Source organism: Streptomyces sp. NPDC059534, from assembly GCF_042743475.1.
In the GTDB taxonomy this organism is placed as follows: Bacteria; Actinomycetota; Actinomycetes; order Streptomycetales; family Streptomycetaceae; genus Streptomyces.
Map to the genome: position 1 here is coordinate 1 of NZ_JBHWAQ010000007.1, position 56,831 is coordinate 56,831.

Annotated in this window: 48 protein-coding genes; 16 read left to right on the top strand and 32 right to left on the bottom strand. The window is 72.7% G+C overall.

The features are described 5' to 3' along the window. Nucleotides 1-120: 120 nt before the first annotated feature. Together pcrA and ACFVZH_RS10695 are read right to left on the bottom strand one after the other, a co-directional pair. On the bottom strand, nt 121-2,580 hold the full coding sequence (gene pcrA / locus ACFVZH_RS10690; protein WP_384895447.1) for a DNA helicase PcrA: 2,460 nt from the start codon (nt 2,578-2,580) through the stop codon (nt 121-123). A 114-nt stretch (nt 2,581-2,694) separates the two neighbouring features. After that, nucleotides 2,695-3,048 carry a hypothetical protein gene (locus ACFVZH_RS10695; protein ID WP_384895449.1) on the bottom strand — a complete coding sequence of 118 codons (354 nt, stop codon included), beginning with the start codon at nt 3,046-3,048 and terminating at the stop codon, nt 2,695-2,697. A 344-nt stretch (nt 3,049-3,392) separates the two neighbouring features. On the opposite strand from ACFVZH_RS10695, the gene ACFVZH_RS10700 reads away from it, so the two are divergent. Beyond that, nucleotides 3,393-4,505, top strand: a complete 1,113-nt coding sequence (locus ACFVZH_RS10700) for an NlpC/P60 family protein (protein ID WP_384895451.1) — start codon at nt 3,393-3,395, stop codon at nt 4,503-4,505. An 11-nt stretch (nt 4,506-4,516) separates the two neighbouring features. On the opposite strand, the gene ACFVZH_RS10705 is transcribed toward ACFVZH_RS10700, so the two are convergent. Further along, nucleotides 4,517-5,233: a LuxR C-terminal-related transcriptional regulator gene (locus ACFVZH_RS10705; RefSeq protein ID WP_384895453.1), complete on the bottom strand. Its 717-nt coding sequence runs from the start codon at nt 5,231-5,233 to the stop codon at nt 4,517-4,519. After that, nucleotides 5,230-6,489, bottom strand: a complete 1,260-nt coding sequence (locus ACFVZH_RS10710; protein ID WP_384895455.1) for a PspC domain-containing protein — start codon at nt 6,487-6,489, stop codon at nt 5,230-5,232. The genes ACFVZH_RS10705 and ACFVZH_RS10710 overlap by 4 nt, the downstream gene beginning before the upstream one ends. A gap of 156 nt (nt 6,490-6,645) precedes the next feature. Between ACFVZH_RS10710 and ACFVZH_RS10715 the strand changes: the two genes are divergently transcribed. Beyond that, on the top strand, nt 6,646-7,992 hold the full coding sequence (locus ACFVZH_RS10715; RefSeq protein ID WP_384895457.1) for a PspC domain-containing protein: 1,347 nt from the start codon (nt 6,646-6,648) through the stop codon (nt 7,990-7,992). A 156-nt stretch (nt 7,993-8,148) separates the two neighbouring features. Here ACFVZH_RS10715 and ACFVZH_RS10720 read toward each other — a convergent pair whose 3' ends face one another. The 4 genes from ACFVZH_RS10720 to guaA form a co-directional block, all read right to left on the bottom strand. Beyond that, complete coding sequence (locus ACFVZH_RS10720; RefSeq protein ID WP_384895459.1) at nt 8,149-8,706, bottom strand: DoxX family protein; 558 nt, start codon at nt 8,704-8,706, stop codon at nt 8,149-8,151. A 90-nt stretch (nt 8,707-8,796) separates the two neighbouring features. Further along, entirely contained in the window at nt 8,797-10,029 is a 1,233-nt protein-coding gene (locus tag ACFVZH_RS10725; RefSeq protein ID WP_384895461.1) for a hypothetical protein, read from the bottom strand. Between the two features lie 190 nt (nt 10,030-10,219). Then, nucleotides 10,220-11,008: a class II aldolase/adducin family protein gene (locus tag ACFVZH_RS10730; RefSeq protein ID WP_384895463.1), complete on the bottom strand. Its 789-nt coding sequence runs from the start codon at nt 11,006-11,008 to the stop codon at nt 10,220-10,222. Between the two features lie 117 nt (nt 11,009-11,125). Continuing rightward, on the bottom strand, nt 11,126-12,727 hold the full coding sequence (gene guaA / locus ACFVZH_RS10735; protein WP_384895465.1) for a glutamine-hydrolyzing GMP synthase: 1,602 nt from the start codon (nt 12,725-12,727) through the stop codon (nt 11,126-11,128). Between the two features lie 323 nt (nt 12,728-13,050). Between guaA and ACFVZH_RS10740 the strand changes: the two genes are divergently transcribed. Further along, the gene (locus ACFVZH_RS10740; RefSeq protein WP_384895467.1) at nt 13,051-13,341 is read left to right on the top strand and encodes a chorismate mutase; all 291 of its coding nucleotides are present in this window, start codon (nt 13,051-13,053) and stop codon (nt 13,339-13,341) included. Between the two features lie 749 nt (nt 13,342-14,090). On the opposite strand, the gene ACFVZH_RS10745 is transcribed toward ACFVZH_RS10740, so the two are convergent. From ACFVZH_RS10745 to ACFVZH_RS10770, 6 genes are all read right to left on the bottom strand, one after another. Continuing rightward, complete coding sequence (locus tag ACFVZH_RS10745; protein WP_384895469.1) at nt 14,091-15,902, bottom strand: GMC family oxidoreductase N-terminal domain-containing protein; 1,812 nt, start codon at nt 15,900-15,902, stop codon at nt 14,091-14,093. A 71-nt stretch (nt 15,903-15,973) separates the two neighbouring features. After that, nucleotides 15,974-17,638: a succinic semialdehyde dehydrogenase gene (locus tag ACFVZH_RS10750; protein ID WP_384895471.1), complete on the bottom strand. Its 1,665-nt coding sequence runs from the start codon at nt 17,636-17,638 to the stop codon at nt 15,974-15,976. Between the two features lie 207 nt (nt 17,639-17,845). After that, nucleotides 17,846-19,567 (bottom strand): protein kinase, encoded by a 1,722-nt coding sequence (locus ACFVZH_RS10755; protein WP_384895473.1) that lies wholly within the window; start codon nt 19,565-19,567, stop codon nt 17,846-17,848. A 116-nt stretch (nt 19,568-19,683) separates the two neighbouring features. Then, nucleotides 19,684-22,764 carry a protein kinase gene (locus ACFVZH_RS10760; RefSeq protein ID WP_384895475.1) on the bottom strand — a complete coding sequence of 1,027 codons (3,081 nt, stop codon included), beginning with the start codon at nt 22,762-22,764 and terminating at the stop codon, nt 19,684-19,686. A gap of 159 nt (nt 22,765-22,923) precedes the next feature. Further along, nucleotides 22,924-25,326 (bottom strand): protein kinase, encoded by a 2,403-nt coding sequence (locus ACFVZH_RS10765; RefSeq protein WP_384895477.1) that lies wholly within the window; start codon nt 25,324-25,326, stop codon nt 22,924-22,926. A 246-nt stretch (nt 25,327-25,572) separates the two neighbouring features. After that, nucleotides 25,573-27,279, bottom strand: coding sequence for a glycerol-3-phosphate dehydrogenase/oxidase (locus tag ACFVZH_RS10770; RefSeq protein WP_384895479.1), 1,707 nt, complete (start codon nt 27,277-27,279; stop codon nt 25,573-25,575). Between the two features lie 298 nt (nt 27,280-27,577). Between ACFVZH_RS10770 and ACFVZH_RS10775 the strand changes: the two genes are divergently transcribed. Next, complete coding sequence (locus tag ACFVZH_RS10775; protein ID WP_384895481.1) at nt 27,578-28,819, top strand: nucleotide sugar dehydrogenase; 1,242 nt, start codon at nt 27,578-27,580, stop codon at nt 28,817-28,819. 90 nt (nt 28,820-28,909) lie between these two features. Then, complete coding sequence (locus tag ACFVZH_RS10780) at nt 28,910-29,404, top strand: hypothetical protein (RefSeq protein WP_384895483.1); 495 nt, start codon at nt 28,910-28,912, stop codon at nt 29,402-29,404. Nucleotides 29,405-29,472: 68 nt separating this feature from the next. On the opposite strand, the gene ACFVZH_RS10785 is transcribed toward ACFVZH_RS10780, so the two are convergent. The 4 genes from ACFVZH_RS10785 to ACFVZH_RS10800 form a co-directional block, all read right to left on the bottom strand. Beyond that, complete coding sequence (locus tag ACFVZH_RS10785; protein ID WP_017239635.1) at nt 29,473-30,597, bottom strand: GuaB3 family IMP dehydrogenase-related protein; 1,125 nt, start codon at nt 30,595-30,597, stop codon at nt 29,473-29,475. Between the two features lie 106 nt (nt 30,598-30,703). Beyond that, nucleotides 30,704-32,206, bottom strand: a complete 1,503-nt coding sequence (gene guaB, locus ACFVZH_RS10790) for an IMP dehydrogenase (RefSeq protein ID WP_384895485.1) — start codon at nt 32,204-32,206, stop codon at nt 30,704-30,706. Between the two features lie 159 nt (nt 32,207-32,365). After that, nucleotides 32,366-32,968: a sigma-70 family RNA polymerase sigma factor gene (locus ACFVZH_RS10795; protein ID WP_384895487.1), complete on the bottom strand. Its 603-nt coding sequence runs from the start codon at nt 32,966-32,968 to the stop codon at nt 32,366-32,368. Between the two features lie 243 nt (nt 32,969-33,211). Beyond that, nucleotides 33,212-33,823, bottom strand: coding sequence for a response regulator transcription factor (locus tag ACFVZH_RS10800; RefSeq protein WP_003948568.1), 612 nt, complete (start codon nt 33,821-33,823; stop codon nt 33,212-33,214). A gap of 435 nt (nt 33,824-34,258) precedes the next feature. Between ACFVZH_RS10800 and ACFVZH_RS10805 the strand changes: the two genes are divergently transcribed. Then, a complete protein-coding gene (locus ACFVZH_RS10805; protein ID WP_384895489.1) occupies nt 34,259-34,657 on the top strand; it encodes a WhiB family transcriptional regulator in 399 nt (132 codons plus the stop codon). Between the two features lie 125 nt (nt 34,658-34,782). On the opposite strand, the gene ACFVZH_RS10810 is transcribed toward ACFVZH_RS10805, so the two are convergent. Next, entirely contained in the window at nt 34,783-35,676 is an 894-nt protein-coding gene (locus ACFVZH_RS10810) for a LysR family transcriptional regulator (protein ID WP_367827746.1), read from the bottom strand. 80 nt (nt 35,677-35,756) lie between these two features. On the opposite strand from ACFVZH_RS10810, the gene ACFVZH_RS10815 reads away from it, so the two are divergent. Both ACFVZH_RS10815 and ACFVZH_RS10820 read left to right on the top strand, forming a co-directional pair. Then, nucleotides 35,757-36,431: an MOSC domain-containing protein gene (locus tag ACFVZH_RS10815; protein ID WP_384895492.1), complete on the top strand. Its 675-nt coding sequence runs from the start codon at nt 35,757-35,759 to the stop codon at nt 36,429-36,431. A gap of 28 nt (nt 36,432-36,459) precedes the next feature. Beyond that, complete coding sequence (locus ACFVZH_RS10820; protein WP_384895493.1) at nt 36,460-37,233, top strand: SDR family NAD(P)-dependent oxidoreductase; 774 nt, start codon at nt 36,460-36,462, stop codon at nt 37,231-37,233. A 25-nt stretch (nt 37,234-37,258) separates the two neighbouring features. Here ACFVZH_RS10820 and ACFVZH_RS10825 read toward each other — a convergent pair whose 3' ends face one another. Continuing rightward, nucleotides 37,259-39,082 carry a DUF2264 domain-containing protein gene (locus ACFVZH_RS10825; protein ID WP_384895495.1) on the bottom strand — a complete coding sequence of 608 codons (1,824 nt, stop codon included), beginning with the start codon at nt 39,080-39,082 and terminating at the stop codon, nt 37,259-37,261. Nucleotides 39,083-39,251: 169 nt separating this feature from the next. On the opposite strand from ACFVZH_RS10825, the gene ACFVZH_RS10830 reads away from it, so the two are divergent. The 6 genes from ACFVZH_RS10830 to ACFVZH_RS10855 all read left to right on the top strand — a co-directional run bounded on the left by ACFVZH_RS10830 (nt 39,252) and on the right by ACFVZH_RS10855 (nt 45,445). Then, complete coding sequence (locus ACFVZH_RS10830) at nt 39,252-40,340, top strand: substrate-binding domain-containing protein (RefSeq protein WP_384895497.1); 1,089 nt, start codon at nt 39,252-39,254, stop codon at nt 40,338-40,340. 145 nt (nt 40,341-40,485) lie between these two features. Beyond that, a complete protein-coding gene (locus ACFVZH_RS10835) occupies nt 40,486-41,802 on the top strand; it encodes an ABC transporter substrate-binding protein (protein WP_384895499.1) in 1,317 nt (438 codons plus the stop codon). Nucleotides 41,803-41,806: 4 nt separating this feature from the next. Then, nucleotides 41,807-42,760: a carbohydrate ABC transporter permease gene (locus ACFVZH_RS10840; protein ID WP_384895501.1), complete on the top strand. Its 954-nt coding sequence runs from the start codon at nt 41,807-41,809 to the stop codon at nt 42,758-42,760. Further along, the gene (locus ACFVZH_RS10845; RefSeq protein ID WP_384895503.1) at nt 42,757-43,608 is read left to right on the top strand and encodes a carbohydrate ABC transporter permease; all 852 of its coding nucleotides are present in this window, start codon (nt 42,757-42,759) and stop codon (nt 43,606-43,608) included. The genes ACFVZH_RS10840 and ACFVZH_RS10845 overlap by 4 nt, the downstream gene beginning before the upstream one ends. Before the next feature lie 18 nt (nt 43,609-43,626). After that, nucleotides 43,627-44,646, top strand: coding sequence for a hydroxyacid dehydrogenase (locus ACFVZH_RS10850; protein ID WP_384895505.1), 1,020 nt, complete (start codon nt 43,627-43,629; stop codon nt 44,644-44,646). A 100-nt stretch (nt 44,647-44,746) separates the two neighbouring features. Further along, on the top strand, nt 44,747-45,445 hold the full coding sequence (locus ACFVZH_RS10855; RefSeq protein WP_384895507.1) for an ester cyclase: 699 nt from the start codon (nt 44,747-44,749) through the stop codon (nt 45,443-45,445). Nucleotides 45,446-45,523: 78 nt separating this feature from the next. Here ACFVZH_RS10855 and groL read toward each other — a convergent pair whose 3' ends face one another. The 4 genes from groL to ACFVZH_RS10875 all read right to left on the bottom strand — a co-directional run bounded on the left by groL (nt 45,524) and on the right by ACFVZH_RS10875 (nt 48,936). Continuing rightward, nucleotides 45,524-47,146, bottom strand: a complete 1,623-nt coding sequence (gene groL, locus ACFVZH_RS10860; protein WP_384895509.1) for a chaperonin GroEL — start codon at nt 47,144-47,146, stop codon at nt 45,524-45,526. A 119-nt stretch (nt 47,147-47,265) separates the two neighbouring features. Further along, nucleotides 47,266-47,574 (bottom strand): co-chaperone GroES, encoded by a 309-nt coding sequence (gene groES, locus ACFVZH_RS10865; RefSeq protein WP_003998759.1) that lies wholly within the window; start codon nt 47,572-47,574, stop codon nt 47,266-47,268. A 145-nt stretch (nt 47,575-47,719) separates the two neighbouring features. Continuing rightward, on the bottom strand, nt 47,720-47,983 hold the full coding sequence (locus ACFVZH_RS10870; protein ID WP_384895511.1) for a hypothetical protein: 264 nt from the start codon (nt 47,981-47,983) through the stop codon (nt 47,720-47,722). Nucleotides 47,984-48,018: 35 nt separating this feature from the next. Further along, nucleotides 48,019-48,936 carry a polysaccharide deacetylase family protein gene (locus ACFVZH_RS10875; protein WP_384895936.1) on the bottom strand — a complete coding sequence of 306 codons (918 nt, stop codon included), beginning with the start codon at nt 48,934-48,936 and terminating at the stop codon, nt 48,019-48,021. A gap of 130 nt (nt 48,937-49,066) precedes the next feature. Between ACFVZH_RS10875 and ACFVZH_RS10880 the strand changes: the two genes are divergently transcribed. Continuing rightward, nucleotides 49,067-50,257 carry a methyltransferase domain-containing protein gene (locus tag ACFVZH_RS10880; protein ID WP_384895513.1) on the top strand — a complete coding sequence of 397 codons (1,191 nt, stop codon included), beginning with the start codon at nt 49,067-49,069 and terminating at the stop codon, nt 50,255-50,257. Here ACFVZH_RS10880 and ACFVZH_RS10885 read toward each other — a convergent pair. From ACFVZH_RS10885 to tsaB, 8 genes are all read right to left on the bottom strand, one after another. Beyond that, the gene (locus ACFVZH_RS10885) at nt 50,196-50,864 is read right to left on the bottom strand and encodes a hypothetical protein (protein WP_384895514.1); all 669 of its coding nucleotides are present in this window, start codon (nt 50,862-50,864) and stop codon (nt 50,196-50,198) included. The genes ACFVZH_RS10880 and ACFVZH_RS10885 overlap by 62 nt on opposite strands. A gap of 10 nt (nt 50,865-50,874) precedes the next feature. Continuing rightward, nucleotides 50,875-52,119, bottom strand: coding sequence for an RNA polymerase sigma factor (locus ACFVZH_RS10890; RefSeq protein WP_384895938.1), 1,245 nt, complete (start codon nt 52,117-52,119; stop codon nt 50,875-50,877). 61 nt (nt 52,120-52,180) lie between these two features. Then, entirely contained in the window at nt 52,181-52,546 is a 366-nt protein-coding gene (locus ACFVZH_RS10895) for a YciI family protein (protein ID WP_384895516.1), read from the bottom strand. Nucleotides 52,547-52,645: 99 nt separating this feature from the next. Further along, a complete protein-coding gene (locus tag ACFVZH_RS10900; protein ID WP_384895518.1) occupies nt 52,646-53,536 on the bottom strand; it encodes a polysaccharide deacetylase family protein in 891 nt (296 codons plus the stop codon). A gap of 46 nt (nt 53,537-53,582) precedes the next feature. Then, nucleotides 53,583-53,837 (bottom strand): hypothetical protein, encoded by a 255-nt coding sequence (locus ACFVZH_RS10905; RefSeq protein WP_017239612.1) that lies wholly within the window; start codon nt 53,835-53,837, stop codon nt 53,583-53,585. Next, entirely contained in the window at nt 53,834-54,940 is a 1,107-nt protein-coding gene (tsaD, locus tag ACFVZH_RS10910) for a tRNA (adenosine(37)-N6)-threonylcarbamoyltransferase complex transferase subunit TsaD (protein WP_384895521.1), read from the bottom strand. Before tsaD ends, ACFVZH_RS10905 begins: the two co-directional genes overlap by 4 nt. A gap of 31 nt (nt 54,941-54,971) precedes the next feature. Beyond that, the gene (gene rimI / locus ACFVZH_RS10915) at nt 54,972-55,445 is read right to left on the bottom strand and encodes a ribosomal protein S18-alanine N-acetyltransferase (protein WP_384895940.1); all 474 of its coding nucleotides are present in this window, start codon (nt 55,443-55,445) and stop codon (nt 54,972-54,974) included. A gap of 17 nt (nt 55,446-55,462) precedes the next feature. Beyond that, on the bottom strand, nt 55,463-56,119 hold the full coding sequence (tsaB, locus tag ACFVZH_RS10920; protein ID WP_384895523.1) for a tRNA (adenosine(37)-N6)-threonylcarbamoyltransferase complex dimerization subunit type 1 TsaB: 657 nt from the start codon (nt 56,117-56,119) through the stop codon (nt 55,463-55,465). A 120-nt stretch (nt 56,120-56,239) separates the two neighbouring features. On the opposite strand from tsaB, the gene ACFVZH_RS10925 reads away from it, so the two are divergent. Further along, complete coding sequence (locus ACFVZH_RS10925; protein WP_384895942.1) at nt 56,240-56,782, top strand: hypothetical protein; 543 nt, start codon at nt 56,240-56,242, stop codon at nt 56,780-56,782. Nucleotides 56,783-56,831: the final 49 nt, after the last annotated feature.

A 56,831-nucleotide genomic window follows, 5' to 3' on the forward strand; every position in this document is an offset into this window, starting at 1 on the left:
CCCCCCCCCCCCCCCCCGCCCCCCCACCCCCCCCCACCCCCCCCCCCCCCCCCCCGGCCGCCCCGGGGGCCCCCCCGGGGGCCCCGGCCGCCGGCGGGGGCCCTTTCGCGCGGGCGAGGACTACAGCTTCTCGACCGGCGCGTACCGCAGCAGCAGCCGCTTCGGCTTCTCGTCCCCGAAGTCGATCGTCGCCTGCGCGTCCGCACCCGCACCGGTCACCGTCATGACCGTGCCGAGCCCGAACTGGTCGTGCGTGACCCGGTCGCCGACGTGGAGCGAGATCACCGGCTTCTCCCCGGCTCGCCGGGTGGCGAACCCGGAGGGGCCGGAGCGGGACCGGGAGGAGGAGAGCGAGGAGGAGAGCGAGGAGGTGATCCCCGAGGTGGGCCCGGCGGGCTTCACCATCGGCCCGGTCCGCTTCCACTCCAGGTACGCGGCCGGAATCTCCTCCAGGAACCGCGAGGCCGGGTTGTACGAGGGCTGGCCCCAGGCGCTGCGCATCGACGAGCGCGTGAGGTAGAGCCGCTCACGGGCGCGCGTGATGCCGACGTACGCGAGGCGGCGCTCCTCCTCCAGCTCCTTCGCCTGGCCCAGGGCGCGCATGTGCGGGAAGACGCCGTCCTCCATGCCGGTGAGGAACACCACCGGGAATTCGAGGCCCTTGGCGGTGTGCAGCGTCATCAGGGTGATGACGCCCCGGCCCTCCTCGTCCTCGTCCGGGATCTGGTCGGAGTCGGCGACCAGCGCGACCTTCTCCAGGAACTCGGCGAGGGTCGCCGGCTCCTCGCCACGCTCCTGCTCGAACTCAAGGGCGACGGCGGCGAGTTCCTGGAGGTTCTCGATCCGGGTCTCGTCCTGCGGGTCGGTCGACGCCTGGAGTTCGGCCAGGTAGCCGGTCCGCTCCAGGACGGCCTCCAGGACGACGGCGGGGCCGGCGCCGGACTCGACGACGGTGCGCAGTTCGTCCATCAGCGCGTTGAAGCGCTTGACGGCGTTCGCCGAGCGCGCGGCCATGCCGTACGCCTCGTCGACCCGCTTGAGCGCCTGCGGGAAGGTGATCTTCTCGCGCAGCGAGAGGGCGTCGATCATCGCCTCGGCGCGCTCGCCGATGCCGCGCTTGGGCACGTTGAGGATGCGGCGCAGCGGGACGTTGTCCTCGGGGTTGGCGAGGACGCGGAGGTACGCGAGGACGTCCCGGACCTCCTTGCGCTCGTAGAAGCGCACGCCGCCGACGACCTTGTAGGGCAGTCCGACGCGGATGAAGATCTCTTCGAAGACGCGGGACTGGGCGTTCGTCCGGTAGAAGACGGCGACGTCCCCGGCCTTGGCCTCGCCCGCGTCCGTGAGCCGGTCGATCTCGTCGGCGACGAACTGGGCCTCGTCGTGCTCGGTGTCCGCGACGTAGCCCGTGATCTGCGCGCCCGCGCCCGCGTTCGTCCACAGGTTCTTCGGACGGCGGGACTCGTTGCGCTCGATGACCGCGTTGGCGGCGGAGAGGATCGTCTGCGTGGAGCGGTAGTTCTGCTCCAGGAGGATCGTGGTCGCGTCCGGGTAGTCCTCCTCGAACTGGAGGATGTTGCGGATGGTCGCGCCGCGGAAGGCGTAGATCGACTGGTCGGCGTCGCCGACGACGCACAGCTCGGCCGGGCCGAGGTCCTCGTAGCCCGTGCCGACGAGCTCCCGCACGAGGGTGTACTGGGCGTGGTTGGTGTCCTGGTACTCGTCGACCAGGACGTGCCGGAAGCGGCGGCGGTAGTGCTCGGCGACGTCGGGGAACGCCTGGAGCAGGTGGACCGTCGTCATGATGATGTCGTCGAAGTCCAGGGCGTTGGCCTCGCGCAGCCGCGCCTGGTACATCCGGTACGCCTCGGCGAGCGTCTTCTCGAAGCCGTCGACGGCCTGGTCGGCGAAGGACTCCTCGTCGATCAGCTCGTTCTTGAGGTTCGAGATCTTGGCGCTGAACGACTTCGGCGGGAACTTCTTCGGATCGAGGTCCAGGTCACGGCAGACCAGGGACATCAGCCGCTTCGAGTCGGCGGCGTCGTAGATCGAGAAGGAGGACGTGAAGCCGAGCCGCTTCGACTCGCGGCGCAGGATGCGGACGCACGCGCTGTGGAAGGTCATGACCCACATGGCGTTGGCGCGCGGGCCGACGAGCTGCTCGACGCGCTCCTTCATCTCGCCGGCGGCCTTGTTCGTGAAGGTGATCGCCAGTATCTGGCCGGGGTGCACGTGCCGCGTGCCCAGGAGGTGGGCGATGCGGTGGGTGAGCACCCGGGTCTTGCCGGAACCGGCGCCGGCCACGATGAGCAGCGGGGTGTCGGTGTGGACGACGGCGGCGCGCTGCTGCTCGTTCAGCCCGTCCAGGAGCGCGGCGGGGTCCACGACGGGGCGCGGGGCGCCGTCGCGGTAGTGCGCGTCCCGGGGCGGGGGTGCGTCGAAGTGCTCCCCGAAGAGGTCGTGCGGGACTTCCTCCCCGGCCGGGGAGCCGTGCTCGTCGTCCTCGGAATGGGGCGGGGGCTCCTCCGAGGAGTGGTTCTGGAGACCGGCCAGGAAGCTGTCGTCAAAGAGGCTGCTCATCGCCTCACGAGTCTAGGACGCCCCACCGACATCCGGGCACGCCTTCGGAACGGTCTCTGTGGAAGGGCTCACACCGGGCGGCCGGCGCGGGGCGCGCCCGGCCGCCGGCGCGGGTCACACCCAGAGCGTCGCGATGAAGATGTTCGCCATGGTCAGGCCGCCGACCGCGGCGAAGAGGCCCTTGTCGACCTTCTCCTCGTCCCGCTTGACGTAGACGATGCCGAGGATGACGACGAGGATCGCCAGCTTGATGCCGATCTTGAGGTTGTTCACGGTCTGGTCGTCGGCCTGGTTGAGGCCGACGAGCGCGACGCCGGTGACCAGCATGGTCAGCGCGCCGTGCAGCATCGCGGGGCTGAAGCGGGCCGTACCGGTGCCCATCGCCTTCATCTGGGTGAGGAACCCGCCGAGGAGGGAGGCGATACCGATGATGTGCAGGGCGACGAAGACATTGATGAGTACGTCCATGGGGCGGAGCCTAACCGGGGCCTTAGCACCGCTCTCCGGCCGGGTCCACTCCTTCCGCCGCATCGGTCGGCCGACCGCACGAATGTCCCCCGGCCCGGTATCCGGAGCGGACGAGACCGGTCCCCGACCGCCAACTGACGTCAATAGCGGTCAACTCCCCGCCGGGGCGTGACCCCAGGTTTAGCGTCCTCCACCAGGTGGCCGGCTCCCCACCACCGTCGGCGATCCGGCGGTTGTCGGCCATCCCCGCCGAGAAAACCCGGCGGCGGTCCGTCTCCCCTGTGGCGGCCGCCGTCGGCCCGGCGGGCACCGTCCCCCTCAGGAAGAGGATGTGACCCGCCCTCGTGGCAGCGCACCGAAAGTCCAAACCGTCCCCCCTCGGTGGTCAGGCGGTCCGCACCGCCGCCACGCTCGCCCTCGCCTCCGCGGCGACCGCGACGCTCTTCGAGGGGTCCGGGCACGCGGACCCCCGGCCCACCACCGCGCAGGTCAAGGCGAAGGTCGACCGGCTGTACGAAGAGGCCGAGGTCGCGACCGAGCGGTACAACGGGGCGAAGGAGAAGGCCGACGAAGCCCGCGCCGCCTTCGACAGGCTGCGCGACGAGGCGGCCCGCAGGACCGACCGCCTGAACAGCGCGCGGGACACGCTCGGCGCCATGGCGGCCGCCCAGTACCGCTCGGGGGGCCTCGACCCGGCGGTGCAGCTCGCCCTCACCTCCGACCCCGACCAGTACCTGGAGCGGGCCGCGCTCGCCGAGAAGGCCGGGGACCGGCAGGCGGTCGCCGTCGGTGCCGTACGACGGGAGCTCGCCGCGCTCCGTCAGCTGCGCGGCGAGTCGGCGGGGCGCCTCACCGCGCTGCGCGTGCACGAGGAGGAGCTGCGGCGGCAGAAGACCGCCGTGGTCGGCAAGCTCGCCGAGGCACGGACCCTGCTCGCCCGGCTCACCGCGGAGGAACGGGCCCGGTACGAGGCCGCCGCCGCGGGCCGTGACGACTCCGGGCCCGCGGTGGGCACCGGCGGCTCCGGCGCGACGGGCCCGGCCGGTTCCACCACGGTGCGGGCCGACCGCTCCTCGGGCGGCGAGCGCGGCCCGGTGACCGCCCCGAACACCCGGGCCGCCGAGGCCGTCTCCTTCGCCCGCGCCCAGCTCGGCAAGCCGTACGTGTGGGGGGCGACGGGTCCCTCCGCCTACGACTGCTCGGGCCTCACCCAGGCTGCCTGGCGCGCGGCCGGCGTCTCCCTGCCCCGCACCACGTACACCCAGATCAACGCCGGGCAGCGCGTCTCCCGCTCCCAGCTCGCCCCCGGTGACCTGATCTTCTTCTACTCCGGCATCAGCCACGTCGGGCTCTACATCGGCGGCGGCCGGATGATCCACGCCCCCCGGCCCGGCGCCCCGGTGCGGATCGCCCCGATCGACGAGATGCCCTTCGCCGGAGCGACCCGCGTGGGATGACCGCGCCGGGCTCAGACCAGGCGGCGGGCGGTGGCCCAGCGGGTCAGCTCGTGGCGGTTGGAGAGCTGGAGCTTGCGCAGCACCGCAGAGACGTGCGACTCGACCGTCTTCACCGAGATGTAGAGCTGCTTGGCGATCTCCTTGTACGCGTAACCGCGGGCGATCAGCCGCAGCACCTCCCGCTCCCGCTGGGTGAGCCGGTCCATGTCCTCGTCCACCGGCGGCGCGTCCGTCGAGGCGAAGGCGTCCAGGACGAACCCGGCGAGGCGGGGGGAGAAGACGGCGTCGCCCTCCTGGACGCGGAAGACCGAGTCCACCAGGTCCGTGCCGGTGATCGTCTTGGTCACGTAGCCGCGCGCACCGCCCCGGATCACCCCGATCACGTCCTCGGCCGCGTCCGAGACGGACAGGGCCAGGAAGCGGACCGGGTTCTCCGGCGCTCCCATCAGGTTCGCGCAGCGGCGCAGCACCTCGACCCCGCCGCCACCGGGCAGGTGCACGTCGAGGAGGACGACCTCGGGGCGGGTCGCCGTGATGACGGTGACCGCCTGGTCGACGTCGGCGGCCTCGCCGACCACCTCGACGCCCGTCACCTCGGTCCGGCCGATCTCGGCCTGCACCCCGGTACGGAACATCCGGTGGTCGTCGACGAGCACCACCCGCACTCGGCGCTCCGTGCCCGCCGCCCCCGCCTCGGTTCCGGTCGCTGCACCGGTCTCGTCGCTCATCCGTCCGCCCTCTCCATCTCAAGCTCCACTTCGGTGCCCCCGCCCGGCACGGACCGCAGCCGGGCCGAGCCGCCGTTGCGCTGCATCCGGCCGATGATCGATTCTCGTACGCCCATCCGGTCCTCGGGCACCGCATCCAGATCGAAGCCCGGTCCCCGGTCCCGGACGGAGACGAAGACCGTGCGGCCCTCGACCTCCGCGTACACCTGAACGGCCCCACCCTCGCCACCGTACTTCGCGGCGTTGACCATCGCCTCGCGTGCGGCCTGCATCTGCGCGGCCAGTCCCTCGTCGAGCGGGCAGTCGCCGACGACGACGACCTCCAGCGGGACCCCGTGCTTGTCCTCGACCTCGGCCGCGGCTCTCTTCACCGCCTCCGCGACCGTCTCCGGCTCCTCGTCCTTGCCGGTGCCCTCGGGCTTGTACAGCCAGTTCCGCAGCTCCCGCTCCTGGGCGCGGGCAAGGCGGCGGACCTCGCCGGCGTCCTCGGCGTTCCGCTGGATCAGGGTGAGGGTGTGCAGCACGGAGTCGTGGACGTGGGCCGCGACCTCGGCGCGCTCCTGTGCGCGGATGCGCATGGTGCGCTCGTCGCTGAGGTCCTGCGTCATCCGGACCAGCCAGGGGCCGGCCAGCAGGGCTATGCCGGTGAGGACCGCGACGGCGGCGGTGAGGGCCGTCCCCAGCTGGGCGACGGAGCCGCGGACCACCACGAAGACCGCGAGGCCCGTGCCGACCAGGGCGACGCCGACGAGACCGCGGGCGATCTGGAAGCGGCGGCGGCGCCCGGCGTCGGTCCAGCTGGCCCGGCGGGCGTTGTCCGCCTGCCGCCAGACGAGGGCGACGCCGACGCAGATGAGGATCCCGGGCCAGATGTACCGCCCGGACTCCTTGTCGAGGCTGATGTTCCCGATGAGGACCGCGCCGCCGACCGCGAGCGCGAGGAGCGCGAGGACCTGGCCCCGGTCGGGCTTGCGCAGTCTGCGGCGCCCGTCCGGGGTGGTCTCGAAGACGGGGCGCGGGACCGTTCGGCCGCCGACGCCGAGCGGGACGACGATCCAGAAGGCCGCGTAGGTCACGAGACCGAGTCCGTCCATGAAGAAGAGGACGACGAAGACCGTCCGCACCCAGACGACCGGCAGGCCGAGGTGCCCGGCGAGGCCGCGCGCGACACCGCCGAGCCACCGCCCGTCGGCGCTCCGGTAGAGCTTGCGCACGGGCGGTTCGTCGGTGTCGGTGACACGAGCGGCTGCGGACATGCACTGATCGTCACACGTTCGGCCCGCACGGGACATCAGGGTCGGCCCTGAGATCGCCCCTGGTAACGCCTCGGGGACGGTGGGGCGCCGAATATCAGGGTCGGGCCAGGGTCGGCCCCGGTGCCGCTGGGCGTCACGGGCCGTCACCATGGACGCATGACGAGTTCGATGCCTTCGCAGCACGAGGCCCCGCCGTCGGCGGAGGCCGATCCCGCCCCGCCCCTGCTGCGCTCACGCGGCAGCAAGGTCGTGGGCGGAGTCTGCGGCGGTCTCGGCCGGTACTTCGACCTCGACCCGGTGTTCTTCCGGGTCGCGGTCGGTGTGCTGGCGGTGCCGGGCGGCATCGGGCTGATCTTCTACGGCTTCGCCTGGCTGCTGGTCCCGCTCGCGGGCGAGGAGGAGAACGAGGGCCGGAAGTTGCTGACCGGCCGGGTCTCCGGCGCCTCGCTGGCCGCCCTGCTGATGGCCCTGGTGGGCTGCGGGATCTTCCTGTCGATGCTGCACAGCGGGACGATGCTGGGCTCCGGCCTGCTGATGGCGTTCGTGGTGTCCGCGGCGGCGGTCTGGTCGCGGCGGCGCCAGAGCGGTGTCGTGGAGCCCGAGGGGCGGGTGGAGTCGGCCGCCGCCGCCCTGACGGTGGCCGAGGCGCCGCCCGAGACCAAGGCGCCGCCCCTGGTCGAGTTCCCCTCCTGGTGGAAGGACCCGATAGTCAAGGACGGCTCGACGGGCAAGGTCGCCGTGGGCTACCTGTGGGGGCCGCACGGCATCCTGGACGAGGACGGCCGGGTGGGCGGCGAGGTGCCGAAGCCGGGCAGCCAGTGGGGGCCGGCCCCCTCGGCCCCCGGGCGCCCCGAGCCCTCGGTCCGGCGGAGTCCGCGCTCCATCGCCGGTCCGATCCATCTGCTCGCCGTGCTCGCGGCCGTGCTCGGCACGGCTCTGACCTGGGAGACCCAGCCGCTGGGCACGAGTCTGCAGACCGGTCTGGTCGCCGCCCTCGCGGTGTTCGGCGCCGGCCTGGTCGTCAGCAGCTTCCTCGGCCGGACCGGGTTCGGCACGATCTTCCGCACGGTGATCACGGCCGCGCTGCTCGCCGGGGCGGTGGCGCTGCCCCACCGGATCACCACGGACTGGATCCGCGAGACGTGGAAGCCGACGTCCGTCGCCGCCGTGCAGCCGCGCTACGAGGTGGGCACGGGCGTCGGCATGCTGGACCTGTCGGGGCTCCCGGTCCCGGCGGGCACGAGCGTCTCGACGTCGGTCGAGGTGGGCGCCGGACAGCTCAAGGTGATCGTCCCCAAGGACGCCGTCGTGAAGCTGCGCGCCCAGGTCGGCCTGGGCGATCTGCAGCTGCCCGGCGAGCCGCCGAACGACATCGACATCGCGCCGGACCGCGACGTGAGCCGGACGATCCAACCGCCGGCCGGGACCGCCCCGGCGGGCACCCTGAACCTCTCACTCGAGGTCGGCATCGGACAGGTGGAGGTCACCCGTGCTGCTTCATGAGTTCCGCCCGGGCCGGCTGCTCGCCGGACTCACCGCTCTCGCCCTGGCCGCGCTCTACGCGGGCGACGCCGCCGGCGCCTGGACCACACCGTGGTACGTGGTGATCCCCGTGCTCTGCGGCGGCCTGGGCGCGGCTGGCCTCGCGACCTGGGTCGCCTATCGAATACGGCGCCGTCGTTCGGCGAGGAACGCGTCCACCGACAGCACCGAGGCCCCGGCGAGCAGCATCGGGAGCCAGGACATCAGATAGGCGAGGTCGTTGCCGAGGTAGTACGGGCTCACCTGCCAGCTCACGGTCAGCCAGAGACTCAGGGAGATCAGCGCGCCGCCGAGCGCCGCCACGCGGGCGAAGAGACCCAGCAGGGTCCCGATCCCGACGGCGAGCTCCCCGAAGGCGATGGCGTAGCCGAAGCCGGCGGGGCTCTTGAGGGCGAGGTCGACGAGGGCGGGGATCGCGGACGAGTCGCGGACGCCTCGCATCATCTCGCCGATGGAGCCGCTGCCGGTGTCGGCGAAGAAGGCCGAGTCGGTGAGCTTGTCGAAGGCGGCGTAGACGAAGGTGACGCCGAGGAAGATCCGCAGCGGAAGGAGGGCGTAGCGGGAGGCGACCGCCTTCCACTCGTCGAGGGTGGCCCGCCACCCGGTGCGGCGGCCGTCACCACCGGCGCCTCCCGTGCCGCCCGTGTCGTCCGCCCGGTCCGTCTGTCCGGTCATCGTCGGCCACCTCTCCACGCCCCGTACGACTGTTCGCGGAACGATTCTCCTCGGACTCGGCTCCGGGGACACGGGAAGGGGGCCGGACGGTCAGTCGACCACGTCGATCGTGACCCGATTGGTCTCGACGCCCGCGGCCGTCACGACCGAGACCTCCACCCGGCCCGGTTCCACGTCCGCCGGGAGGGGGACGGTCAGGGTCGCGTCGGTGGGGTTGGCGAAGCCGCCCGGCACCGGCACCAGCGGCACATGGGCGTGGACGGGGCCGATACGGACGACCAGGCGGGTCAGCGGGTCGGGGGCGCCGGCGCCGGGCGGGACGAAGCCGCAGCCGCGGATCTCGATGTCGTCGCCCGTGCGGATGGGGGCGTCGAGGTCGCCGGCCTCCCGGGACCGGACCACGGAGTGGATCGTGGGGCGGACGCCCTCGGTGCACTTCGCGGCGAGGTGCCAGGCCGCCGAGACGCCGAGGAGCAGGACGAGGGACCAGGGCACCTCGGGGAGCCGGGCGGGGTCGCGGGCGAGGCCGACGGCGGCGAGGGCCAGGACGGCGGCGGAGACGAGGAGGTACTGGACGTCGGCGAGGCTGGCGCGGCCGCTGTCGTCGCAGAGCAGGTCGGCGGCGCGCGGGCGGTCGGCGCGCACCTTCTGGAGGCGGCGGGACGCGATGCCCACGGCGACGACGAGGCGGGCGGTGACCGTGACGGCCGACACCAGGGCGAGGACGGTGAGCAGGCCCGCGCCGCGGGCCAGACCGAAGGCGGTCGCGTCGGGCGACCGGAAGGCCAGGAAGAGGAGGGTGAAGCCGAGGAGGAGGAGCCAGGCGGCGGCGACGGCGCGGGTGGTGGAGAGCCGGTTGTCCTCGCCGATCAGGGGCGCGAGGAGACCGCCGCGCGCCCGGTGGGCGTGGGCGGCGGCGCTGAGCAGGAGGGCGAGGACCAGGGCGGTGCAGAGGCCGGCCGTGCGGGCGCCGGTCCAGCCGGCCTCGATGGCGGTGAGGGCCTGACCGAGGAGGAGGGCGAGGACGGCGCCCCAGACCGCGCCGAGGCCACCGCGGCGCACCCGGTCGAGCCAGGCGAGCCCGGCCTCCCGGCCCCGGGCGGCGACCGCGCGGGCGGACTGGGCGAGCTCGTCGGAGACCCACTGGCGGGCGGCGACCGGCGAGTGGGCGACGGCCGCGGGGACGCCGTGCCCGGCGGCGAGTTCGTCGCGCCGGGCGAGGAAGGCGGCGACGGCGCGCCGGTGGCCGGCCTGTCCGCAGTGGGCGCAGCCGGCGCAGGCCGTCGCGTGGTCGCCGTACTGTCTCGCCTCTTGAACCGCCACGGTGCTCACTTCCCGAGCTCACTTCACGAGCTCACTTCACGACACGTGCCGGTGCGTCCCGTAGGGCCAACCAACCGTTGATTCCCCGGAATTGTGCCGCACCGGCGGCTCTCGCACCGGCCGCGTGCGCCCCGCCGGAGAGTGATTGCCGCGCCATCTCATTGACGTACAGAAGGGTGAGGCGATGGTGTTACGACAGGAGTTCGGGCTCCGCTCGGCTGATCCTGCGCCAGAGGGGCTGGTAGTTGATCCAGGCGACGAGGTCGCTGCCGAGCTGTTCCCGGGTGACGACGGCGTCCCGGTGGTCGATCAGGACGGGCTTGCCGGCCGCCCGCGCGGCCAGCTGGATGCGGGCGCAGCGTTCCAGGGCGATGAACCACCAGGCCGCCGCGTCGACGGAGCCGCCGACGGTGAGGAGGCCGTGGTTGCGGAGCACGATCGCCTTGAAGGAGGCGAGGGCGACGGCGATCCTGCGGCCCTCCTCCGCGTCGACGGTGACGCCGGTGTAGGCGTCGTAGAGGGCGTGGTCCTGGTAGAAGGCGCAGGCTTCCTGGGTGATCGGGTCGAGGAGTTCGCCGAGTGCCGCGAGCGCCCGCCCGTGCGTGGAGTGGGTGTGGGCGACGGCGACGGCGTCGGGCCGGGCGCGGTGGACCTCGGCGTGGACGGTGAAGGCGGCCTGGTTCACGTGGTGGCCGCCGTGGACGACCTGCCCGTCGCCGTTGACCAGGATGAGGTCGCTCGCGGTGACCTCCTCGAACGGCATCCCGAAGGGGTTCACCCAGAAGCAGTCGGGGTACTCGGGGTCGCGGGCGGTGATGTGGCCCGAGACGCCCTCCTCGTACCCGAGCCGCCCGAAGAGCCGGAGCGCGCCCGCGAGCCGCTGTCTGCGGTGGGTGCGTTCCTCCTCGGCCGTCGCGTGGACGGGCGGCATGGCGAAGTGGAGCCGTTCGAGGGGGACGGGGTCCGGTATCACGCTCATGCGCCGGAAGGTAACGCCCGGCCGGGCAAGTCACCAGAGTCCGGACACGACGAAGCCGTCGCCCCGCGCGACGGACACGGGGGCGACGGCTCCGGTGGGCTCAGGGAGCGGGTGCGACTACTCCCACTCGATGGTGCCCGGGGGCTTGCTGGTGACGTCGAGGACGACGCGGTTCACGTCGGCGACCTCGTTGGTGATGCGGGTCGAGATCTTGGCCAGCACGTCGTACGGCAGGCGCGACCAGTCGGCCGTCATGGCGTCCTCGGAGGAGACGGGGCGCAGCACGATCGGGTGGCCGTAGGTGCGGCCGTCACCCTGGACGCCGACCGAGCGGACGTCGGCGAGCAGGACGACCGGGCACTGCCAGATCTCGCGGTCGAGACCGGCGGCCGTCAGCTCCTCGCGGGCGATGGCGTCGGCCTCGCGCAGCAGGTCGAGACGGTCCTTGGTGACCTCGCCGACGATGCGGATGCCGAGGCCGGGGCCCGGGAAGGGCTGGCGCTGGACGATCTCCTCCGGCAGGCCGAGCTCCTGGCCGACCATGCGGACCTCGTCCTTGAAGAGCTGGCGCAGCGGCTCGACGAGCTCGAACTCCAGGTCCTCGGGGAGGCCGCCCACGTTGTGGTGGGACTTGATGTTGGCGGTGCCGGTGCCGCCGCCGGACTCGACGATGTCCGGGTAGAGCGTGCCCTGGACGAGGAAGGCGACCTCCTCGCCGGTGCCCGCCGACTCGGCGATGATCTCGGCCTGGGCCTGCTCGAAGACGCGGATGAACTCGCGGCCGATGATCTTCCGCTTGGTCTCCGGGTCGGAGACGCCGGCGAGGGCGGTGAGGAACCGCTCCTGCGCGTCGACGACCCTGAGGTTGACGCCGGTCGAGGCGACGAAGTCCTTCTCGACCTGCTCCGTCTCGCCCTTGCGCATCAGGCCGTGGTCGACGTAGACGCAGGTGAGCTGCGAGCCGATGGCCTTCTGCACGAGAGCGGCGGCCACGGCGGAGTCGACGCCGCCGGAGAGACCGCAGATGGCGCGCTTGGTGCCGACCTGGGCGCGGATGGCCGCGACCTGCTCCTCGATCACGTTGCCCGTGGTCCAGCTGGGCTCGATGCCGGCACCGCGGTAGAGGAAGTGCTCCAGGATCTGCTGACCGTGCGTGGAGTGCAGCACCTCGGGGTGGTACTGGACGCCGTACAGCTTCTTGGCGTCGTTCTCGAAGGCGGCGACCGGCACGACGTCCGTGGAGGCGGTGACGGTGAAACCCTCGGGGGCGGCGGAGCAGGCGTCGCCGTGCGACATCCACACCGACTGCTCGACCGGGGTGCCCTCGAAGAGGGTGGAGCCGGCCTTGGAGACGTGCAGGCCGGTGCGGCCGTACTCGCGGGCGCCGGTGTTGTCGACGGTGCCACCGAGGGTCGTCGCCATCAGCTGGAAGCCGTAGCACATGCCGAAGACGGGGACGCCCGCCTCGAAGATCGCACGGTCGAGGCGGGGCGCGCCCTCCGCGTACACGGAGGACGGGCCGCCGGAGAGGATGATCGCCTTCGGGTTCTTGGCCAGCATCTCGGCCACCGGCATGGTGGACGGGACGATCTCGCTGTAGACCCGGGCCTCGCGGACGCGGCGGGCGATGAGCTGGGCGTACTGGGCGCCGAAGTCGACAACGAGGACTACGTCCGGGTTGGAGACGTCGGGCGCGGCAGCGGGGGTCGCTGATGACACTACGGCGGCCTTCCGGCGGTAGGAGAGGGTCCCCCGAAGGGGGTGCTATTTGTCGATTCTACCGGCGCGCCGGTCGCACTTTTCGTCTCACCATCCGAACCCGGGTTGGCCCGGGCCCGCCGGCGGGGTCCATACTGTCGCCATGCGCAAGCTCACGACGTTCGTCTTTACCTATGGCAACCGGCCCACCGGCTGCCATGGTCGTGCTGCTTGAGCAACTGACAAGCGACTTCCCAGGCGCCCCGGGCCGACAAGGCCCGGGGCGTTCTGCTTTTCTCCGGGCCATGTCGCTCCAGGGCGTCCGACCTCACGAGGAGCCCGACATGACCGCGATGACCCAGACCGAGAAGACCGGCGCCCGCACCGACGAGGCGGCGACGCTGATCGGCGACGCGCGCGAGCGCATCGACGCGCTCGACGACCGGATCATCGGTCTGATCCAGGAACGGATGGCCGTCTCGGCCGTCATCCAGGAGGCCCGCATCTCCTCCGGCGGCCGCCGGGTGAACCTCGCCCGCGAGATGGAGGTGCTCGGCCACTACAGGGACGCCCTGGGCAAGCCGGGCACGGCCCTGGCGATGACGATGCTGGAGCTGTGCCGGGGCCGCGTCTGAACCACCCGCGCGGCCTCGCCGCGGCCGCTCCTGGACCACCCGCGCGGCCGCCCCGGGGACGCCTGCGGGCCACCGCCCGCATCTGAGTTCGGGCCCGCTCTCACCCGTACGGCGCGTGACCGGCCGCGACCCGGCTTCGTTGGTCCGGGTGTCCGTGCCAGCCAGGGGCGGGCCCGAAAAAACCACGCGTGGCTTCGCTGGGGCGTGTGGCGTACCTCAGGTACGTCGTGGGACCTCGTACCAGCGCGTGTGACCGGGCAGCAGGGGACAGCAGCCCGGTCACCCAGAAAGGGCGGTCGGTCCCGGGGACGCCCGGGGCCGGCCGCAACCGGCCGATCTCCCGATCCTCCCGTCCCCCGATCCCCCCGATCCCCTCCCCTCCCGCGGCGCAGCCCCCCGGCGCCGCTCCGCTCGGCACCGCAGCTGCCCTGACACCGGTGCCGGCCCCAAGGGCCCCGTGCCGCGACCGGAATCGCGCCACGGGGCCCTTCCCTGTCTCCGGCCGCATCCGCACCGCGGCCCCCGCCGCACCCCCCGGCTCCGACGTGACGCGCGTCACACGGAGATCCTGTGCAACCGCTACAACCAATCCCACCGGTCGCGGGTCATCTATGCAGCACCACCAAGAACTGGAAGGGCGCTGCACTCGGAGGGGGGTGCAGCGCCTTTTCTGTGTCGTGCTTCCGGGCTTCTCCCGCCCGGCCTCAGAGCTGCTTCCCGCCCGGTCCGAGTGCTTCTTCCGCCGGGTCTCAGACCTTCTTCGGCGGGACGGCAGGCATGCCGAGGAACGGCAGCCGCAGGGCGCCGAAGGCTTCGGCCGGCACGGCGGGGGACTTCGGTTCGACCGCCGCGAGCCGTGCGTACGCCTCCCCCTGGCCGGGGCGGAGGTCCTCCTCGCCCTTGTTCGGCCAGAAGGACATGGCCCGCTCGGCCTGGGCGGTGATCGTCAGGGACGGGTTGACGCCGAGGTTGGCGGAGACCGCCGCTCCGTCGACGACGGAGATCCCGGGGTGGCCGTAGAGCCGGTGGTAGGGGTCGATGACGCCGGCCCCGGCGTCGGCTCCGATCGGGCAGCCGCCGAGGAAGTGGGCGGTGAGCGGGGTGCCCATCAGCTCGCCGATGTTGGAGCCGGCGAAGCCGTTGATCTCCTCGGCGAGGAGGGTGGCGGCCCTGGTGGCCTCCGGGATCTGGACCGGGTTGGGCGCTCCGTGTCCCTGGCGGGCGGTGAGCAGGCCCTTTCCGAGACCGCCGGGCTTGCGGTAGGTCGTCAGGGAGTTGTCGAGGGACTGCATGACGAGGCCGATGATGGTCCGCTCCGACCAGTGCCGGTTGGAGAGCGAGCGGACGGCGAGGCCGGGGTGCTTGAGCACGTTGAGGAACCAGTTGCGCACCCGGTGGGCGCCGTAGGGCACCTGGAGGACGGTCAGGCCGCCCATCGAGTTGGAGCCCTTGCCGTAGCGCACCGGCTCGATGTGGGTGTTGGCGTCCGGGTGGATCGAGGAGGTGATGGCGACGCCGCGGGTGAAGTCGACCTTCCCCTTGCCGTGCCGCTTGCGGTAGCGGCGGTCGGTGGTCTGGGCGCCGACCAGGCCCTCGGAGTTGGTGCGGGTGAGTTCGCCGAGCCGGTCCGAGATCCGGGGCAGCAGGCCGGTGTCCTTCATCCGGTGCAGCAGGCTCTGGGTGCCGTAGGTGCCGGCCGCGACGACCACGCGGCGGGCGGTGAAGGTGCGGCCCCTGCCCTTCCTCCGCTGGTCGGTGGGGAGGGTCTTCACCGCGAAGCCGCCCCGCGAGTCCTCGGTGACGGTGACGACCGTGGTCATGGGGTGGACGGTGGCGCCGGCCTTCTCGGCGAGGTGCAGGTAGTTCTCGTTGAGGGTGTTCTTGGCGCCGTGCCGGCAGCCCGTCATGCACTCGCCGCACTCGGTGCAGGCGCGCCGGGCCGGGCCGGCGCCGCCGAAGTACGGGTCGGCGACCTCGCCGCCGGGCTTCGCCTTCGTCGTCCCGTCGGCATCGTCGCCGTCGCCGAAGAAGACGCCGACCGGGGCCATGTGGAAGGTGTCGCCGATGCCCATCGCCTGCGCGGCCGACTTGAGGTGCTCGTCGGAGGGGGTCATCGTCGGGTTGAGGCGGACGCCGAGCATCCGCTGGGCCTGGTCGTAATACGGCCGCAGCTCGTCCTGCCAGTCCGTGATGTCCTTCCACTGCGGGTCGTCGAAGAACGGCTTGGGCGGTACGTAGAGGGTGTTGGCGTAGTTGAGGGAGCCGCCGCCGACGCCGGCGCCCGCGAGCACCATGACGTTGCCGAGCAGGTGGATGCGCTGGAGGCCGTAGAGGCCGAGGGCGGGGGCCCACAGGAAGTTCTTCAGGTCCCAGGAGTTCTTCGGCAGGGTCGCGCGGGTGAAGCGGCGCCCGGCCTCCAGGACGCCGACCCGGTAGCCCTTCTCGGTGAGGCGGAGGGCCGTCACCGAGCCGCCGAAGCCGGAGCCGACGACGAGGACGTCGTAGTCGTACGCGGCGTCCTCGGCCTGCTCCTGATTTTGGGTAGGGGGTACCGCGGTCATGGCTCTCCTCGTACGGCAAGGGCGAAAACGGTCGGAAGTCCGGGGCGGCCGCGGAGACCGCCCCGGCGGTGTCAGCGCAGACGCAGGGCCTTCATCGCCTTCAGGGAGACGCTCATGAAGGCGGCGTACTTCTCGTCGTCCATCCCGAAGGAGGGCGCGAGGGGCATGAGCCGCTGCTGGGCGACGGTCTGGGCCTCGGTGTACTTGAGGATGCCCTCGGAGCCGTGGCGGCGGCCGAGCCCGGAGTCCTTCATGCCGCCCATCGGGGACTGCACGCTGCCGTAGGCGGGGGCGTATCCCTCGTTGATGTTGACGGTGCCGGTGCGCAGCCGGGCCGCGACGGCGTGGCCGCGGCGGGAGTCCTTCGTCCAGACGGAGGAGTTCAGGCCGTACGGGGTGGCGTTGGCGAGGTCGACGACCTCGTCCTCGTCCGTGAAGCGGTAGACGGAGACGACCGGGCCGAAGGTCTCCTCGGCGCAGACGGCCATCGGGGCCTCGACGCCGTCGAGGATGGTCGGCTCGTAGAAGAGGGGGCCGATGTCGGGGCGGGCGACGCCGCCGGCGACCAGCCTGGCGCCCTTGGCGACGGCCTCCTCGACGTGGCGGCTGACGGTCTCCAGCTGCCGGTCGCCGACGAGGGAGCCCATGTCGGCCCCGTATGCGAGGGAGCTGCCGAGCCGCATGGCCTTGGTGCGGGCGGCGAAGCGCTCCAGGAAGGCGTCGGCGACGGACGCGTGGACGTACAGCCGCTCGATGGAGATGCAGAGCTGGCCGGCGGAGGAGAAGCAGGCGCGGACGGCTCCGGCGGCGGCCTTCTCGATGTCGGCGTCCTCGAGGACGAGCATCGCGTTCTTGCCGCCGAGTTCGAGGGAGACGCCGACGAGCCGGGCGGCGGCGCCCTGGGCGACCTCTCGGCCGGTGCGGGTCGAGCCGGTGAAGGAGACGTAGTCGGCGTGCCGGACGACCTCGGGGCCGACGACGGGGCCCTCGCCGAGGACGACCTGGAAGACCTCGGCGGGCAGTCCGGCCTCGATGAGCAGGTCGCGGGCCCACAGCGCGGTGAGCGCGGTCTCGGTGTCGGGCTTCATGACGACGGCGTTGCCCGAGACGAAGGCGGGCAGCGCGTCGCCGACGGAGAGCTCCAGCGGGTAGTTCCAGGGGGCGATCTGGCCGACGACCCCGCGCGGCTGGCGCAGTTCGGTGACCTTGGTGAGGGTCGGGACGACGCCGGTGTGGCGCTTGGCGCGCAGGTACGCGGCGGCCTTGCGGCCGTAGTGCCGGGCGGCGACGGCGACGGCCTGGACTTCCTCGTGGGCGTGCAGGCGGGCCTTGCCGGTCTCCAGCTGGATGAGGTCGAGGACCTCGGACTGGCGCTGGAGGACGAGGTCGTGGAAGCGGAGGAGGACGGCGGCGCGGGTCCTGACCGGGGTGGCGGCCCAGGCGGTCTGGGCGGCACGGGCGCGCGTGAAGGCCGCGGCGACGTCCTCGGGGGTGGACTCGGGCAGGTCCGCCAGCTTCTCCCCGGTGAAGGGGGTGTGGTTGGCGGTGCGGCCGGAGCCGACGACGCCGCGGGTGAGGCGGGCGACCACCTCGGGCGTCACGACGTCGGCGGCGGTCCGCACGCCGGCGGGCGCGGGCGCGACCGGGTTGGTCGCACCGGCGGGGGCGGCCGCTCCGGCCGTCGCGGCGGGTGCGTCGGAAACCGGAGGGGCGGCGGGGGCCTGCGAGTCCGTCATGACGCCGAGCGTAGGCCGCCTTCCGCCCTTTGGGTACCCGTCGGTAATGCGTTTTCACCGGGCGCACACATCGCGCCAGCGATCACTGGCACATAAGCCCTGATCAGGGGCTTACGGCCGGAGAGGGCCGGACGCGGAGAATTTCCCCGGTCCGGCGGCCGTCCGTCCGGGGAGCCCGGGTGCCCGGCCGCCGCCGTCCTGGGCAGCTCAGCCGACCGGTGCCCGCCAGTGCTGGACCACGATGTCGAACTGCTCCCGGGTGGTCTCCCAGCTCGACTCCGGCGAGGACATGTAGACGGCGTACTCCGTGCCGTCGTCCTCGTAGTACATCTGGTCGATCGCGTGCCGCGGCCCGGGGAAGTCCTTCCGCTCGGTCCAGGTGAACTCCCAGAGCGCGGAGCGGACCTGGTCGCGGTAGGTGTTCTGGTTGAGCTTGACCCGGGTGTAGTCCATCCGCTTCTCCAGGAGGCGCTCCAGGTCGAGGGCGTGCATGTACGGGTTCTCGAAGTCGGGGCTCCGGTCGATGCTGATCCGGATGCGGTGGCGGCCGTTGTCCGGGGTGTAGTCGACCTGGTCGCCCTCGGTCTGCCGCTTCCATCCGTCCGGCACGAGGAGGCTGAAGCCCTTCGGGTCGTCGACCCGGTGCCAGCCGTCCGGGACGCCGTTGGCGGCGCCCTGGGTGGCCGGGCCGGAGGCAGGGCCCGTGGCCGTGGGCCGTCCGTCGCCTCCGGCGCGGTCGCCCGCGTAGTTCATGGCCGCGAAGACGGCGCCGCCCGCGACGAGCCCGGCGAGGAGCGCCGCCAGGACGGCGCTGCGCCAGCGGCCGCGGCCGGACCCGGCGGGCGTGGGCGAGGGCACCGGCGTGGGCGGCGACTGCGACGGCCGGCGCGAGGGGGACGGCTCGGCCGGGTGGGGCCACTTCGCGGTGGTACCCGGCGCGGCCTCCGCGCCGTCCTCGCCCGTCCGGGGGGCGGGGTCGGCCGGCCCCGCCTCGGCGGCCGGGCGGGCCGGCGTGCGGCTCCCGCCCTCCTGCGCCTCCAGGTCCTCCCGGGCGACGCGCTGGGTCGGCACGTACGCCTGCGCCGCCTCCGGCCTGCGCCCCTCCATCGCGTCGAGCAGCATCCGCTCGGCCTCGTCGGCGCGCGGCCGCTGGTCCGGGTCCTTGCGCAGCAGCGCCACGATGACGGGCGCCAGCGGCCCCGCCTTCTCGGGGTGCGGCGGCTCCTCGGTGACGACGGCCTGCATGGTGCTGATCGGGGAGGTGCGGCGGAACGGCGAGACGCCCTCCACCGCCGTGTACAGCGTCGCGCCGAGGGACCAGAGGTCGGAGGCCGGGCCCGGGTCGCCGCCGCGCACCCGCTCGGGCGCCAGGTAGTCGATGGAGCCGACGATCTCCCCGGTCCGGGTGATCGTCGAGTCGCCCTCGATCGCGGCGATCCCGAAGTCGGTGATCAGGACGCGCCCGTCGCGCGCGAGCAGGACGTTGCCCGGCTTGACGTCCCGGTGCAGCACCCCGGCCGCGTGCGCGGCCCGCAGCGCGCCGACGACGTGCAGCCCGATCCTGGCCGCCTCGCGCGGCTCGATCGTGCCGGCCTCCTTGGCGGCGTCGGCGAGCGAGGGCCCGTCGACGTACTGCATGACGATCCACGGCCGGCTGTCGTGCTCCAGCACGTCGTGCACGGTCACCACACCCGGGTGCGTGATCCGGGCGGCCGCCCGCGCCTCCTTCTGCGTACGGGCGTGCAGCACGAGCCGGTCGGCCTCGGCCACGAACCGGCCCGCCGTCAACTCCTTCACCGCCACCACACGGTGCAGTACCTCGTCGTGCGCGCGCCAGACCTTGCCCATGCCGCCGCGTCCGATGGACTCGCCCAGCCGGTAGCGCCCCGCTAGCAGCAGCCCCGTACCTGTGCTCTGAGAATGTTCCACTTGCCCCCGCCCATTCCTTCGGAGAACAGGTTACGGAGGGGGGTACGGGGGGCGGAACCTCGGGGCGGCCATAGGAACAGCACTGTGACCAGGGGCCGGTGGGCATCCTTCCGCTTTCAGCGCCCGGGCCGGAACGCCCTGGTCGCCTCCTCGTGGATCTCGCTCACCTTGTCGCGCTCGGCGTACGGGCCGATGACCTGGACGACGTGGTACCGGCCGCCGTCGATGAGGGCGAGGTTGCGGACGAAGACCTCCCGGCCGCTGCCGTCCAGCCACCAGTAACTTCCCGTGGCCGTCGCCGTCCTGCCGATGTCGACCCGGCGCGTGCGCTCCGCCCCCGACCAGCTCGACGCCCGCCACGGCTCCAGCTCGCGCTCCCTTCCGCTCTGGTACTCCAGCGGGTCGCCGCCGTTGTCGCGCACGCTGTCCCGGCCCGGTACGACGATCATCGTGAAGTCGCCGCTGGTGTAACGGACTTGCCCGGCGTCGTTGATCGGGCTGCGCCGCCATCCGTTCGGCACCCCGATCCGGAAACCCTCCGGGTCCTGGCGCACGGTGTAACCGGCGGCGAGGACAGGGGCGGACGGGTCGGCGGCGGGCGCGGTGGTGGACGGCTTCGCGGGCGGCTCGCTGCTCGGCCCGCCCGACGGCTCGGCGGAGGGCTCGGCGGACGGGGCGCCCGGCCGCGTCGTCGGCGGCGCGCCGGTCGTGGAGCCGGTCGGCGCGGCGGGGGTCTCCCGGTCGCCGGGCATGAAGAGGACCGCGTACGCGACGGCGCCGCCGAGCAGCACGAAGACCAGCACCAGCAGCGTGCGGCCGAGGGACCGCGGGGACTCCGGACCCCGGGCCGACGACGGGCGCCGGGTGCGGGGCGCGCGCGGAGCCCGCTGCGGGATCTCCTCGCGGTACTCCTCGTACCCCCCGTACTCCTCGTACTCCTCCCGGAACCCGCCGGGGACGTCCGCCGGTGCATGGGCGTGGTCGGGCTCGGCCGGCAGGGCGTCCCCGTACGCCCGGTCCTGCTCGTGGACGTCCTCGCGACGGCCCGCGGGGCGCGGGTCCTTGCCGCGCTTGTGACGGTGGCGGCCCGCCCCCGCTCCCCCGCGCCGACGGCGCACCAGCTCGCCGCGCCGGCGCACGATCGGCAGCCGCGTCTCGTCGAAGGACGGCAGCGGGACGACGCCGACCCCCGCGTCCGGCTCGGGCGCCGACCGCACGAGGGAACGCAGCCAGCCGCGCAGCTCCTCGAAGTCCGGCCGCTCGGTGGGGTCCTGACGCAGCAGCGACTCCACGACCGGGCGCAGCGGCCCGCACTCCTCGGCGAAGGCCGGCGGCTCGGCGCAGACCAGCTGGACGAGCTCGGCCGCGCTGTCCTCCGGGTAGGGGGCGTGCCCCTGGACCGCCCGGTAGAGGAGCGCGCCCAGCGCCCACAGGTCGGTGGCGGGCCCGATCGGCGGCGCGAGGCGCCAGTTCTCGTGCACGGGGCCGGCCTGTTCGGGCGCCCAGCGCTCGGTGACGGCGCCGACGACCGCGATACGGGTCTGCCGCGCCCGCTCGGCGTCGAGGCGGGTCGTCGGCCCGCGGTGCGCCTGCGCCGGGACGGTGACCCGCTCCCGGCCGTCACCCTGGCCGTCGCCCCGGCCGTCGCCCCGGCCGTCGTTCCAGTCGTCCCGGCCGTCGTCCCGGGCCGAGGCGGGGGACGGCAGGCGCGCCGGGTCCGGCGTCGCGGCCGTGTACCCGGCGGGCAGGGCCGGACGCCCCGAACCGGGCAGTACGGGACCGCCACCGGCCGGAACCGGCCCGGAGGCGTCCCGCGACGCGTGCGGGCCGTCGCTCCAGCTGCCGGCCAGCATCACGCGCGGCGGAGGGCCCGCCTGCGGACCACCGCCGTACGGCTCGTCGCCGTCGTCCTCGTCGTCCTCTTCGTCGTCCACCCGCGACCACCACTGCGGCTCGGGCGCCGCGGGCGCCTGCGGCGGCGGGGGCACCTCGGACCGCTCCGGCGGCGCGGCACGCTGGACGGGCAGCGCCCCCGTCTCGCCGAGCCGCGCCGCGGCGCGCGCACCCGCCCGGTACGCGGCGATGGCACCCGCCCGCGCGGCCCGCACATCGGCGGTCGGCGGCGTCGCCGCCGGCTGCGTCTCGGCGGGCGCCACGGCCGCCGCACGGCCGTAGGGGTCGACACCGTAGGGGGCGGCGCCGTACGGAGCGGCGTCGTAGGGGTTGGCGCCGTCGTACGGGGAGGGGTCGTCGGACGGGGAGGCATCGTCGCCGGGGCCGGGACCGGCGGGGTCGTCCCCCGGGGGCTCCGCCGCGTCCCCGCCGTCCGGGTCGACCTCCTCGTACACCTCCGCCTCGTAGATCTCCGCCTCGTGCACCTCGGCCCCATGGACCGTCGCCTCGTACTCCTCGGCCGCGTACTGCTCCTCGGCCGCGTGCCACTCGGGGACGTACGACCCCGGTACGTGCGACTCGGGGACGTACGGCTCGGGGACGTATTCCTCCGGCAGGTACGGCTGGGGCACGTGCGGTTCGAGAGCGCGCGGCCCGGACTCGAACGACTCGGCCTCGAACGACTCGGTCTCGAACGGTTCGGCCTCGGACGGCACCGGGGCGTACCCGCAGAGGGCTTCCTCCGCGGCGCCCGCCGCGAGGCCCGTGAGGACGACGCGGCCGTCGTCGCAGACGAGCACGGTCCGGGCGGTGATGTTCCGGTGCACCCAGCCGTGGGCGTGGAGGGCTCGCAGGGCGGTGAGGACGTCGGCGCCGATCTCGGCGGCGCGGTAGGGGTTGAGGGGCCGCTCGGCGAGGAGCGCGGCCAGCGGCCTGGCCGCCACGACCTCGCTCACTATCCACAGCGAACCGGCCTCCGCGAAGACGTCGAAGACCTGGTCGAGAAGGGGGTGGTCGGGGATCTGCGCGGCGGCCTGGGCCGCCTCGATCGCCCGGCGCACGACGGGTTCGGCCGGCCGCCGGGTCGCCCGTCCCGCGGCGCCGTGGGGATCCGCGGGACCCCCCTCGCCGTCGAGCACCTCGGCGTCGACGAACTCGGGCAGCGGCACCTGGCGGACCATGACCTCCTGGCCGCTGTACGTGTCGAACGCGCGCGTCTCCGCGAGCGCGTACGTGTCCGCGTCCGCCGGCGGCAGCGGCAGGCGGTAGCGGTCCGCGAGCACCCTTCCCGCGTAGTCGTCCACGACGCCTCCCCACGCGCGCACGCTGTCCCCCGTGGGCCCGCGGATCCCTCGGGATCGGGCGGGATCACGCGAGTCCGTCAATTCCGGTCCGGCACCGTGCAGTTAACGGCTCTGTTCGGCTGCGTACGGTCCACGAACTCTCACGATACGTGGCGCCGGTCAGTCCTTGGGGGTGAACGTCGCGAACGCCGTCTCCCGCAGCGTCCGGCACTCCGCGCCGTTCCACTCGTCCGCCTTGCAGCTGACCATGATGGAGTAGCCGTGCCGGGCGTCCACCTTGAAGCCGCGGTTGAGCACGTGGACGCTCACACCCTTCTGGGTGCGCTTGAACTCCCAGTCGGCGACGGTCGGGTAGCCCTTGTACGAGACCGTGTGGATGCCGATGTGCCGGTAGCCGTTGCTGGTGGCGGCGACACCGGCCATGGCGGTGCGCCAGGCGGTGGCGGCGTCGTCCTTCGGGCTGTCGTTGAAGTCGACCTGAACGCGCGGGAAGCCGCCGCTCTCGCTGAATATCCCGCCGGAGTCGTATCCCGCTATCGAGCGGAGGCGGAAGGTGGCGGGCATCGCCATCGAGAAGTGGAACTTGGCGTTGGTGACGAGGGTGTAGCCGGCGGGCAGCTGTGCGCTGCCGCCGCCGGGCTTGCCGGACGGCGTGGCGCCGGTGCCGTCCGACCCGTCCGTGGACCCCGTCGTGCCGTTCGTGCCGTTCGCGCCGGTGGAGTTGGTGTCCCCGGGCTGCGCGCCGCCCTGCTGGCCGGGGCCGCCCGGCGACTGGCCCTTGCCGCCGTCGGAACCGCCGGAAGCCCCGGAACCGTCGCCGCCGGCCGAGGTGCCGGCCGAGGCGGTGGTGCCGCCGTTCCCCTTGCCCTGGTTGTTCTCGTCGCCGCCGCCGAGGGAGACGGCCAGGATCGTGCCGAGCACGGCGAGGACCGCGACCGCGGCGATGATCACCAGGGTGCGGCGCGGTACGACGTCGGTCAGCGGTGCGCGGGCCGGGCCCTGCTTGCCGCCGCCGTGGAGCGGTTCGGCCTTCGCCGACGCCGAGGCCGCGGCGTTGCGCACGGACTTCAGGGCGCCCCGCATCCGGTCGGCGGCCGCGTCGGGGCCCTGGACCCGGTCGGCCTCGGGGGCCGGCGGCACCACGGGCGCCGCCGGCACGTGCTCGGGGCGCGGCGGCAGCGGGACGACCGTGGTGACCTCGGGAGAGGCGACGGGCGCCGCCTCGGGCGCGTCGAGCACGGCCCGCAGCAGGACCCGTGCGCGGGCGTCGTCGAGCCGCTGGGCCGGGTCCTTGGCGAGCAGGCCGTAGATGACCTGCTCCAGCTCGGGTCCCGCGTTCTTCGGCGGGTCGACCGGCTCGGTCATGACCGCCGTGAGGGTGGCGATGGCGGAGCCCTTGTCGTACGGCGGGCTGCCCTCGACCGACGCGTAGAGCAGGCCGCCGAGCGACCACAGGTCGGCGGCGGGGCCGGGCTTGTGGCCGCGGGCGCGCTCCGGGGAGATGTACGAGGGGGCGCCGACGAGCATGCCGGTGGAGGTGATCGAGGGGTCGCCCTCCACCTGCGCGATGCCGAAGTCGGTCAGGACGACCCGGCCGTCCTCGGCGATCAGCACGTTGGACGGCTTCACGTCGCGGTGCAGGATGCCCTCGCGGTGGGCCGAACGCAGCACGTCGAGGATGGCGAGGCCGACCTCGGCGGCGCGCCGCGGGGTGAGCGTGCCGTCCTCGCGCACGGCTTCCGCGAGGGACTTGCCCTCGATGAGTTCCATGACGATCCACGGGCGGTCGTCCTCGTCGACGACGTCGTACACGGTCACGGCGCCGTTGTTGCGGATCCGGGCGATGGCCTTGGCCTCGCGCAGGGTCCGGGTGATGAGACGTCGCTTCTCGTCGTCGTCGATGCTGGTGGGGAAGCGGAGCTCCTTGACGGCGACCGTACGGCCGAGGGTCTCGTCGACCGCGCGCCACACGGTGCCCATGCCGCCGCGGCCGAGGACCACGCCGAGGCGGTAGCGGCCGGCGAGGAGCCGGCCTTCGCCCGCCGGGGCCTTGCGCGCCCTGTCCCCGCCGGACGCGCGCGGGGTACCGGCCGACGCGCGGCCGCTCTCGCCGTCGCCGTCCCCGGCGCCGAACCCGGCCCGTCCGGTGGACGGCTCGGTGCCCCGCAGCCGTCCGGTGGCGGCGTCGACCGGCGTGTCCGCCGGGACGTCGGCCGGGACGTCGCGCGCGGCGGATGCCTCGCGGGCGGTTCCCGCGGCGGCGTCACGCTCACCGGATCCCGTCGCTCCGTCAGACGGCACGCCCTCGCCGCCCTTCACGCCCCGGACGTCCCCGCCGGAGTCCGGCACACCGTCCCGGACGTCCTCGACGTCCTGCGCGGGCCGACCCGGCCGCGCGTCCTCCGGAGCCTGTGCACCCCGTCCGACCTGCGCGTCCTGCTCGTCCCGTCCCGGTTCACGCGCGGCCGGGACCGCTCCTCGGTCGCCGTCGGTCGCGGCCCCCGCGGCGGCGTCCCGCCCGGGGTCCTTCGCCGTGTCCCGCGACTGCTCCGCCTCCGACATGCGTCCCCTCTGCGATCCCTGATCCGCGCCGCGTCTGCCGCTTCCCGCGCGATGCGGTAACCCGCCCTGGAAGAGAGCCCATTGTCCCTCACCTCGGGACGGGCGGCGCCCCCGGGTCCGTACTCCGGGATGACGACGCGTCCGCACGCCCTTCAGGTTCCCACCGGTTTGCGGACGACCCGGACGTCCTGTCGGATCGTCACCGGATCGGCGCCCGTCCGGTACCCCGCCCGCACCGGGCCGGCGTCAGATCGGCACGATGTCCGGCGCGCCGAGCCGTGCGGCGTCGGCCGTGAGGTCGTCGGGCTGCCGCTGCGACTCGCGCTCCGCCTCGACCCGCTTCTCGTAGTGCTCCACCTCCTTCTCGATCTGGCGGGCGTCCCAGCCGAGGACCGGTGCCATCAGCTCCGCGCACTCGCGGGCGCTGAGCGTGCCCCGGTCGAAGGTCTCGATGGAGATCCTGGTCCGTCGGGTGAGGACGTCGTCGAGGTGCCGCGCGCCCTCGTGCGAGGCGGCGTAGACGATCTCGGCGCGCAGGTAGTCGTCGGCGGCGGCGAGCGGCAGGCCCAGCTCCGGGTCGGCGGCGACGAGGTCGAGGATCTCCTGCGTCAGGGAGCCGTAGCGGTTGAGGAGATGCTCGATGCGGACGACGTGCAGTCCGGTCCGGGCGGAGATCCTGGCGCGCGCGTTCCACAGGGCCCGGTAGCCCTCGGCGCCCAGGAGCGGGGTGTCCTCGGTGACGCAGGGGGCGACGCGCTGGTCCAGGGCGTGCACCGCCTCGTCGACCGCGTCCTTCGCCATGACGCGGTACGTCGTGTACTTGCCGCCGGCGACCACGACCAGGCCGGGGACCGGGTGGGCGACGGTGTGCTCGCGCGAGAGCTTGCTCGTGGCGTCCGACTCGCCGGCGAGGAGGGGGCGCAGGCCCGCGTAGACGCCCTGGACGTCGTCCCGGGTGAGCGGGGTGGCGAGCACGGTGTTGACGTGCTCCAGGAGGTAGTCGATGTCGGCGCTGGACGCGGCCGGGTGCGCCTTGTCGAGGTCCCAGTCGGTGTCGGTGGTGCCGACGATCCAGTGGCGTCCCCAGGGGATCACGAACAGCACGGACTTCTCGGTGCGCAGGATGAGTCCGCTGGTCGAGTGGATGCGGTCCTTGGGCACGACCAGGTGGATGCCCTTCGAGGCGCGCACGTGGAACTGGCCGCGCTCGCCGATGAGGGCCTGGGTGTCGTCCGTCCACACCCCGGTGGCGTTGACGATCTGCTTGGCCCGGATCTCGTACGCGACCCCGGCCTCGACGTCCTGGACGCGGGCGCCGACGACCCGCTCGCCCTCGCGCAGGAATCCGACGACACGGGCTCGGCTGGCGGCCCTGGCGCCGTAGGAGGCGGCGGTCCGCACGAGGGTGGTGACGAAGCGGGCGTCGTCCATCTGGGCGTCGTAGTACTGCAGGGCGCCGACCAGGGCGTCCTTCTTCAGGCAGGGCGCGACGCGCAGGGCGTTGCGCCGGGAGAGGTGCCGGTGGACGGGGAGTCCCCGGCCGTGGCCGGAGGAGAGCGACATCGCGTCGTACAGGGCGACGCCCGAGCCGGCGTAGAACCGCTCCCAGCCCTTGTGCTGGAGCGGGTAGAGGAAGGGGACCGGCTTCACCAGGTGGGGGGCGAGCCGCTCCAGGAGGAGTCCGCGCTCCTTGAGCGCTTCGCGCACGAGGGCGAAGTCGAGCATCTCCAGGTAGCGCAGGCCGCCGTGGATGAGCTTGCTGGACCTGCTGGAGGTGCCGGAGGCCCAGTCGCGGGCCTCGACGATGCCGGTGGAGAGCCCTCTCGTGACGGCGTCGAGCGCCGTTCCGGCGCCGACCACTCCGGCGCCGACCACCAGTACGTCGAGCTCGTGCTCGGCCATGGCCGCGAGCGCCTCGACGCGCTCGGCGGGTCCCAGTGTCGCTGTCCTCACGGCTGCTGCCTCCCGTCGTCCCCCGTCTGTTCCGCACGAGCCCGTTCCGCACGAGCGGTGCGCACCGCGCGAACCGGGCCGCGTGTGGCCCGGCTCACAGCTCTGATTCTGTCCCGGTCCGGTGACTTCAGCCACCGCCTCGCCGCCACCCTGTGGATAACACTCGGCGACCTTGGAGCGCACAATGCCGCATATCGGTCATATTTACGCCTAGTCTGACATCGCGCTCGACCCGTTCTGTCCACCGGGCTTGCGCCTCGCGTCCCCTCCGGCTACTGGGAAGGACGGCCCACCCCCCATGCCCGCTGATCTCGCCGTCATCGGCCTCGGCCACCACGGACTGCCCCTCGCCCAGGCCGCCACAGCCGCAGGCATCGACACCATCGGCTACGACGCCGACCCACACCCCGTCGCCGAACTCGCCGCCGGCCGCTCCCCCGTCGACGGCTCCCTCACCACCCCCGAGATCCGCCGCATGCTCGCGGGGGGCTTCCGGCCGACCACCAACCCCGCCGAGCTCGGCCGGGTCCGCACCGCCGTCCTCTGCGCCCCGACCCCCCTCGGCCCCGACCGCACCCTCGACCTCACCGCCGTCACCGACGCGGCGCGCACGCTCGCCGCCCGGCTCCGCCCGCACACCACCGTCCTGCTGGAGTCCCCCGTCCCGCCGGGCACCACCGAGGGCCTGCTCCGCGACGTCCTCGAAGCGGGCTCGGGCCTCCGCGCCGGCCGCGACTTCCACCTCGCGTACTCGCCCGGCCGCCTCGACCCCGGCAACCGCACCCACGGCTTCGCCGGCACCCCCAAGGTCATCGGGGGCCTCACCCCGGCCTGCACCGAATCGGCGGCCGCCTTCTACGGCCGGCTCACCGACAAGGTGGTACGCGCGCGTGGCCCCCGCGAGGCGGAGACGGTCAAGCTCCTGGAGACCAACTTCCGGCACGTCAACATCGCCCTCGTCAACGAGATGGCGGTGCTCTGCAACGAGCTCGGCGTCGACCTGTGGGACGTCATCCGCTGCGCCGAGACCAAGCCGTTCGGCTTCCAGGCGTTCCGCCCGGGCCCCGGTGTCGGCGGGCACGGCGTCCCCGTCGACACCGTCGGCGCCCACCGCCCGCTCCGCCTGGTCGAACTCGCCGGCCAGGTCAACGAGCGCATGCCGCGATACGTCGTGCAGCGCGCCGCCACCCTCCTCAACGAGCACGGCAAGTCGGCCCGCGGCGCCCGGGTCCTCCTCCTCGGCATCACGTACAAGCCCGACCTCCCCGACCGGCAGGGCTCCCCCGCCGACGAGATCGCCCGCCGCCTCATGGACCTGGGCGCGGCCGTCAGCTACCACGACCCGCACGTCCCCGACTGGCGCGTCCGCGAGCTCCCCGTCCCCCGCGCCGACTCCCTCTACGAGGCCGCCGCCCACGCCGACCTGACGATCCTCCTCCAGCACCACCGCACCTACGACCTCCAGGGCCTCTCGGTGAAGGCCCAGCTCCTCCTGGACACCCGTGGCGCCACCCCCACCGGCACGGCCCACCGCCTCTGAAATCTCCTGGGCGGACCGCGGAGCGGACTGCTACTCTCCGGCCTCTTGTTCGCACATCCGTGCGCCCGTGTCCCTGGGGGGGATCACCGCATGACTCAGCCCGTTCCGCCGCCGTCCGGCAACCCGTTCGCCGACGGCGCCGCCCCGCAGCAGTACCCGATGGCGCCGCCGCCCGCGCCCGTCCGCGACAACGTGGCGCTCGGCCTGGTGGCCGCCCTCGTCGCGGCGCTCGTCTCCGGCGGGGTGTACGGAGCCGTCATCGGCGGCACCGAGCGCGAGATCGGCTGGGCCGCCGTCGGTGTCGGCTTCCTCGTCGGCCTCGCCGCCGGCAAGGTCGGCGGCCGCAACCCCGTCCTGCCGATCGCCGCCGGCGTGCTGTCCCTCGGGGCCGTCTACCTCGGCCAGCTCGTGGGCATCTCGATCCTGGCGGCCAAGGAGCTGCACGTCTCCGCCTCGGACCTCTTCTTCCAGGAGTTCGGCACGCTGATGGAGGCGTGGAACGAGGGCAAGGACCCGCTCACGTTCCTGTTCTTCGCGCTCGCCGCCTTCGCCGCGTTCTCGGGCGCCAAGAAGGCCGCCGGATAACCCGGGGCGTACGCCGAGGGGCCCCGCACCATCCGGTGCGGGGCCCCTCGTTCGCGTACGGAGCGGGGTCAGCGCTTGTGCTGGGCGTCCGCGACGGTGACCTCGACGCGCTGGAACTCCTTGAGCTCGCTGTAGCCGGTGGTGGCCATCGCGCGGCGCAGGGCGCCGAAGAAGTTCATGGAGCCGTCGGGGGTGTGCGACGGACCGGCGAGGATCTCCTCGGTGGTGCCGACGATGCCCAGGTCGACCAGCTTGCCGCGCGGCACGTCCTCGTGGACGGCCTCCATGCCCCAGTGGTGGCCCTTGCCGGGCGCGTCCGTGGCACGGGCCAGCGGGGAGCCGATCATGACCGAGTCGGCGCCGCAGGCGATGGCCTTCGGCAGGTCGCCGGACCAGCCGACGCCGCCGTCGGCGATGACGTGCACGTACCGGCCGCCGGACTCGTCCATGTAGTCGCGGCGGGCCGCGGCCACGTCGGCGACCGCGGTCGCCATCGGGACCTGGATGCCGAGGACGTTGCGCGTGGTGTGCGCGGCGCCGCCGCCGAAGCCGACGAGGACACCCGCGGCGCCGGTGCGCATCAGGTGCAGGGCCGCGGTGTACGTGGCGCAGCCGCCGACGATGACCGGGACGTCGAGCTCGTAGATGAACTGCTTCAGGTTCAGCGGCTCGGATGCGCCGGAGACGTGCTCGGCGGAGACCGTCGTGCCGCGGATGACGAAGATGTCCACGCCGGCGTCGACGACGGCCTTGGAGAACTGCGCGGTGCGCTGCGGGGAGAGCGCGGCGGCGGTGACGACACCGGAGTCGCGCACCTCCTTGATGCGCTGGCCGATCAGCTCTTCCTTGATCGGGGCGGCGTAGATCTCCTGCAGACGGCGGGTCGCGGTCGCCTCGTCCAGCTCGGCGATCTCGTCGAGCAGCGGCTGCGGGTCCTCGTACCGGGTCCAGAGACCCTCCAGGTTCAGGACGCCCAGGCCGCCCAGCTCGCCGATCCGGATGGCGGTCTGCGGCGACACGACCGAGTCCATCGGGGCGGCCAGGAACGGAAGCTCGAAGCGGTAGGCGTCGATCTGCCAGGCGATCGAGACCTCCTTCGGGTCCCGGGTGCGCCGGCTCGGGACGACGGCGATGTCGTCGAACGCGTACGCCCTGCGGCCGCGCTTGCCGCGCCCGATCTCGATCTCAGTCACGATGTGTGGCCTTTCCCTCTACGTCTGCGCCTACCAGTATCCCCGACACAAGCGTGAGGGGCGGCTCCGGCCACATGCCGGAACCGCCCCCACGCGTCGCGCTGTGTTACTTCCTGCTGTAGTTCGGTGCCTCGACCGTCATCTGGATGTCGTGCGGGTGGCTCTCCTTGAGACCCGCGGACGTGATCCGGACGAAGCGGCCGTTCGTCTGGAGCTCCGGCACCGTGCGCCCGCCGACGTAGAACATCGACTGGCGCAGACCGCCCACCAGCTGGTGGACGACGGCCGAGAGCGGGCCGCGGTAGGGCACCTGGCCCTCGATGCCCTCGGGCACGAGCTTCTCGTCGGAGGCGACGCCCTCCTGGAAGTAGCGGTCCTTGGAGAAGGAGCGCTGCTCGCCGCGGGTCTGCATGGCGCCGAGCGAGCCCATGCCGCGGTACGACTTGAACTGCTTGCCGTTGATGAAGAGCAGCTCGCCCGGGGACTCCTCGCAGCCCGCGAGCAGCGAGCCGAGCATCACCGTGTCGGCGCCGGCCACGAGGGCCTTCGCGATGTCGCCGGAGTACTGCAGACCGCCGTCGCCGATGACCGGGACACCGGCCGCCTTGGCGGCGAGGGACGCCTCGTAGATCGCGGTGACCTGCGGGACGCCGATGCCGGCGACCACGCGGGTGGTGCAGATGGAGCCGGGGCCCACACCGACCTTGATGCCGTCGACACCGGCGTCGATGAGCGCCTGGGCGCCGTCGCGGGTGGCGATGTTGCCGCCGATGACGTCGACGGAGGAGTTCGACTTGATCTTGGCGACCATGTCGCCGACCAGCCGGGAGTGGCCGTGGGCGGTGTCGACGACGATGAAGTCGACACCGGCCTCGATCAGGGCCTGGGCACGCTCGTACGCGTCGCCGGCGACACCGACGGCGGCGCCGACGAGCAGGCGGCCTTCCTTGTCCTTGGCGGCGTTCGGGTACTTCTCGGCCTTGACGAAGTCCTTGACCGTGATGAGGCCCTTGAGGATGCCGGCCTCGTCGACCAGCGGCAGCTTCTCGATCTTGTGGCGGCGCAGCAGCTCCATGGCGTCCACGCCGGAGATGCCGACCTTGCCGGTGACCAGCGGCATCGGGGTCATGACCTCGCGCACCTGGCGGCTGCGCTCCGTCTCGAAGGCCATGTCACGGTTGGTGACGATGCCCAGGAGCCTGCCGGCCGGGTCGGTCACCGGGACGCCGCTGATGCGGAACTTGGCGCAGATCGCGTCGGCCTCGGCGAGCGTCGCGTCCGGGTGCACCGTGATCGGGTCGCTGACCATGCCGGACTCGGAGCGCTTCACCAGGTCGACCTGGTTGGCCTGGTCGGCGATGGAGAGGTTGCGGTGCAGCACACCGACACCGCCCTGTCGCGCCATGGCGATCGCCATGCGGGACTCGGTGACCTTGTCCATCGCTGCGGAGAGGAGCGGGATGTTCACCCGCACGTTCTTCGAGATGTACGAGGCGGTGTCGATCTGGTCGGGCGCCATGTCGGACGCGCCAGGCAGAAGCAGCACGTCGTCGTAGGTCAGCCCGAGTGTCGCGAATTTCTCGGGCACTCCGTCGACGTTGGCAGTCATGACACCTTCCCAAATGGCCTTGATCGGTGCGGGATGTCCATGCTAACGGGCTGAGGAGGCGTCTCATTCCACCATCAAGATCAGCGGCAAGCTTTGGACGTTCGCACGTGTACGAAAGGGACGACTGGCCCCGGCGAGACTTACCTCGCGGCCAGCGATCTACTGCTCTGCCAGCGCCCGGAGCCGGCTGAGGGCGCGGTGCTGGGCGACCCGGACGGCTCCCGGGGACATGCCGAGCATCTGCCCGGTCTCCTCGGCGGTCAGCCCGACGGCGACCCGCAGCACCAGCAGTTCGCGCTGGTTCTCCGGCAGGTTGGCGAGCAGCTTCTTGGCCCACTCGGCGTCGTCGCTGAGCAGGGCGCGCTCCTCGGGACCGAGGGAGTCGTCGGGCCGCTCGGGCATCTCGTCGGAGGGCACGGCCGTGGACCCGGGGTGCCGCATGGCGGCCCGCTGGAGGTCGGCGACCTTGTGTCCGGCGATGGCGAAGACGAACGCCTCGAACGGCCGACCGGTGTCCTTGTAGCGCGGCAGCGCCATCAGGACGGCGACGCAGACCTCCTGGGCGAGGTCCTCGACGAAGTGCCGGGCGTCGCCGGGCAGCCGGTTGAGGCGGGTGCGGCAGTACCGCAGGGCGAGCGGATGCACCCGCGCGAGCAGGTCGTGCGTCGCCTGGGCGTCACCGTCGACCGCGCGGCCGACGAGCGCGCCGATCTCCCCCTGCCCGGCGGGCATGGGGGACCTGGCGGTCTCGTCGTCGCGCATCGCTCCATGGTGCCCCGACGCCTCTGCGTTCGCGGCACCGCGTCCGTAGTTGTGCACCGAAGCGTTATGAGTAGGTGCGCCGGAACTCATCTCCCGCGCCCTCCCCTCCCGCTCGATCGACTCGTCCCCGAGGAACTCCACATCTCAAGGATGCGTCATCCGGCGGGGAAGTGACACAAGCCGGCCCCGTCCGCCCCGCGACGGACGCGGACTCGGACGGGGACGTGGTGGTTGACCTGCGATTCAGCGGACCAGGCCCCAGCGGAATCCGAGCGCGACGGCATGCGCCCGGTCCGAGGCGCCCAGCTTCTTGAAGAGCCGCCGGGCGTGCGTCTTGACCGTGTCCTCGGAGAGGAAGAGCTCGCGCCCGATCTCCGCGTTGGACCGGCCGTGGCTCATGCCTTCGAGCACCTGGATCTCGCGCGCGGTGAGCGTGGGCGCGGCGCCCATCTCGGCCGAACGGAGGCGGCGCGGGGCGAGCCGCCAGGTCGGGTCGGCGAGTGCCTGGGTGACGGTGGCCCGCAGTTCGGCGCGCGAGGCGTCCTTGTGCAGATAGCCACGCGCACCCGCGGCGACCGCCAGAGCGACGCCGTCGAGGTCCTCGGCGACCGTCAGCATGATGATGCGGGCGCCGGGGTCCGCGGAGAGCAGCCGGCGGACGGTCTCCACGCCGCCCAGTCCGGGCATGCGTACGTCCATCAGAATCAGGTCCGAGCGGTCCGCGCCCCAGCGGCGGAGGACTTCCTCGCCGTTGGCCGCGGTGGTCACGCGCTCGACGCCGGGCACGGTCGCGACCGCGCGGCGGAGCGCCTCTCGGGCAAGCGGGGAGTCGTCGCAGACGAGGACGGATGTCATGCCTGACCTCCGCGGCTCTCGCAGCTGTTGCGCGTCACCTTGAGCCTCCAGGGCTGTACGTAATCGTCACCTGTGCGATTGACGCTCTCGGACATGTGCCCGATCGCTTCTTCCTTCAACCGCCTCCGCACTCTCAACGACGGTCACTCGAAAGAGTTACGGGTCGGACGACGGACTTCGGCACTCTACGTGAGGGGTCGCACACGGAGGTGAGCTTCAGGGGTCGTCTGTCCTTCTTCGAAAGCTATGCCCCATTTAGCGGGTTTTCTTCCCTTTTCGCAGTGTCTGTGGCTAGATTCGCAATGAGTCATATTTACATCTACTTCGACAGTAGGTGTGCACACCCAGACCTGTCGGGGACCCGGAGGAGCCCCGCCGATCAGCCATCCACCCGCCCACCTATCCGTTCGACACGGTTTCAAGGGGACTAGCGCAATGGCAGATTTCTCCCGCCTTCCCGGACCCAACGCCGATCTGTGGGACTGGCAACTGCTCGCGGCCTGCCGCGGAGTCGACAGCTCCCTGTTCTTCCACCCCGAGGGAGAGCGCGGCGCGGCACGGAGTGCGCGTGAGAACTCGGCGAAAGAGGTCTGCATGCGGTGCCCGGTACGCGCGGAGTGCGCGGCACACGCACTCGCCGTGCGGGAGCCCTACGGCGTATGGGGCGGCCTCACCGAGGACGAACGCGAAGAGCTCATGGGACGCGCCCGGAACCGCCTGATCTCGGCGGCACCGACGACCGCGTCGGCCACGAGCACGGCGTCCATGACTCCCATGACATCCATGACGACATCGGCGGCGGCCGCTGGCCGGCCGATCGTGGAGCGTATGTGAAGGAACGTTTCTGCAACTAAGCCGGGAGCCGCGCGCACGCGCGCAGGGCAGTGCCCCCGCGCGCGTGGCGGCTCGGACCGGGCCCTTCGCACCCCAAGCCGGGCGCGCGGCCCGGCGTGACCCCGTTACGCGCGCGTGGCGGCCCGGGTCAGCTCGTCCAGCGTGGCGGCGACGGCCGGGACCTGGGCGAGGTCGGGCAGCGTCAGGGCCACGATCTCGCGCTCCACGGCCGGCTCCACGGTCACGGTCCTGGCGCCCTTGGGGCGTACGGACTCGATGGCCAGCTCCGGCAGGACGGCCACGCCCAGACCCGCGCCCACCAGACCCACCACGGCGGGGTAGTCGTCGGTGGCGAAGTCGATGCGGGGAGTGAACCCCGCCTCCTCGCAGACGTCCACGAGCTGGCGGCGGCAGCGCGGGCAGCCGGCGATCCAGGACTCGTCGGCGAGTTCCGCGATGCCGACCGCGTCGGCGCCGGCGAGCCGGTGCCCCTCGGGCACCAGGCCGACGAGGCGGTCGGCGAGCAGCGGCCGGACGACGAGGTCGTCCCACTCGGCCTGCCCGGCGCCGTACCGGAAGGCGAGGGCCACGTCGCAGTCGCCCTCGCGGAGCATCTCGATCGAACGCGGCGGTTCGGCCTCGACGAGGGAGACCCGGGTGCCGGGGTGCGCGGCCCGCAGCGCGGCGAGCGCGGTGGGGACGAGGGTGGAGCTGCCGCTCGGGAAGGACACCAGGCGGACGCGGCCGGCCCGGAGCCCGGCGATGGCGGCGACCTCCTCCTCGGCCGCGGTGAGCCCGGCCAGGATGCCGGAGGCGTGCCGCACCAGGACCTCACCGGCCTGGGTGAGCCGCATCTCGCGGCCGGTACGGATCAGCAGCGGGGTGCCGGCGGAGGCTTCGAGGGCCTTCATCTGCTGGCTGACGGCGGGCTGGGTGCAGCCGAGTTCGCGCGCGGCGGCGGAGAAGGAGCCGGTGGCGGCGACGGCGCGCAGGACGCGGAGATGGCGTGCCTCGATCATCGTTCAATCATAAGCGAATCTTGGGTGAGGCGGTGAATATTCGCCGGTTACTTTGGGATCGATGCCCTTAAAGTGCCCCCATGACCTTGCTGAGTGTGAATGTGGGCCGTGCCCGGGCGGTGGAGTACACCGACTCCGCGTCGGGGACGACGGGCATCGACAAGCGCCCCGTCGACGGACCGGTACGGATCACGGCGCCCGGGCCGCCCGGTGTCGGCGCCGGCGGCGTCGCCGGGGACGCCGTCTGCGACCTGCGGTTCCACGGCGGCCACGACCGGGCCGCGTACGCCTTCGCCCGCGAGGACATGGACCGGTGGGAGGCGGAGCTCGGCCGCGAGCTGGCCAACGGCTCCTTCGGCGAGAACCTCACCACCCGCGGTCTCGACGTCAACGGGGCCCTGATCGGCGAGCGGTGGCGGATCGGCGACGAGGTCGTCCTGGAGGTCACCGGCGGCCGCATCCCGTGCCGCACCTTCCAGGGTTTCGTCGAGGAGCAGGGGTGGGTCAAGCGGTTCACGCAGTCGAAGGCCGGCCCCGGCGCGCTGCTGCGGGTGATCCGGCCCGGCGAGGTGCGGGCCGGCGATCCGATCACGGTGGTGCACCGGCCGGACCATCACGTCACCGTCGCCGTCCTGCACCACGCCGCGACCGCCGAACGCGCCCTGCTGCCGGACACGTTGGCCGCCGCGGAGTGGATGGAGTCGGGACTGCTCGCGCTGGCCCGCCAGTACGCGGACAAGTACGGCCGGTCCTAGGCACTCGGCGGGGCACTACCGTGCCCGTATGACGACTGCATTGATTACGGGCGCCACCGCGGGCATCGGGGCCGCCTTCGCACGGAGACTCGCCGCGGACGGCCACGACGTCGTGCTCGTGGCGCGGGACGTGAAGCGGCTCCGTGAGCAGGCGACCGAACTGCACGACCGGCACGGCATCGAGGCGGAGGTGCTCGCCGCGGACCTCGCCGAGGAGAAGGGCATCGCGGCCGTCGAGGCCCGGCTGTCGGACCCGAAGCAGCCGGTGGACCTGCTCGTGAACAACGCGGGCTTCGGCAACAAGGGCCGCTTCCTGGAAGTCTCCATGGCCGACGAGCTGAAGATGCTCACGGTGCACTGCGAGGCGGTGCTGCGGCTGACCTCGGCCGCCGCCGCCTCGATGAACGAGCGGGGCCGGGGGGCCGTCGTGAACGTGGCCTCGGTGGCCGCCTTCGTGCCCCGCGGCACCTACGGGGCGTCGAAGGCGTGGGTCGTGCAGTTCACCCAGGGCGCGGCGCGTGACCTCGCGGGCAGCGGGGTGCGGCTGATGGCGCTCTGCCCCGGCTTCGTGCGGACCGAGTTCCACGAGCGGGCCGGGATGGGGACGGAGAACATCCCGGGCTGGATGTGGCTCGACGCGGACAAGCTGGTGACCGCGGCGCTGTCGGACCTGGCGCGGGGGAAGACCCTGTCGATCCCCGACCCGCGCTACAAGGCCCTCATGGGCGTGGTGAAGCTGGCGCCGCGCGGCCTGCTCGGCGGGGTCTCCTCCAAGGCCGGCCGCAAGTACGGACCGAAGTAGCCCCCGTACTCCCCACTCCCCTGTTTCACTCCCGGTCGCCGGGGAGTTCGAGGGGCAGTTGCGCGGTGGTCCCGTCCTGCCAGGTCACGTGCAGGGTGCGGCCGTCGACCCGGACGCGCGCGAGGTCGGTCAGGGGTGCGGGGCCGGGTTCGGCGGCGAGGGAGGCGAGGGCGACGAAGAGGCTTTCGCGCCCGCTCGTGGCGCCGTGCAGGGCGAGGGTGCGGGTCTCCGGGCCCTGAAGGGTTTCCCCGGTGGGGAGTTCGGCGGCCTCGTGCCCGGCCGGGTAGCCGTGCGCGGGGTGGAGCTGGGCGTGCGGCCCGTCCGGGGTGGTGGCCCAGCCGGTCTGCCGTACGGGAGTCCCTTCCGGGGCTCCGCAGACGAGGTGGGCGCGGACCTCGGCGCGGCCGTGGGCGAGGGTCGCGGAGAGGACCCGGACGCCGGGCAGCGGCCGGTGGACGGAGGCGGCCCAGCCGGGGCCGGTGCCGGCCGGTGCGGCCGGGCCGCGGGAGGTGGGCTTTCCCTCGACGACCAGGGCGAAGTGGTTGTCGGCGGGGGCGGGCGCGGTGGTGGGCCCGGTGCGGGTGGAGTAGGCGTGGCGGGCGTAGCCGGGGTCGTCCTCGGCTTCCGGCGCGCTGTGCACGTGGTTGCTGCCGTGGTTGTGGAGGCGTACGAGTCCGTCCGCGGCGGTGGTCTGGACGAGCATCCCGGCCGGGGCGAAGGAGCGTACGGTGTCGGCCCGTTCGACGGGCAGCGGTTCCTCGGGGTCCGTCCAGGCGGGGTGGCCGGCGGGCAGGAGGAGGCCGAGGAACCCCTTGGACGCCCAGTAGGGGGAGCCGGGGCCGGAGTACTCCTGGACGAGGGGCGGGTGCGGGCCGTGCCAGCCGAGGGTGAGGAGCCCGCGCTCGTCGGTGGCGCCGCGGTCGAGGAAGTACCGCAGGGAACCGGAGGCGAGGCGGCGGGTGGCGCCGGGGGTGAGCGGCGTGTGCCCGGTGAGGGCGCCGAGCCAGGGGGCGGCGGCCGCGGCGAAGCGGTAGATCAGGGAGCGCCCGTACGGGAGGGGTGCGCCGTTCGCGTCGAAGAGGTGGACGTAGTCGTCGAGATGGGCGCGGAGCCGGGGCCCGTAGCGGTCGAGGAGCGCGCGGTCGCCGGCGAGGTGGGCGTGGAGGACCGGGTAGAAGTGCAGGGCCCAGGCGTTGTAGTGGTCGAAGGCACGGTTGTCGCCGTCGCTGTACCAGCCGTCGCCGAGGTACCAGTCCTCGACGCGGGCGAGGGAGCGGTCGACGGTGGCGGCGGCGCGGTCGGTCTCCACGCCGGCGTCCTGGAGGAAGCCGGCGACGGTGAGCCCGAAGAGCCACCAGTTGTTGTCGACGGGGGACGGGCCGAGGGCGGGCAGCAGCCAGTCGGCGACCCGTTCGCGGGTGCGGTCGTCGAGGCGGTCCCAGAGCCAGGGGCGGGTGAGGCGGAGGCCGAGGGCGACCGAGGCGGATTCGACGACGGCCTGACGGGTGCCGGCCATCAGGGGCCAGGAGTCGGGGTCGCCCTCCCGTCCCGGCTTCCCCGTTCCGGCGGCGAGCCCCTCGGCGTACCGGTCGAGGTGGCCGTGCGGGTCCTCGCCGCGGGCGCCCGCGACCCGGAGGGCGGCGAGGAGGAAGGTGCGGGCCCAGCCCTCCAGGCCGTCGGAGCGGGCGCCGGACCAGCTGGGACGTGGCCCGGGGAGGTCGATCAACGCCCGTCCCGGTGAGGCGTACGGGCGGACGGCCAGGAGGAGCCGGTCGGCCGCGGCCTCCCAGTGGGGACGGGTCCAGCCGGTGTACGGGCTGAGCTCACGGTTCTCGGGCGGCGTGGGCATGATGCTCCCTGAGGGCTCTCTGGGACGGCGTCTGCGTCGCTCCGGAATCCTGAACGGGCTTCGATCGAACCGTCAAGAGATCTCGATCGAATGATCGAAACTCCTGTCGTTCGATCATTTCTGGGGCTAGGGTCGAGGGACCACCACCACCGCGAGGGGGAACTGCGCCGTGCGCGAGAGTGCTGCCGAACGACACGACCGACTGCTGGCCCTGGTGCGCGAACGCGGCACCGCCCGCGTCTCCGAACTGGCCGAGCGCCTCGGGGTCTCCCCCGTCACCGCCCGCCGGGACGTCGAGGCGCTGGCCGGGGAGGGGCTGCTCGACCGGGTGCACGGCCAGGTCTCCTGGCCGCAGGGGCAGAGCGCCGCGGGCGCCGGGCGGCCGGGCGAGGGCCTGGTCCTCGGCCTGCTCGCCCCCTCCGCCACGTACTACTTCGCCGAGGTCATCCGGGGGGCGCACGAGGCGGCGGCCCGCGCGGGCGCCCGGCTGGTGCTGCGCATCTCGGACTACCGGCCCGAGGAGGACCGCGCCCGCACCGAGGGACTGCTCTCCGCCGGCGCCGAGGGCGTGCTCGTGGCGCCCGGCTGGCGGGGCCCCGAGGACCGCCTCGCGTACGGGGACTGGCTGGCCGAACTCCCGGTGCCGGCCGTGCTCCTGGAACGCAGGGCGGAGCCCGGCAGCCCGCTCGACGGCTTGGACCGGGTCGCCTCCGACCACGCCCACGGCGTCCTGCTCGCCCTGCGGCACCTGCTCTCCCTCGGCCACGCGACACCGCTGCTCGTGGCTCGCCGGGACTCCCCGACCGCGCTCGCGGTCCGCGCGGGATACGCCGACGCCCTGGCGACGCTCGGCCTGAAGGAGCCGCGCCCGGTCATCGACTCCGTGCCGGCCGAGGCGGACCCGGAGGGCTTCGAGCGGGCGGTGCGGGCGCTGCACGACGCGGTCCGCTCGGGCCTCTCCGGCGCGGCCCTGGTCCACAACGACGTGGACGCGATCGAGATCGTGCAGCGCCTGGCCGAGCTGGGCGTGCGGGTGCCGCAGGACCTCGCCCTGATCGCGTACGACGACGAGGTCGCGGCCCTCGCCGACACCCCGCTGACGGCGGTCGCGCCACCGAAGCGTCAGGTGGGGCGGCACGCCGCGGAGCTGCTGGTGGAGCGGCTCACCGAGGGGCCGGACGAGGAGCCGGCGCGGCGCCATCTGAGCCTGCTGCCCAGGCTGCGGGTGCGGGCCTCGTGCGGGGCGCGACGCGACTGACGGGTCCCGCCGGCGGGGTGGGCGCCCTGAGCGATCGATCTGATCTTTTTTCGATCAATCAATCTTTCGCTCTTGACTTCGGTCATGAACGGTCACAGGATCACGGCCACAACCTCCCAGCCGCCCCGCCCCCAGGAGCCGAGCCGTGACCCGTAGTTGGAGCAGAACGTCCCGCGTCATAGCCGGCACCGCCACCGCCCTCGCCGTCCTCACGGCCTGCGGCGGCGGCGGTGACGACACCGCGAACAAGTCGAACGGGCCCGTGACCATCACCTTCTGGGGCTGGGCCAAGGGCTCCAAGGACGTCGTGGACGCCTTCAACGCCTCCCACACCGACATCCAGGTGAAGTTCGAGGAGATCCCCTCCGGCACCGCCGGCGGCTACGCCAAGATCTCCAACGCCGTCAAGGCCGGCAACGCCCCCGACCTCGTCTCCATCGAGTACTCCTCGCTCCCCGAGTTCGTGAGCTCCGGCGCCCTCCAGGACATCGGCGGCGAGTTCACCGAGGCCGACCGCGCCAAGCTGCTCCCGCAGACCGTCGAACTCACCACCCTCGGCGGCAAGTCCTGGGCCGTCCCCTTCGACGCCGCCCCGCAGGCGTTCTTCTACCGCAAGGACCTCTTCGCGCAGTACAAGGTCGAGGTCCCCACCACCTGGGACGCGTTCAAGAAGGCCGCCGAGCAGGTCAGGAAGGCCGACGCCAAGGCCCGTATCGCCACCTTCTTCCCCGACGACCCCACCACCTTCGAGGCCATGGCCTGGCAGGCCGGCGCCCAGTGGTTCAAGGCCGGGGACGACAGCTGGAAGATCGACACCACCGACCCGGCCACCACCAAGGTCACCGCCTACTGGCAGGGCCTCCTCGACGGCGGCCTCGTCCACAAGAACGCCTCCTTCAGCCCCGAGTGGACCGGCTCCCTCAAGAACGGCACCACCATCGGCTACCTCGGCGCCTCCTGGGGCGCGGGCGTCCTCAAGGGCACCCTGCCCGAGCAGGACGGCAAGTGGGCCGTCGCCCCCATCCCCACCTGGGACGGCAAGCCCGCCAGCGGCATGCTCGGCGGCACCTCCTTCGCCGTGACCAAGGACAGCAAGCAGAAGGCCGCGGCCGTCACCTTCGCCGAATGGATGTCCACCACCGAGGACGGCGTGAAGGCCCGCATCGCCTCCGGCACCTCCTCCGCCTTCCCGGCCGCCACCGCCCTGCGCCCCGTCGCCAAGAAGGCATTCGACGCCGGCTACTACGGCGGCCAGGACATCTACGCCCTCTTCGAGTCCGCCGGCGCCTCCATCAACCCGCACTGGGCCTGGGGCCCGACCACCGGCACCACCAACACCACGATCAAGGACCACTTCGGCAAGATCACCCAGGGCGGCCCCGGCATCGCCGACGCCGTCAAGGCCGGCCACGACGCCACCGTCGCCGAACTCACCAAGCGCGGCCTGAAGGTCGAGGGCTGACCGCATGAAGGCCCGAACCCGCGCCGCGGCGATCCTGCTGACCCCCTTCTTCCTCCTGTTCACCGCGGTGATGGTGGTGCCGATCGGCTACGCGGTCTGGCTCAGCCTCTTCACCGAGAAGCAGTCCGGACTGGGCTTCGGCGGCACCGAGACCGTCTTCACCGGCCTCGACAACTACACCGCGGCGCTGGGTGACCGGGCCTTCCGCGAGGGCTTCGGCGTCCTGCTCGGATACTGCCTGTTCTACATCCCGCTCCTGCTCGCCGGAGCCCTCGGCCTCGCCCTCCTGCTGGACTCGGCACTCGCCCGCGCCCGCCGCTTCTTCCAGCTCGCGCTCTTCCTGCCGCACGCCGTCCCCGGCATCATCGCCGCGCTGATCTGGGTCTACCTCTACACGCCCCAGCTCAGCCCGGTCGTCACGGCGATGGAAGCGGGCGGCATCGGCTTCGACTTCTTCTCCCCCGAAGGCGCCCTGCCCTCCGTCGTCAACATCGCCCTGTGGGAATGGCTCGGCTACAACATGGTCATCTTCTACGCGGCCCTCCAGGCCATCGACCGCTCCGTCCTCGAAGCGGCCACCGTCGACGGGGCCGGCGCCTGGCGGATCGCCTTCGCCATCAAGATCCCCCTCGTCAAGGCATCCCTCGCGATGGTCGGCCTCTTCACGGTCATCGGCTCCCTCCAGCTCTTCACCGAGCCGCTGATCCTCAACAAGGGCACCGGATCCGCCGTCACCTCCACCTGGACGCCGAACATGTACGCGTACACCGCGGCCTTCGACCGCAACGACTACGGACTCGCGGCCGCAGCCTCCGTACTCCTCGCCCTCACGGCCGCCCTGCTCTCCTTCGCGGTCACCCGGTTCACCGGCCGCCGCAAGGCCGGCACTGCACGCGAGGCGAGCACGGCACACACCGCACGCAAGGCGGGCACGGCGCGGAAGGAGCAGACCGCATGAGCACCCGCTCCCCCGGCCCCTGGCTCTCCAGGACGGCCGTCAACGGCGCCCTCGTCCTCGCCGTCGTCTACATGCTCTTCCCGCTGGTCTGGCTGCTCACCGCCGCCACCAAGGACGCCGGCGGCCTCCTCGCCGGAAACGCCTTCTCCTTCGACGGCTTCGACCTCGGCGGCAACCTCACCCGGCTCACCCAGTACAACGACGGCATCTACTTCCACTGGTACGCCAACAGCCTGCTCTACGCGGGACTCGGCGCCCTCGCCTGCTCACTGATCAGCGTCGCCGCCGGATACGCCTTCCACGTCTACGACTTCCGGGGCAAGGAGCAGCTCTTCGGGCTCGTCCTCCTCGGCGTGCTCGTCCCCACCACCGCGCTCGCCCTGCCGATGTACCTCCTCGCCAGCGAGGTCGGCCTCGTCAACACCTACTGGGCCGTGCTGATCCCCGTCCTCGTCAACCCCTTCGGCGTCTACCTCTCCCGGGTCTTCTGCGCCGGCTACATCCCCGACGAGGCCCTGGAGGCCGCCCGGATCGACGGGGCCGGCGAACTGCGCGTCTTCTGGTCCATCGGCCTGCGCATGGTGATGCCCGGCTTCGTGACGGTCTTCCTCTTCCAGTTCACCGCCGTCTGGAACAACTTCTTCCTCCCCCTGGTGATGCTGTCCGACCAGAAGCTCTACCCGCTGAGCCTCGGCCTGTACGCGTGGAACAGCAACGCCCACGCCGAACCCGACTTCTACCCCCTCGTCGTCACCGGATCACTCCTCGCCGTCGTCCCCCTCGTCGTCGCCTTCGTCTCCCTCCAGCGCCACTGGAAGGCCGGCCTCACCGCCGGCAGCGTCAAGTGAGGAAGGCCAGTTCCCACGATGCACCCCACCACTGACAACCGCCCCTCCCTCCTCCTCGCCATGGGCCCCGGCATCGCCGAACGCCTGCTCACCGGCGCCCACCGCGACCGGCTCGCCGCGCTCACCCGCACCGACCCGCACCTCGTCGCCCACGACCTCACCGCTCCGGACGCCCGCGTCACCGCCGCCCTCGCCGAGGCCGAACTCCTCCTCACCTGCTGGGGAGCGACCCCCCTCACCGCCGAGGTCCTCGACCGCGCCCCCCGGCTCAAAGCCGTCGTCCACGCCGCCGGCTCCGTCAAGCACCACATCACCGACGCCTGCTGGGACCGCGGCCTCCGCGTCACCTCGGCCGCCGCCGCCAACGCGCTGCCGGTCGCCGAGTACACACTCGCCGCGATCCTCTTCGCCGGGAAACGGGTCCTGGGCTCGGCCCAGCGGTACGCCGAACTCCGCACCGACCACGCCTGGCTCGCCGAGTCCACCGCCTGGGGCAACTACCGCCGCACCGTCGGCATCGTCGGCGCCTCCCGCATCGGCCGCCGGGTCGTCGAACTCCTGCGCCCCTTCGACTTCGAGGTCCTCCTCTACGACCCCTACGTGAAGACCCCGCAGCCGGGCGTGGAACTGGTCGGCCTCGACGAACTCTGCGCCCGCAGCACCGTCGTCTCCGTGCACGCGCCCCAACTCCCCTCCACGCACCGCATGATCGGCCCCCGCCAGCTCGCCGCGATGCCCGACGGCGCCACCCTGATCAACACGGCCCGCGGCTCCCTCGTCGACGAGACCGCACTCCTCCCCCACCTCCGCACCGGCCGCCTCCACGCCGTCCTCGACGTCACCGACCCCGAAGTCCCCCCGGCCGACTCCCCCCTCTACACCCTCCCCAACGTCCTCCTCACCCCCCACGTCGCCGGCTCCCTCGGCAACGAACTCCACCGCATGACCGACCAGGCCCTCGACGAGGTCGCCCGCTACACGAGGGACGAACCCTTCGCGGAGGAGGTCCGCGCCGACGACCTGACCCGGTCGGCCTGACCCACCGCACCGCCCAGCGCTCCATGCCCCACTTGCTGCCAGGGCATCGCGGCTCCCCGGACCTAGACTGAAAGGGTTCCCACCACGGTCGGGAGGCGCCATGACGTTCGTACAGATAATCGACTGCAAGACGAGTCGGGTGGACGACCTGAACCGGCTCATGGACCGGTGGGTCGAGCAGACCAAGGGGAAACGGACCGCGACGCACAGCATCGTGGGCAAGGACCGGTCGGACGCGTCGCATGTCGTGGAGATCGTGGAGTTCCCGTCGTACGACGTGGCGATGCAGAACTCGCAGCTGCCGGAGACGGACCGGATCTTCCGGGAGATGGTGGCGCTCTGTGACGAGATGCCGACCTTCACGGACCTGGACGTGGTCCGGGACGAGGCGCTGTACAAGAACAACGCCCGGCGGCTGATGGAGATGCTGGCCACCGAGCAGGAGCTGGCGCTGATGGACGAGGTGCTGGCGGAGGGGTACCACGACCACGATCCGTCCAACGAGCAGGACGTGATCGGCATGGACGCGGTCCGGCGCGAGGTGGAGATGTGGCGGGGCGGTTTCGACTTCGCCTTCACCGTCGAGGACCAGATCGCGGAGGGCGACCGGGTCTGCACGCGCTGGACGTGGAAGGGGACCCACACCGGCGACTTCATGGGGATCCAGCCGACCGGCATGGCGGTGACCATGGCGGGCGCCGTCATCCACCGCTTCCGGGACGACGGGAAGATCGCGGAGGGCTGGTGGCAGTACGACATGCTCGGGCTGATGCAGCAGCTCGGCGCCGTGGAGGCGTGAGAGTCGGCGGCCCGGGAAAGGCCGAGGCCCGGTGCTCCCGCGACGGGAGCACCGGGCCTCAGTGGTCAGCTACGAGCCTCAGTGGGAGTGACCGTGGCCGTGGCCCGCGTCCGCCGGCTCCTCTTCCTTCTTCTCCACCACGAGGGTCTCGGTGGTGAGGAGGAGGGAGGCGATGGAGGCGGCGTTCTCCAGGGCGGAGCGCGTCACCTTGACCGGGTCGATGACGCCGGCCTTGACCAGGTCGCCGTACTCGCCGGTGGCGGCGTTGAAGCCCTGGCCCTTGTCGAGCTCCGCCACCTTGGAGGTGATGACGTAGCCCTCGAGGCCGGCGTTCTCGGCGATCCAGCGCAGCGGCTCGACGGCGGCGCGGCGGACGACCGCGACACCCGTGGCCTCGTCGCCGGTCTTGCCGAGGTTGCCCTCGAGGACCTTGACGGCGTGGACCAGAGCGGAGCCACCACCGGAGACGATGCCCTCCTCGACCGCGGCGCGGGTCGCGGAGATGGCGTCCTCCAGACGGTGCTTCTTCTCCTTCAGCTCCACCTCGGTGGCGGCGCCGACCTGGATCACGCACACGCCGCCGGCCAGCTTCGCGAGGCGCTCCTGGAGCTTCTCGCGGTCCCAGTCGGAGTCCGTGGACTCGATCTCGGCCTTGATCTGGTTGACGCGGCCCGCGACGTCCTCGGAGTTGCCGCCACCGTCGACGATGGTGGTGGAGTCCTTGGTGATGGTCACGCGGCGGGCGGTGCCGAGCACGTCCAGGCCGGCCTGGTCGAGCTTGAGGCCGACCTCTTCGGCGATGACGGTGGCACCGGTGAGGGTGGCCATGTCGCCGAGCATCGCCTTGCGGCGGTCGCCGAAGCCGGGGGCCTTGACGGCCACGGCGTTGAAGGTGCCACGGATCTTGTTGACGACGAGGGTCGACAGGGCCTCGCCCTCGATGTCCTCGGCGATGATCAGCAGCGGCTTGCTGGCGCCGGCCTGGATGACCTTCTCCAGGATGGGCAGCAGGTCCTGGATCGAGGAGATCTTGCCCTGGTTGATCAGGATGTACGGGTCGTCGAGGACGGCCTCCATACGCTCCTGGTCGGTGACCATGTACGGGGACAGGTAGCCCTTGTCGAAGGCCATGCCCTCGGTGAAGTCGAGCTCCAGGCCGAAGGTGTTGGACTCCTCGACGGTGATGACACCGTCCTTGCCGACCTTGTCCATCGCCTCGGCGATGAGCTCGCCGACCTGCTGGTCCTGCGCGGAGAGCGCGGCGACGGCGGCGATGTCGGACTTGTCCTCGATCGGGCGCGCGGTGGCGAGGAGCTCCTCGGAGACGGCCTTGACGGCGGCGTCGATGCCCTTCTTCAGGGCGGCCGGGGAGGCGCCGGCGGCGACGTTGCGCAGACCCTCGCGGACCAGGGCCTGGGCGAGCACGGTGGCGGTGGTGGTGCCGTCACCCGCGATGTCGTTGGTCTTGGTCGCCACCTCCTTCACCAGCTGGGCGCCGAGGTTCTCGTACGGGTCGTCGAGCTCGACCTCGCGGGCGATCGTGACACCGTCGTTGGTGATGGTGGGGGCACCGAACTTCTTGTCGATGACGACGTTGCGGCCCTTGGGGCCGATCGTCACCTTGACCGTGTCGGCAAGCTTGTTGACGCCGCGCTCAAGGGCGCGACGGGCGTCCTCGTCGAACTTCAGGATCTTCGCCATGGGAGCGGTTCAGCCCTCTCGGATTCAGGTGGAACGAACTGCGCCCCGGGGCGCCTGGAAAGGTGCCTCGGGGCGCAGCTCAAAGCATCTGCTTCAGGTACTTCGGGTACTTCGGTGAATTACTTCTCGATGATCGCGAGCACGTCGCGAGCCGAGAGGACGAGGTACTCCTCGCCGTTGTACTTCACCTCGGTGCCGCCGTACTTGCTGTACAGCACGATGTCGCCGGTCTTGACGTCGAGCGGCAGACGCTCGCCGTTCTCGAAGCGGCCCGGGCCAACGGCCAGGACGACGCCCTCCTGGGGCTTCTCCTTGGCCGTGTCCGGAATGACCAGGCCAGAGGCGGTGGTCTGCTCGGCGTCGAGCGGCTGGACCACAATGCGGTCCTCGAGCGGCTTGATGGCAACCTTGGAGCTGGTGGTCGTCACGATCCGACCTCCCCCTTCGGAGATCTCACGGGGCTAACTGTCTGGGTGGCGACCAGGTGGATCCGTCGTCGCGGGTGCCGGACCTGCCCGTCGCCGTGTTGGCACTCTCCAGTGGGGAGTGCCAGAGCCGAGACTATGACCGCGATTAGCACTCGGTCAAGCGGAGTGCCAATTCATCGCCCTGTGGCGTGACGCGACGGCGTTCCGGCAGGTCGTGTGCCGGGTCCTCGCACCCCTTGGCGTCCACCGCTTCCCGTACGCGCTCCCGCGCCTCCTGGCGTACGCCGTCCCGCGCCTCCCGGGCCGGCGTGGGCCGGGGTCCCACCCGTTCCGCCGCCTTGCGGCCGAGCCGTTCGATCGGGTCGACCGAGGAGGCGCAGGCCGGGAGGGCGAGGAGTGTGGCGGTCACGGCCAGAGCGGCGGTCCACCGCCGTGCCCGCGTTCTCACACGTAGTCCTCGAGTTTCGCGACCGCGTACCCCTTGGAGGTGATCACGTTCATCACCCGTCGGATCATGTCCGGCATGGTGCCCTTCCAGTCCTGCTTGCCGCGGAAGTGGGTGAGCACGATGTCGCCGGGGTGCAGGTCGCGGTCCCACTCGCGCCACTCCATGTGGTCGGGGAACGCCTCGGCCGCCCAGAGCGGGACGGCCTTGACGCCGCAGGACTTGGCCGCGCGCAGGGTGTCCTCGTTGTAGTTGCCGTAGGGCGGGCGGAAGAGCGGGGGCCGCTTGCCGAACTGCTTCTCGATGATCTGCTGCATGCCGCAGATCTCGCGCTTCTGCTGGCTGTAGGAGAGTCCGGGCAGGTAGCGGTGGTTGAGGGTGTGGTTGTGCAGGGAGACCCCGGACTTCTGCATCTTCGCGAAGTAGCCGTAGTCGTCGTTGACGACGTAGTCGCTGAGGAAGGCGCTGTAGGGGATGTCGAGTTCCTTCATCATCCGCAGCAGGGCGGGGTCCTTCTCCGCGCCGTCGTCGATGGTGAGGAAGACGATCTTCTGCTTGGTCGGCACGGTGGTGAAGACGGGCGGGAGGCCCTCGCCGTCCGTCTCGAAGCCCTTGCGGGTGGTGATCCTCGGCTTGACGGCGGGCGGGGCCGGGGCTTCCAGCGGGGTCCGGGTGAGGCCCCACTTCTTGGCGGCGAGCGCGCGGGCGGCGCGCTGCTTGCGGATGTTGTCGAGGTAGGCGTTGAGTGCGCCGGAGGCGCTCTGGGCGCCCGGGGCCCGTTGTCCGGCGGCGGGGGCGGGGGCTCCGCCGTCCGGTTCGGCGGCGCCGGAGCAGGCCGTGGCCGCCGAGGCGAGGGCGGCGACGAGGAGGGCGGCCCCGAGGGCCCGACGACGGGGGTGGGGCGCGCCGATCACCATAAATTCTTCCTTTTGTCGTACGAGCTGCATGGCGCCGCATCCTGTCAGCGCGGAAGCCCCTCCACGGGTCGCGACACCGCCGTACCGCCCCACCGTCCCCCGGCCGGCCCACAGTGGCGCAGGGCCCACAATGGGACGGGTGACCGACCTCGCCTCCTTCACCCCCCTGCTCGGCCCCGAGGGGCAGACGCTCCTCACCGCCCTGCGCGACTACGACCCCGCCCAGGAGCTGGCGGTCGCCTCCCGGCTGCGCCGCGACCACCCCGCCGAGCTCGTCACCGCGGCGCTCGGCCAGGCACGGCTGCGGCAGCGGGCGGTGGCGAAGTTCGGCGCCGAGGACGCGTACCGGATGTACTTCACCCCCAACGGCGTCGAGCAGTCGACCCGCGCCTCGGTCGGCACGTACCGGGCGGCCCGGCTCAAGGAGCTCGGTGTCGGCGGCGTCGCGGACCTCTGCTCCGGCATCGGCGGCGACGCGATCGCCCTCGCCCGCGCCGGGATCTCCGTCCTCGCCGTCGACCGCGACCCGCTGACCGCCGAGGTGGCCCGCGCCAACGCCGAGGCGCTCGGGCTCGCGGAGCTGATCGAGGTGCGGTGCGCGGACGTGACCGAGATCGACACCAGCCCGTACGACGCGGTCTTCGTCGACCCGGCACGGCGCGGCGGCCGGGGCAGGATCTTCGACCCGGAGGCGTACTCCCCGCCGCTCTCCTGGGCCGTCGAGGCGGCCCGCAAGGCCCCGCGCGCCGCCCTGAAGGTGGCGCCCGGCATCCCGCACGAGGCCGTCCCCGAGGACGCCGAGGCCGAGTGGATCTCGGACGGCGGGGACGTGAAGGAGGCCGTGCTCTGGTTCGGTACGGAGCCGGGCGCCCGCCGGGCCACGCTGCTGCCCTCCGGCGCCGGGCTCATCGGCCGGGGACTGCCGGACCCGGCGGTCCGGCCGGTCGGCCGCTACCTGTACGAACCCGACGGCGCCGTCATCCGCGCGCACCTCGTCGCCGAGGTCGCGCAGGAGCTGGGCGGCGGTCTGATCGACGAGACGATCGCGTACGTCACGGCGGACGCGCTCACCCCCACCCCGTACGCCGCCGCCTACGAGATCACCGACGAACTCCCCTTCAACCTGAAGAAGTTGAAGGCGCTGCTGCGGGAGCGCGAGGTCGGCACGCTGACCGTGAAGAAGCGCGGCTCGGCCGTCGAACCCGAGGAGATCCGGCGCAGGGTGAAGCCGAAGGGCCCCAACGCGGCGACGGTGCTGCTCACTCGGGTCGCGGGAGCCCCGACGATGCTGATCGGCCGGCCGGCGGGCGGGGGCCGGTGAGCCGCACCGCGAAGCGGTAGTGGCCGACGGCCTTCGCCAGGCCGGTCAGCCCGGTGATCCAGAGGATGAGGGCGGCGCCCATGCCGTAGGCGACCAGGCCGTAACCGCCGTCCTCCCAGCGGGCGCCCGCGGGCACGGCGAAGCCGAGCCAGAGGCCGACCCCGCACATCGCGAAGGACAGGAGCAGCCAGCAGGCGCTGAGGGCGGGGGCGCGCAGCCGGGCGTCCGTCGGGCCGTGCCGGTCGAGCGCGGCCCACTGGGTGAGCCGTTCGCGGACGGTCCGGTCGCGCCGGTGGCCGCGGACGGTCATCCACACGGCCGGGACGAGGACGCCGATGCCGAGGACGGACGCGAAGACACCGGTCAGGACGGTGAGCGGGTCGCGCAGCGGGCCGCCGAGCGCCGTCAGCAGCACGCCGACCAGCCCCCAGCCCAGTTCGAGCAGCGCGAACCAGACCAGGAACATCACGAGCCGGCCCACGCCGAGCAGTCGCCGTCCCAGCGCGTCGAGCGCCAGCGCCCGGTCGGCGATCCGCGCCTCCCGGTCGGGCCAGCTCCGGAGCTCGGCGGGCGGGGGCGGGGGCGGCAGCGGCATACGCGGGGACATGCCCAGCACCCTAGGCGTCGCCGCCGGGCATCCGCACAGGGCCTCCCCCGCCAGGATCCACCGACTCCCCCGCCCGCGCCCGCAGCAGGGCCCGCTCGCTCTCGTTGCGGGTGAGGGCCGCGGCCCGCTCGAACTCCGCGCGCGCCTCCGCCGCCCGCCCGAGCCGGGCCAGCAGATCGCCCCGGACGCTCGGCAGCAAGTGGTAGCGCGCCAGGGCCGGTTCGGTGGCGAGCGCGTCGACGACCCTGAGGGCCGCGGCCGGGCCCTCGGTCATCGACACGGCGACGGCGCGGTTCAGTTCGACCACCGGGGAGGGCGCGAGGACGCCGAGCCGGCCGTACAGCGCGGCGATCGTCGCCCAGTCCGTCTCCTCGTACGAGGCCGCCCGCGCGTGACAGGCGGCGATCGCGGCCTGGAGGGCGTACGGGCCGTAGGAGCGCCCGTCGCCGGCCCTGGCCAGGGCCGCGAACCCGCGCCGGATCAGCAGCCGGTCCCAGCGCCGCCGGTTCTGCTCGGCGAGGAGCACCGGCCGCCCGCCGGGTCCGGTCCTGGCCGCCGTCCGGGACGCCTGGAGTTCGAGCAGGGCGGCGAGCCCGTGCACTTCGCCCTCCTCGGGCATGAGCGCGGCGAGACCGCGGGCGAGCCGCAGCGCGTCCTCGCACAGGCCGGGCCGCAGCAGGTCGTCGCCCGCGGTCGCCGCGTACCCCTCGTTGAAGATCAGGTAGACGACCTCCAGGACGGAACCCAGCCGGGCCGCCCGGTCCTCCCCGTAGGGCACCTCGAACTCCACGCCCGCCCTGGCGAGGGTCCGCTTGGCGCGGGTGACGCGCGCCGCGACGGTCGCCTCCGGGACGAGGAAGGCGCGGGCGATCTCGTCGGTCCTGAGCCCGCCGACGAGCCGCAGCGTCAGCGCCGCCCGCGCCTCGGCGGAGAGCACCGGGTGGCAGGCGGTGAAGACGAGCCGCAGCACGTCGTCGTCGATGTCGCCGGGTCCGGACGGCTCGGGGTCGTACGACTCCTCCGTGAGCGTCCGGCCGACCTCCGCCAGCTTCCGGGCGTACGTCTCGCGCCGCCGCACGAGGTCGACGGCCCGGTGCTTGGCGGCGGCCGTCAGCCAGGCGCCCGGCCGCTCGGGGACACCTGACCGCGGCCACTGCTCAAGGGCGGAGACGAGCGCGTCCTGGGCGATCTCCTCGGCGATGCCGACGTCGCGCACGATCCGCGCCACGGTGGCGATGATCCGCGCCGACTCCATCCGGAAGACCGTCTCCAGCGTGCTCTGCACCGTCACGGATCACATGACAGCACACCGCGGGTCAGCCCTCCGGCATCTCCTCGACCTCGCGGACCTCGAGACCGACCTTCCACTGCGGCGGGTGGACGGCCAGGAAGCGCTTCCCCCACTCGACGGCCTCGGCCATGTCCTTGCACTGGAGCATCGCGTAGCCGCCGACGACCTCCTTGGTCTCGGTGAACGGCCCGTCGGTGTACGACAGCTTCCCGTCCGACCAGGTGATCCGGGTGGACTCGGCGGTCGGCCTCAGCCCGGCGGTGTCCAGCATGGCGCCGGCCTTGGTGATCTCCTCGAAGAGCGCGCCCATCCGCTGCTCGAAGCCGGGGTCGGCGCTCTCCATGTCGATGGTGTTCTCCTCGATGCGGACGAGGGACAGGAAGCGGGGCATGACGACTCCTCGGGTGGTGCGGTGGCGGGGCCGTTCCCCGCCTTCCACACATACGTCGAACGGGAGGGGCCCGCATCGACACCACGCCCGGGAAAGCTTCTAGACGTAGTCCTCCAGGCGGGCCACGGTGAAGCCCTGCTCCTGTATGCGGCGCAGCATCGTCGCCGTCATCTCCGTCATCGTCCGGCCCTTGAGCTCGGACGGGCCGCGGAAGTGGGCCAGGATGATGTCGCCGGGGTGCAGCTTCCGGTCGCCGCGCTGGTACTGCATGTTCTTGATCTGCATGGACTCGCGCCACAGCACGATCGCGTCCACGCCGCACTCCCCCGCCGCCGCGCGCGTGGCCTCGTTCCAGTTGCCGTACGGGGGCCGGAAGAGGCGCGGGGCCGTGCCGTACCGCTGCTCCAGCCTCGTCTGCTGGCCGCAGATCTCCCGGCGCTGGGCCTCCTGGGAGAGGGTGCGCAGGTTCGGGTGGGTGAGGGTGTGGTTGGCGAGGCCGTGGCCCTGGGCGACGAGCGGGGCGAAGTAGCCGTAGTCGGCGCGGATGGCCGCGTCGGTGAGGAACATCGTGACCGGGATCCCGAGGTCCCTCATCATCGTGACGAACCCGGGGTCCTTCTCGGCCCCGTCGTCGATCGTGATGAAGACGATCTTCTCGCGGGTGGGTATCTCGCTGATGACGGGCACCGGGCCGCCGGGCGGGCGGACCACCGGCTTGACCGCGGGCGGGGCCGGCGGGGCGGCGAAGGGCTTGAGCCCCCACCTGCGGTACGCGGCCGCCCGGGTACCGGCGGTTCCGGGCGCCCGGTGCGCCCCGGCCGCTCCGCCGGACGACCCGCCGGACGCCTCGGCGGGGGCCCCGCGGGACGCCTCGGCGGTCGGGGGAGCCGTGGGGGCGGGGGCGGCGACGGGGCCGTCCTCCGCCGTGCAGCCGGTCACCAGGAGGGCGACGGCGGTCAGGGCCGCCCACAGCGCGATCGTCTTCTTCACACGCTGTGGGATGCCCGACGGATTCGAAAGGTTGCTCGGGTGTCGCCTATTCGACCGATTCGAAGCGCCAGCGGTGGACCGGACGGGTGATCAGCTCCGCGTCCGGCTCCGGCAGCTCGGGCAGCTCGGCGTCGAACGCCTCCGCCTCCCACCAGGTGAGGACGAGGACCCGGTCCTGCGGGGCCCGGAAGATCTCCCGGCGGACCGGCTCCCGGGCGAGGACCTGCGCCCGCGCCCACTCCAGGAGCTCGGCGCCCCGGTCCTGAGCGGCCCGCGCCTCCCACATGAGGGTGAGCCTCACGAGTACAGGTTCTCCTTGCTGACCTCGTGCACGTGATCGTGACCGTGGTCGTGGGAGCGACCGGGCACGTGCGGGTCGGTCACCGGCAGGGACGAGTCGGCCGACAGCTCCAGGTCGGAGGCCGGCCGGTTGCGGGCGACCATCTCCGAGCCGAGGGCCGCGACCATCGCGCCGTTGTCCGTGCACAGGCCGGGCCGGGGCACCCGCAGCCGGATGCCGGCCCGCTCGCAGCGCTCCTGGGCGAGCGCGCGCAGCCGCGAGTTGGCGGCGACGCCGCCGCCGATCATCAGGTGGTCGACGCCCTCGTCCTTGCAGGCCCGGACGGCCTTGCGGGTGAGCACGTCGACGACCGCCTCCTGGAAGGACGCGGCCACGTCCCGGACGGGCACCTCCTCGCCGGCCGCCCGCTTGGCCTCGATCCAGCGGGCCACGGCGGTCTTGAGGCCGGAGAAGGAGAAGTCGTACGCGGGGTCGCGGGAGCCGCTCAGACCGCGCGGGAACGCGATGGCCGCCGGGTCGCCCTCCCTGGCGAGCCGGTCGATGACCGGTCCGCCGGGGAAGCCGAGGTCGAGGACGCGGGCGATCTTGTCGAACGCCTCGCCGGCCGCGTCGTCGATGGTCGCGCCCATCGGGCGCACGTCGGAGGTGATGTCCGCGGAGAGCAGCAGCGAGGAGTGCCCGCCGGAGACCAGCAGCGCCATCGTCGGCTCGGGCAGCTTGCCGTGCTCCAGCTGGTCGACGCAGATGTGCGAGGCCAGGTGGTTGACGCCGTAGAGCGGCTTGCCGAGCGCGTACGCGTACGCCTTGGCCGCCGAGACGCCGACGAGCAGCGCGCCCGCGAGGCCGGGGCCCGCGGTGACGGCGATGCCGTCGAGGTCCTTCGCCGAGACGCCGGCCGTCTTCAGGGCGCGCTCGATCGTCGGGACCATCGCCTCCAGATGGGCGCGGGAGGCGATCTCGGGCACGACGCCGCCGAAGCGGGCGTGGGTGTCGACGCTGGAGGCGATGGCGTCCGCGAGGAGCGTGGTGCCGTGGACGATGCCGACGCCGGTCTCGTCACAGGAGGTCTCGATGCCGAGTACGAGCGGTTCGTCAGCAGCCATCAGTCATTCCAGCCATGGGTCGGTACGGGCATCAGATCTCGGTTCCGGTTCCTTGAACGGTCAGTCGCATCACGAGCGCGTCCACGTTTCCGGGCTGGTAGTAGCCGCGCCGGAAACCGATGGGCTCGAAGCCGAAGCGCTCGTAGAGCTTCTGGGCCCGGGTGTTGTCCACGCGCACTTCGAGGAGGACCTCGTCGCACTCGAAGGCGGTGGCGTGGTGGAGCAGGTCGGTGAGGAGCCGGGCGCCGAGCCCGGTCCCCCACTGGTCGCGGGAGACGGCGATCGTCTGCACGTCGCCGAGTCCGCCGGCCGCGGCGAGTCCCGCGTAGCCGACGAGCCGCTGCCCGCCGTTCTCCCCGGGGGTCTCCGCGACGATGTAGCGGCGGGTGGCGCCCGGCCCCCGGGAGTGCGCGAGCTCGGACCAGAACATCCCCTCCGACCAGGCGTCCTCGGGGAACAGCTCCGCTTCGAGCGCGAGCACGGGCGCGATGTCCCACCAGCGCATCTCCCGCAGCACGGCTGTCACTGGGGGGTGACCACCTTGTAGTTCTTCGGCACCTGCGCGTCGGGGCGCCGCAGGTACATCGGCAGCGGGTCGAGGAAGCCGTCCCCGCCCGCGGCCAGCCGCTCGGCCGCGAGCGCGGCGAGCGCGGCCGCCGACTGGTGCTCGGGGTCGCGGGCGTCGGGGAAGGCGTCGGGGTAGAGCCGGGCGCCCGCGCCGACGACCGGGAGGCCGGCGAGCCGCTCGGCGATGTCGGCGGGCCGGTCGACGGCCGCGTCGGTCACGCGCGTGCGGGAGTCGTCGTACCGCGCCCAGTAGACCTCCTTGCGGCGCGCGTCCGTGGCGACGGCGAAGGGCTCGTCGAGGCCGGCGGCGTACGCGAGGCCGTCGAGGGTGCACAGGCCGTGGACCGGCACACCGAGGGCGGAGGAGAAGGTCGCGGCCGTGACCAGGCCGACGCGGAGCCCCGTGTACGGGCCGGGGCCGACGCCGACGACGACGCCGGTGACCGCGTCGATCTTCAGACCGGCTTCCTTGAGGACCCGGTCGACGGCGGGCAGCAGCAGCTCCCCGTGACGGCGGGCGTCGACCTGGCTCGACGAGGCGACGACGGCCTCGCCGTCGTGCAGGGCGACGGTGACGGCGGGGGTGGCGGTATCCATGGCGAGCAACAGCACGCGAACAGCCTACGGCTCCGGGGCCCGGTGCCCCGAACCTCGGGTCGGCGGCTGCTACCGTCACCCTTCGATACGTTCGTACGAGAGGTGGGCACGGTGGCACGGAGCAGCTCGGGATTCGTGGCCGGGCTCACGGTGGCGGCCGTCGCCGCGGTCGCCTTCCTCGCCTACCAGGCTTCGGCCAGTGCCCCCGCCGACCTGTCGGTGAAGCCGCGGACGCCGGGCGCCTCCGTCCCCTCCGTCTCGCCGAGCGGCGGTCCGAAGCAGCCGGCCGCGAACCCGCTGGCGGTGCCGGCGGGCTCGGGCGGCGGCGAGCGGGTCGTGTACGCGCTCACCGACCGCCGGGTGTGGCTGGTCGACGCCAAGGGCAAGGCGACCCGCACGTTCGCGGTGATGCCGAGCACGGTGGATCCGCTGCCGGGGGCCTACAGCGTGACCTCGCGCTCGGGTTCGGTCCGCGGCTCGGACGGCGTGCAGATCGAGCACGTGGTGCGGTTCGCGAACAACCAGGACGTGGCGATCGGCTTCAGCGCGGCGGTGGACGGCTCCACGCCGACCCCGGACCCGACGAAGAAGACGGGCGGCATCCGTATGAAGCGGGCCGACGGCGACGCCCTGTGGACCTTCGCGGTCATCGGCGCGAAGGTCGTCGTCGTCGCCTGAGGCGGCGGACGAGGCAGCGCCTCCTGGGCCGGTACGTCACCCGGCACGG

Excerpts from the sequence above, each read along its gene's own strand:
- ACFVZH_RS10845 (WP_384895503.1), top strand. The coding sequence starts at position 42,757 with ATGAGCACCCGCTCCCCCGGCCCCTGGCTCTCCAGGACGGCCGTCAAC.
- ACFVZH_RS10805 (WP_384895489.1), top strand. The coding sequence starts at position 34,259 with ATGGCAGATTTCTCCCGCCTTCCCGGACCCAACGCCGATCTGTGGGAC.
- ACFVZH_RS10820 (WP_384895493.1), top strand. The coding sequence starts at position 36,460 with ATGACGACTGCATTGATTACGGGCGCCACCGCGGGCATCGGGGCCGCC.
- ACFVZH_RS10740 (WP_384895467.1), top strand. The coding sequence starts at position 13,051 with ATGACCGCGATGACCCAGACCGAGAAGACCGGCGCCCGCACCGACGAG.
- ACFVZH_RS10850 (WP_384895505.1), top strand. The coding sequence starts at position 43,627 with ATGCACCCCACCACTGACAACCGCCCCTCCCTCCTCCTCGCCATGGGC.
- ACFVZH_RS10875 (WP_384895936.1), bottom strand. The coding sequence starts at position 48,936 with ATGGTGATCGGCGCGCCCCACCCCCGTCGTCGGGCCCTCGGGGCCGCC.
- ACFVZH_RS10695 (WP_384895449.1), bottom strand. The coding sequence starts at position 3,048 with ATGGACGTACTCATCAATGTCTTCGTCGCCCTGCACATCATCGGTATC.
- groL (WP_384895509.1), bottom strand. The coding sequence starts at position 47,146 with ATGGCGAAGATCCTGAAGTTCGACGAGGACGCCCGTCGCGCCCTTGAG.
- ACFVZH_RS10715 (WP_384895457.1), top strand. The coding sequence starts at position 6,646 with ATGACGAGTTCGATGCCTTCGCAGCACGAGGCCCCGCCGTCGGCGGAG.
- ACFVZH_RS10730 (WP_384895463.1), bottom strand. The coding sequence starts at position 11,008 with ATGAGCGTGATACCGGACCCCGTCCCCCTCGAACGGCTCCACTTCGCC.
- tsaD (WP_384895521.1), bottom strand. The coding sequence starts at position 54,940 with ATGGCTGCTGACGAACCGCTCGTACTCGGCATCGAGACCTCCTGTGAC.
- ACFVZH_RS10890 (WP_384895938.1), bottom strand. The coding sequence starts at position 52,119 with ATGGAGTCGGCGCGGATCATCGCCACCGTGGCGCGGATCGTGCGCGAC.
- pcrA (WP_384895447.1), bottom strand. The coding sequence starts at position 2,580 with ATGAGCAGCCTCTTTGACGACAGCTTCCTGGCCGGTCTCCAGAACCAC.
- ACFVZH_RS10795 (WP_384895487.1), bottom strand. The coding sequence starts at position 32,968 with ATGCGCGACGACGAGACCGCCAGGTCCCCCATGCCCGCCGGGCAGGGG.
- ACFVZH_RS10815 (WP_384895492.1), top strand. The coding sequence starts at position 35,757 with ATGACCTTGCTGAGTGTGAATGTGGGCCGTGCCCGGGCGGTGGAGTAC.
- ACFVZH_RS10775 (WP_384895481.1), top strand. The coding sequence starts at position 27,578 with ATGCCCGCTGATCTCGCCGTCATCGGCCTCGGCCACCACGGACTGCCC.
- ACFVZH_RS10765 (WP_384895477.1), bottom strand. The coding sequence starts at position 25,326 with ATGTCGGAGGCGGAGCAGTCGCGGGACACGGCGAAGGACCCCGGGCGG.
- ACFVZH_RS10705 (WP_384895453.1), bottom strand. The coding sequence starts at position 5,233 with ATGAGCGACGAGACCGGTGCAGCGACCGGAACCGAGGCGGGGGCGGCG.
- ACFVZH_RS10855 (WP_384895507.1), top strand. The coding sequence starts at position 44,747 with ATGACGTTCGTACAGATAATCGACTGCAAGACGAGTCGGGTGGACGAC.
- guaB (WP_384895485.1), bottom strand. The coding sequence starts at position 32,206 with ATGACTGCCAACGTCGACGGAGTGCCCGAGAAATTCGCGACACTCGGG.
- ACFVZH_RS10720 (WP_384895459.1), bottom strand. The coding sequence starts at position 8,706 with ATGACCGGACAGACGGACCGGGCGGACGACACGGGCGGCACGGGAGGC.
- ACFVZH_RS10885 (WP_384895514.1), bottom strand. The coding sequence starts at position 50,864 with ATGTCCCCGCGTATGCCGCTGCCGCCCCCGCCCCCGCCCGCCGAGCTC.
- ACFVZH_RS10750 (WP_384895471.1), bottom strand. The coding sequence starts at position 17,638 with ATGACGGACTCGCAGGCCCCCGCCGCCCCTCCGGTTTCCGACGCACCC.
- ACFVZH_RS10840 (WP_384895501.1), top strand. The coding sequence starts at position 41,807 with ATGAAGGCCCGAACCCGCGCCGCGGCGATCCTGCTGACCCCCTTCTTC.
- ACFVZH_RS10800 (WP_003948568.1), bottom strand. The coding sequence starts at position 33,823 with ATGACATCCGTCCTCGTCTGCGACGACTCCCCGCTTGCCCGAGAGGCG.
- ACFVZH_RS10745 (WP_384895469.1), bottom strand. The coding sequence starts at position 15,902 with ATGACCGCGGTACCCCCTACCCAAAATCAGGAGCAGGCCGAGGACGCC.
- ACFVZH_RS10825 (WP_384895495.1), bottom strand. The coding sequence starts at position 39,082 with ATGCCCACGCCGCCCGAGAACCGTGAGCTCAGCCCGTACACCGGCTGG.
- rimI (WP_384895940.1), bottom strand. The coding sequence starts at position 55,445 with ATGCGCTGGTGGGACATCGCGCCCGTGCTCGCGCTCGAAGCGGAGCTG.
- ACFVZH_RS10880 (WP_384895513.1), top strand. The coding sequence starts at position 49,067 with ATGGGACGGGTGACCGACCTCGCCTCCTTCACCCCCCTGCTCGGCCCC.
- ACFVZH_RS10895 (WP_384895516.1), bottom strand. The coding sequence starts at position 52,546 with ATGCCCCGCTTCCTGTCCCTCGTCCGCATCGAGGAGAACACCATCGAC.
- ACFVZH_RS10810 (WP_367827746.1), bottom strand. The coding sequence starts at position 35,676 with ATGATCGAGGCACGCCATCTCCGCGTCCTGCGCGCCGTCGCCGCCACC.
- ACFVZH_RS10710 (WP_384895455.1), bottom strand. The coding sequence starts at position 6,489 with ATGTCCGCAGCCGCTCGTGTCACCGACACCGACGAACCGCCCGTGCGC.
- ACFVZH_RS10780 (WP_384895483.1), top strand. The coding sequence starts at position 28,910 with ATGACTCAGCCCGTTCCGCCGCCGTCCGGCAACCCGTTCGCCGACGGC.